Annotated in this window: 50 protein-coding genes and 5 pseudogenes (2 of these 55 running past the window's edge); 42 read left to right on the top strand and 13 right to left on the bottom strand. The window is 60.9% G+C overall.

Annotated elements, in window-relative coordinates; all coding sequences use genetic code 11:
• Positions 1–1,645 carry the 5' portion of a sensor histidine kinase gene (locus ACTJKE_RS27355; protein ID WP_440693020.1) on the bottom strand. 230 nt of this gene lie to the left of the window's left edge, so only the first 1,645 of its 1,875 coding nucleotides appear in the window; it begins with the start codon at positions 1,643–1,645; the stop codon falls past the left edge of the window.
• Between the two features lie 533 nt (positions 1,646–2,178).
• Between ACTJKE_RS27355 and ACTJKE_RS27350 the strand changes: the two genes are divergently transcribed.
• Positions 2,179–3,864 (top strand): arylsulfatase, encoded by a 1,686-nt coding sequence (locus tag ACTJKE_RS27350; RefSeq protein ID WP_440638521.1) that lies wholly within the window; start codon positions 2,179–2,181, stop codon positions 3,862–3,864.
• A gap of 208 nt (positions 3,865–4,072) precedes the next feature.
• Here ACTJKE_RS27350 and ACTJKE_RS27345 read toward each other — a convergent pair.
• Both ACTJKE_RS27345 and ACTJKE_RS27340 read right to left on the bottom strand, forming a co-directional pair.
• Positions 4,073–4,312, bottom strand: a pseudogene (locus ACTJKE_RS27345) (TA system VapC family ribonuclease toxin); the annotation flags it as partial.
• Between the two features lie 334 nt (positions 4,313–4,646).
• Positions 4,647–5,558, bottom strand: a complete 912-nt coding sequence (locus tag ACTJKE_RS27340; RefSeq protein WP_440661528.1) for a LysR family transcriptional regulator — start codon at positions 5,556–5,558, stop codon at positions 4,647–4,649.
• Positions 5,559–5,674: 116 nt separating this feature from the next.
• Here ACTJKE_RS27340 and ACTJKE_RS27335 point away from each other — a divergent pair, with 116 nt between their 5' ends.
• The 9 genes from ACTJKE_RS27335 (at position 5,675) to ACTJKE_RS27295 (ending at position 15,462) form a co-directional block, all read left to right on the top strand.
• Entirely contained in the window at positions 5,675–7,036 is a 1,362-nt protein-coding gene (locus ACTJKE_RS27335; RefSeq protein ID WP_440638525.1) for an MFS transporter, read from the top strand.
• Positions 7,037–7,071: 35 nt separating this feature from the next.
• The gene (locus ACTJKE_RS27330; RefSeq protein WP_440638527.1) at positions 7,072–7,470 is read left to right on the top strand and encodes a DUF4440 domain-containing protein; all 399 of its coding nucleotides are present in this window, start codon (positions 7,072–7,074) and stop codon (positions 7,468–7,470) included.
• A gap of 160 nt (positions 7,471–7,630) precedes the next feature.
• Positions 7,631–7,909 (top strand): CopG family ribbon-helix-helix protein, encoded by a 279-nt coding sequence (locus ACTJKE_RS27325; protein WP_058327862.1) that lies wholly within the window; start codon positions 7,631–7,633, stop codon positions 7,907–7,909.
• On the top strand, positions 7,897–8,187 hold the full coding sequence (locus ACTJKE_RS27320) for a type II toxin-antitoxin system RelE/ParE family toxin (RefSeq protein WP_440661526.1): 291 nt from the start codon (positions 7,897–7,899) through the stop codon (positions 8,185–8,187). The genes ACTJKE_RS27325 and ACTJKE_RS27320 overlap by 13 nt, the downstream gene beginning before the upstream one ends.
• Before the next feature lie 300 nt (positions 8,188–8,487).
• Positions 8,488–11,550: an ATP-binding protein gene (locus ACTJKE_RS27315; RefSeq protein ID WP_440661525.1), complete on the top strand. Its 3,063-nt coding sequence runs from the start codon at positions 8,488–8,490 to the stop codon at positions 11,548–11,550.
• Positions 11,551–11,599: 49 nt separating this feature from the next.
• Complete coding sequence (locus ACTJKE_RS27310; RefSeq protein WP_058327891.1) at positions 11,600–12,778, top strand: YcaO-like family protein; 1,179 nt, start codon at positions 11,600–11,602, stop codon at positions 12,776–12,778.
• An 8-nt stretch (positions 12,779–12,786) separates the two neighbouring features.
• Complete coding sequence (locus ACTJKE_RS27305; protein WP_440638532.1) at positions 12,787–13,554, top strand: TfuA-like protein; 768 nt, start codon at positions 12,787–12,789, stop codon at positions 13,552–13,554.
• A gap of 35 nt (positions 13,555–13,589) precedes the next feature.
• Positions 13,590–14,774, top strand: coding sequence for a hypothetical protein (locus ACTJKE_RS27300; RefSeq protein ID WP_440661524.1), 1,185 nt, complete (start codon positions 13,590–13,592; stop codon positions 14,772–14,774).
• 16 nt (positions 14,775–14,790) lie between these two features.
• Positions 14,791–15,462 (top strand): hypothetical protein, encoded by a 672-nt coding sequence (locus tag ACTJKE_RS27295; RefSeq protein ID WP_058327857.1) that lies wholly within the window; start codon positions 14,791–14,793, stop codon positions 15,460–15,462.
• Positions 15,463–15,784: 322 nt separating this feature from the next.
• On the opposite strand, the gene ACTJKE_RS27290 is transcribed toward ACTJKE_RS27295, so the two are convergent.
• Positions 15,785–17,344, bottom strand: coding sequence for an ABC transporter substrate-binding protein (locus tag ACTJKE_RS27290; protein ID WP_058327856.1), 1,560 nt, complete (start codon positions 17,342–17,344; stop codon positions 15,785–15,787).
• A gap of 658 nt (positions 17,345–18,002) precedes the next feature.
• A complete protein-coding gene (pdxR, locus tag ACTJKE_RS27285) occupies positions 18,003–19,502 on the bottom strand; it encodes a MocR-like pyridoxine biosynthesis transcription factor PdxR (protein ID WP_440661521.1) in 1,500 nt (499 codons plus the stop codon).
• 137 nt (positions 19,503–19,639) lie between these two features.
• Here pdxR and tauA point away from each other — a divergent pair, with 137 nt between their 5' ends.
• The 8 genes and pseudogenes from tauA (at position 19,640) to pta (ending at position 28,318) form a co-directional block, all read left to right on the top strand.
• Positions 19,640–20,656: a taurine ABC transporter substrate-binding protein gene (gene tauA, locus ACTJKE_RS27280; RefSeq protein ID WP_440661519.1), complete on the top strand. Its 1,017-nt coding sequence runs from the start codon at positions 19,640–19,642 to the stop codon at positions 20,654–20,656.
• A gap of 86 nt (positions 20,657–20,742) precedes the next feature.
• Positions 20,743–21,555 (top strand): taurine ABC transporter ATP-binding protein, encoded by an 813-nt coding sequence (locus ACTJKE_RS27275; RefSeq protein WP_034790429.1) that lies wholly within the window; start codon positions 20,743–20,745, stop codon positions 21,553–21,555.
• Positions 21,548–22,375 (top strand): ABC transporter permease subunit, encoded by an 828-nt coding sequence (locus tag ACTJKE_RS27270; protein ID WP_058327854.1) that lies wholly within the window; start codon positions 21,548–21,550, stop codon positions 22,373–22,375. The genes ACTJKE_RS27275 and ACTJKE_RS27270 overlap by 8 nt, the downstream gene beginning before the upstream one ends.
• A 219-nt stretch (positions 22,376–22,594) precedes the next feature.
• On the top strand, positions 22,595–22,975 hold the full coding sequence (locus ACTJKE_RS27265) for a nuclear transport factor 2 family protein (protein ID WP_113513688.1): 381 nt from the start codon (positions 22,595–22,597) through the stop codon (positions 22,973–22,975).
• Positions 22,976–22,992: 17 nt separating this feature from the next.
• Positions 22,993–24,393: an NAD(P)/FAD-dependent oxidoreductase gene (locus ACTJKE_RS27260; protein ID WP_113513567.1), complete on the top strand. Its 1,401-nt coding sequence runs from the start codon at positions 22,993–22,995 to the stop codon at positions 24,391–24,393.
• A gap of 35 nt (positions 24,394–24,428) precedes the next feature.
• Positions 24,429–26,204: a sulfoacetaldehyde acetyltransferase gene (gene xsc / locus ACTJKE_RS27255; protein ID WP_058327851.1), complete on the top strand. Its 1,776-nt coding sequence runs from the start codon at positions 24,429–24,431 to the stop codon at positions 26,202–26,204.
• A 74-nt stretch (positions 26,205–26,278) separates the two neighbouring features.
• Positions 26,279–27,316 (top strand): YeiH family protein, encoded by a 1,038-nt coding sequence (locus tag ACTJKE_RS27250; RefSeq protein WP_058327850.1) that lies wholly within the window; start codon positions 26,279–26,281, stop codon positions 27,314–27,316.
• A pseudogene (gene pta / locus ACTJKE_RS27245) lies at positions 27,316–28,318 on the top strand (phosphate acetyltransferase). The gene ACTJKE_RS27250 and the pseudogene pta overlap by 1 nt, the downstream one beginning before the upstream one ends.
• Before the next feature lie 19 nt (positions 28,319–28,337).
• Here pta and ACTJKE_RS27240 read toward each other — a convergent pair.
• Positions 28,338–28,496 (bottom strand): annotated as a pseudogene (locus ACTJKE_RS27240) (LysR family transcriptional regulator); the annotation flags it as partial.
• 2 nt (positions 28,497–28,498) lie between these two features.
• Here ACTJKE_RS27240 and ACTJKE_RS27235 point away from each other — a divergent pair.
• Together ACTJKE_RS27235 and ACTJKE_RS27230 are read left to right on the top strand one after the other, a co-directional pair.
• Positions 28,499–28,855: pseudogene (locus tag ACTJKE_RS27235) on the top strand (glycine cleavage T C-terminal barrel domain-containing protein); the annotation flags it as partial.
• Between the two features lie 284 nt (positions 28,856–29,139).
• Positions 29,140–29,844: pseudogene (locus tag ACTJKE_RS27230) on the top strand (aldo/keto reductase); the annotation flags it as partial.
• Positions 29,845–30,031: 187 nt separating this feature from the next.
• Here ACTJKE_RS27230 and ACTJKE_RS27225 read toward each other — a convergent pair.
• Positions 30,032–31,393: a PLP-dependent aminotransferase family protein gene (locus ACTJKE_RS27225; protein WP_440661518.1), complete on the bottom strand. Its 1,362-nt coding sequence runs from the start codon at positions 31,391–31,393 to the stop codon at positions 30,032–30,034.
• Positions 31,394–31,529: 136 nt separating this feature from the next.
• On the opposite strand from ACTJKE_RS27225, the gene ACTJKE_RS27220 reads away from it, so the two are divergent.
• From ACTJKE_RS27220 to ACTJKE_RS27195, 6 genes are all read left to right on the top strand, one after another.
• Positions 31,530–31,934 carry a VOC family protein gene (locus ACTJKE_RS27220; protein ID WP_058321985.1) on the top strand — a complete coding sequence of 135 codons (405 nt, stop codon included), beginning with the start codon at positions 31,530–31,532 and terminating at the stop codon, positions 31,932–31,934.
• Between the two features lie 35 nt (positions 31,935–31,969).
• Positions 31,970–32,599: a LysE family translocator gene (locus ACTJKE_RS27215; protein WP_113513579.1), complete on the top strand. Its 630-nt coding sequence runs from the start codon at positions 31,970–31,972 to the stop codon at positions 32,597–32,599.
• Positions 32,600–32,653: 54 nt separating this feature from the next.
• On the top strand, positions 32,654–33,499 hold the full coding sequence (locus ACTJKE_RS27210; RefSeq protein WP_440693018.1) for a PhzF family phenazine biosynthesis protein: 846 nt from the start codon (positions 32,654–32,656) through the stop codon (positions 33,497–33,499).
• A 456-nt stretch (positions 33,500–33,955) separates the two neighbouring features.
• Positions 33,956–34,552 (top strand): NUDIX domain-containing protein, encoded by a 597-nt coding sequence (locus tag ACTJKE_RS27205; protein ID WP_058327847.1) that lies wholly within the window; start codon positions 33,956–33,958, stop codon positions 34,550–34,552.
• A gap of 78 nt (positions 34,553–34,630) precedes the next feature.
• Positions 34,631–34,819, top strand: coding sequence for a hypothetical protein (locus ACTJKE_RS27200; RefSeq protein ID WP_440693016.1), 189 nt, complete (start codon positions 34,631–34,633; stop codon positions 34,817–34,819).
• Positions 34,816–35,109, top strand: a complete 294-nt coding sequence (locus ACTJKE_RS27195) for a hypothetical protein (protein ID WP_440638553.1) — start codon at positions 34,816–34,818, stop codon at positions 35,107–35,109. The genes ACTJKE_RS27200 and ACTJKE_RS27195 overlap by 4 nt, the downstream gene beginning before the upstream one ends.
• 85 nt (positions 35,110–35,194) lie before the next feature.
• Here ACTJKE_RS27195 and ACTJKE_RS27190 read toward each other — a convergent pair whose 3' ends face one another.
• From ACTJKE_RS27190 to ACTJKE_RS27170, 5 genes are all read right to left on the bottom strand, one after another.
• The gene (locus ACTJKE_RS27190; RefSeq protein ID WP_057248747.1) at positions 35,195–35,398 is read right to left on the bottom strand and encodes a cold-shock protein; all 204 of its coding nucleotides are present in this window, start codon (positions 35,396–35,398) and stop codon (positions 35,195–35,197) included.
• 291 nt (positions 35,399–35,689) lie between these two features.
• A complete protein-coding gene (locus ACTJKE_RS27185; protein WP_440693014.1) occupies positions 35,690–36,472 on the bottom strand; it encodes a FadR/GntR family transcriptional regulator in 783 nt (260 codons plus the stop codon).
• A gap of 43 nt (positions 36,473–36,515) precedes the next feature.
• Positions 36,516–37,412 (bottom strand): NAD-dependent epimerase/dehydratase family protein, encoded by an 897-nt coding sequence (locus ACTJKE_RS27180; protein ID WP_440661511.1) that lies wholly within the window; start codon positions 37,410–37,412, stop codon positions 36,516–36,518.
• A gap of 183 nt (positions 37,413–37,595) precedes the next feature.
• Positions 37,596–38,588 carry a sugar-binding protein gene (locus tag ACTJKE_RS27175; protein WP_058327842.1) on the bottom strand — a complete coding sequence of 331 codons (993 nt, stop codon included), beginning with the start codon at positions 38,586–38,588 and terminating at the stop codon, positions 37,596–37,598.
• A 47-nt stretch (positions 38,589–38,635) separates the two neighbouring features.
• The gene (locus ACTJKE_RS27170) at positions 38,636–39,616 is read right to left on the bottom strand and encodes an NAD-dependent epimerase/dehydratase family protein (protein ID WP_058327841.1); all 981 of its coding nucleotides are present in this window, start codon (positions 39,614–39,616) and stop codon (positions 38,636–38,638) included.
• 170 nt (positions 39,617–39,786) lie between these two features.
• Here ACTJKE_RS27170 and ACTJKE_RS27165 point away from each other — a divergent pair, with 170 nt between their 5' ends.
• From ACTJKE_RS27165 to nuoG, 16 genes are all read left to right on the top strand, one after another.
• The gene (locus ACTJKE_RS27165; RefSeq protein WP_440661508.1) at positions 39,787–40,557 is read left to right on the top strand and encodes an ATP-binding cassette domain-containing protein; all 771 of its coding nucleotides are present in this window, start codon (positions 39,787–39,789) and stop codon (positions 40,555–40,557) included.
• 46 nt (positions 40,558–40,603) lie between these two features.
• Entirely contained in the window at positions 40,604–41,599 is a 996-nt protein-coding gene (locus ACTJKE_RS27160; RefSeq protein ID WP_113513589.1) for an ABC transporter permease, read from the top strand.
• 419 nt (positions 41,600–42,018) lie between these two features.
• Complete coding sequence (locus ACTJKE_RS27155) at positions 42,019–42,519, top strand: NADH-quinone oxidoreductase subunit J family protein (RefSeq protein WP_058327838.1); 501 nt, start codon at positions 42,019–42,021, stop codon at positions 42,517–42,519.
• Positions 42,519–42,821, top strand: a complete 303-nt coding sequence (gene nuoK / locus ACTJKE_RS27150) for an NADH-quinone oxidoreductase subunit NuoK (protein WP_057248739.1) — start codon at positions 42,519–42,521, stop codon at positions 42,819–42,821. Before ACTJKE_RS27155 ends, nuoK begins: the two co-directional genes overlap by 1 nt.
• A gap of 4 nt (positions 42,822–42,825) precedes the next feature.
• Positions 42,826–44,289: a monovalent cation/H+ antiporter subunit D family protein gene (locus tag ACTJKE_RS27145; RefSeq protein ID WP_440638562.1), complete on the top strand. Its 1,464-nt coding sequence runs from the start codon at positions 42,826–42,828 to the stop codon at positions 44,287–44,289.
• A complete protein-coding gene (locus ACTJKE_RS27140) occupies positions 44,286–44,540 on the top strand; it encodes a hypothetical protein (RefSeq protein WP_058327836.1) in 255 nt (84 codons plus the stop codon). Before ACTJKE_RS27145 ends, ACTJKE_RS27140 begins: the two co-directional genes overlap by 4 nt.
• Positions 44,533–46,308: a Na(+)/H(+) antiporter subunit D gene (locus ACTJKE_RS27135; RefSeq protein ID WP_440638564.1), complete on the top strand. Its 1,776-nt coding sequence runs from the start codon at positions 44,533–44,535 to the stop codon at positions 46,306–46,308. The genes ACTJKE_RS27140 and ACTJKE_RS27135 overlap by 8 nt, the downstream gene beginning before the upstream one ends.
• Positions 46,309–46,318: 10 nt before the next feature.
• The gene (locus ACTJKE_RS27130) at positions 46,319–47,794 is read left to right on the top strand and encodes an NADH-quinone oxidoreductase subunit M (RefSeq protein WP_058327834.1); all 1,476 of its coding nucleotides are present in this window, start codon (positions 46,319–46,321) and stop codon (positions 47,792–47,794) included.
• Positions 47,791–49,230: an NADH-quinone oxidoreductase subunit N gene (locus tag ACTJKE_RS27125; protein ID WP_440638566.1), complete on the top strand. Its 1,440-nt coding sequence runs from the start codon at positions 47,791–47,793 to the stop codon at positions 49,228–49,230. Before ACTJKE_RS27130 ends, ACTJKE_RS27125 begins: the two co-directional genes overlap by 4 nt.
• Before the next feature lie 153 nt (positions 49,231–49,383).
• On the top strand, positions 49,384–49,749 hold the full coding sequence (locus ACTJKE_RS27120) for an NADH-quinone oxidoreductase subunit A (protein WP_058322069.1): 366 nt from the start codon (positions 49,384–49,386) through the stop codon (positions 49,747–49,749).
• Positions 49,737–50,240, top strand: coding sequence for a NuoB/complex I 20 kDa subunit family protein (locus ACTJKE_RS27115; RefSeq protein WP_058327832.1), 504 nt, complete (start codon positions 49,737–49,739; stop codon positions 50,238–50,240). Before ACTJKE_RS27120 ends, ACTJKE_RS27115 begins: the two co-directional genes overlap by 13 nt.
• Positions 50,237–50,773 carry an NADH-quinone oxidoreductase subunit C gene (locus tag ACTJKE_RS27110; RefSeq protein WP_065376027.1) on the top strand — a complete coding sequence of 179 codons (537 nt, stop codon included), beginning with the start codon at positions 50,237–50,239 and terminating at the stop codon, positions 50,771–50,773. Before ACTJKE_RS27115 ends, ACTJKE_RS27110 begins: the two co-directional genes overlap by 4 nt.
• 93 nt (positions 50,774–50,866) lie before the next feature.
• On the top strand, positions 50,867–52,081 hold the full coding sequence (nuoD, locus tag ACTJKE_RS27105) for an NADH dehydrogenase (quinone) subunit D (RefSeq protein WP_058327830.1): 1,215 nt from the start codon (positions 50,867–50,869) through the stop codon (positions 52,079–52,081).
• A 16-nt stretch (positions 52,082–52,097) separates the two neighbouring features.
• Complete coding sequence (gene nuoE / locus ACTJKE_RS27100; RefSeq protein WP_113513599.1) at positions 52,098–52,610, top strand: NADH-quinone oxidoreductase subunit NuoE; 513 nt, start codon at positions 52,098–52,100, stop codon at positions 52,608–52,610.
• Positions 52,611–52,614: 4 nt separating this feature from the next.
• Positions 52,615–53,880 (top strand): NADH-quinone oxidoreductase subunit NuoF, encoded by a 1,266-nt coding sequence (nuoF, locus tag ACTJKE_RS27095; RefSeq protein ID WP_058327828.1) that lies wholly within the window; start codon positions 52,615–52,617, stop codon positions 53,878–53,880.
• Between the two features lie 28 nt (positions 53,881–53,908).
• Positions 53,909–56,485, top strand: a complete 2,577-nt coding sequence (gene nuoG / locus ACTJKE_RS27090) for an NADH-quinone oxidoreductase subunit NuoG (protein ID WP_440693012.1) — start codon at positions 53,909–53,911, stop codon at positions 56,483–56,485.
• A gap of 58 nt (positions 56,486–56,543) precedes the next feature.
• On the opposite strand, the gene ACTJKE_RS27085 is transcribed toward nuoG, so the two are convergent.
• Positions 56,544–56,558, bottom strand: the 3' end of a protein-coding gene (locus ACTJKE_RS27085) for a CBS domain-containing protein (protein WP_058327826.1). 426 nt of this gene lie beyond the right edge of the window; only the last 15 of its 441 coding nucleotides appear in the window; its start codon lies beyond the right edge, outside the window; the stop codon is at positions 56,544–56,546.

The raw sequence follows: 56,558 nt of genomic DNA, 5'->3' as shown, positions 1-56,558 counted from the left end.
CGATCAGCGCCGTCTGAAAGACCAGCTTCCGCTCGGTCGCCGCCGCATCGACCATGGCGTCCATCGCATTGGTGGCGAGGTTGAGAATGACTTGCTGGAGATGTACCTTATCGGCCCGCACCGGCAGCGCCCGGGTCGGGTCGCTGGAGCTGACGACGATGCTTTTTTGTCCCGCCTCGGCGTGGAGGATATGGATCGCGCTGTTGACCACCTCATTCAGGTCGAATTCCTGCCAGTCGATCTCGCTTCGCTTCTTCAGCAGTCCCCGCAGTCGAACGATGATATCGCTGGCGCGCTGGTCGTCCTCGTGGATGTCGACGAGAATCTGCCGGATGAGGTCGAGATCCGGCTGCTCTTTCCGAAGCAGGATTTCGAGGGCATCGACATTGCTGCGGATCGCTCCGAGCGGCTGGTTCAGTTCATGGGCAATCGATGCCGAGAGGGCTCCCGCCGTTGCCGACTGGTTGAGATGCACGAGTTCGAGCAGACGAAGCCGCGCTTCCTGCTCCGCGGCCAGCCGACGGCGCCGCTCGACCAGAAGCACCGTGATGATCACCCCCTGAAGCGCAAGCGCCGCAACGATGCCGATGATCGCCGCCCAGTATTCCTCCCAGAGGCTCTTCTCCTTGAAGCTCAGGACGGTTCCGGCAGGAAGCCCGCTCTCCGGCAAGCCCCAGCGCGTCAACTCTCTCGCATCGGCGACAAAGGTTTTCGGCACGTTGACGTTGGCGATCGGTTTTCCCGCGATTGCGTCGAGGGCGAGTTCGGCGACCGCCGTTCCGACCGACACGAAGGTGACGGTATTACCGCCGACGGCACCATGGCCGATATACGTGGAGTAAGGACCGTAGACCGGAGCGCTCGCCTTGGCGGCCATCCGTTCGAGCGCGTTACGCGGAATGAAGTTCCGGCCGCTGCGATCGGTAAAGACGGTGAGGACCAGAATAATGCTCCCTTCCGGGGCGCGGTCCGCGAATTCATCGATGGTCAAATCCTCGACGTAGGTCGTTTTAAGACCGCTTGCGGGGCCGGCGAGATCCGCGCGCGCCGTCGCAAGCCAGGAGCGGTCGAAATCCGAGGACCCGTCGATGATGACGAGATCGCGGGCATCCGGCTGGAGACCGCGCGCCATGAGAAGGGTTTTTGCGATGTCATACTCGTTGAAGGCCCCGACGACGTCGCTCGGCAGGCTCAACTTCGCGGCATCCGCGCCGCTGAAGCCGCAGAACACGATCTTCGCATCCGGGGCGACCGCATGCCGGTACTTGACGATGAAGCCCGTTGCCTCCTCACCAAGCGCAGTCACTACCTCCGGACGTCGGTCGGCGTATTTCTCACTGAGATATCGCGCCAGCCGGTCGATGTGAACCTTCTCGGGGAATCTGGAAAGATCGAGAAATTCCGAGAACAGATCGACCTTCCCCGTCGTCGCCTGCAGCAGCCGATGTCTCAGGGTCTCGCCAGCAATGGTCGTTGCCAGAATCCTCTCGTCATAGGGATAGAGGATGAGGATGCGTGGCACCTGGTCCACGATCTCCGCCGACAAGGGCTCGGCCATCACAACGATCAAGAGAAGCAGAAGGCAAGGAAATGCGGATGCGATCCGGGTGAACGGGTTCGATGGTTTCGTTGATGCACGAACCATATTGAACGTCCTTTGGCCATTCTCAATCGATGTCTTCGGAGGTGACGATGCGGCCGGGGCGGTTGCCCGTCGGCGTTCAACTATTTCAAAATTTAATCCGGCCCCCGCGCCAAAACCTTGCTGCCCTGCGTACGGCTTCCACGCCCAATGCGATTGCTGATCGATCCATACCGCGCCCAACTCGTGCGCGCTGCCCCAAAGGACAATATCGCCAAGGCGCGTTCCTGACTAGGCTGGGATGCGATGAGTGGCTTTCGCATAAGTAGCAATTGCGTGAACTCGGCGTAGTTCCAGTTTCGACGACAGCAGACTCGCGGCGTGCTTCGGCGCATCCATCAGTGCAAGATCGGCACGTGGTCAGGCCACCGTCAGCCATCTTCCGGCTGGGAGAATGCATCATCAAACTGCTCCGTCGTGTCGACGATAACCAGCAATGGACCCGCCTGCGACAACTCGAATATGCGACAAGATGCGTTTCCAAATGGGCGCAGGCTGCCGGCCCCTTTTCGGGCAGCCAGGGAGGAATCCAGACCATGAGCAAGATGAAAAACGTCTGGTTTGGTCTGCTGGCTTCCACTTTTGTTGCGACAGCAACAATCATGCCGGCAGCCGCGCAAGATCAGCAAAAACCCAACATTGTCGTCATCATGGGCGATGATGTTGGCTGGTTCAACATTGGCGCCTATCACCGGGGCATCATGTCCGGGAAGACGCCAAACCTCGACAAGCTTGCCTCCGAGGGCATGCTATTTACCGACTACTACGCGGAAGCAAGCTGCACCGCGGGGCGAGCAAGCTTCATCACAGGTGAAATCCCGTTGCGCACTGGCTTGACGACGGTCGGACAAGCGGGCGCAGACGTCGGTATGCCGGACAAGGCCGCAACGATTGCCGCCGTCCTCAAGGCCCAGGGATACGCCACCGGCCAGTTCGGCAAGAACCATCTTGGCGATTTGAACAAGTTCCTGCCAACGCTGCATGGCTTCGATGAGTTCTTTGGGTACCTGTATCACCTCGATGCGATGTCAGACCCCTATTGGTATTCGTTCCCGAATGACCAATCGTACCGGGACAAAGTGGGGCCGCGCAATTTGGTGCACAGCTTTGCAACGGACACGGACGACACGACCGAGCAGCCGCGTTGGGGCAAGATCGGCAAGCAGCGGATCGTCGACGAGGGGCCCCTGGCGCCGTATCCCGACATGACCAACGTCCCGAACATGCATGACATCATGCCCAAGGCCAAGTACGACATGGGCACGTTCGACGAAGTGCTGGTCAAGACTTCGTGCGACTTCATGGACAAAGCCAAGACCGACGGCAAGCCGTTTTTCGTCTGGCACAACACGACGCGCATGCACGTCTGGACTTTTCTGTCGCCCAAATACCAAGCCCTCATGAACAGCGACACCAACTATGGCCTTGAAGAAGCTGGAGTGGCACAGCTTGATGACAGCGTTGGCGCTCTCATGAAATGCGTGGAAGATGCGGGTGAGACCGACAACACCATTGTCATTTTCACGACCGACAATGGGGCGGAGGTGTTTACCTGGCCCGACGGTGGCATGACCCCGTTCAAGGGCACCAAGGGTACCGTAATGGAAGGCGGCTTCCGCGCACCGGCCATCATCCGCTGGCCCGGCAAGGTCAAGCAAGGTACGGTCGAGAACGGCATATTTTCGGCCCTGGATTGGTTCCCCACGCTGGCGGCAGCAGCCGGCAACACGGAGATCACTGAGCAGTTGCTCAAGGGTGTGAAGCTGGGCGACAGGACCTACAAGAATCACCTTGATGGATACAATCAGTTGGACCTTCTGATGGGCAAATCCCCATCCGCACGGCATGAATTTTTCTACTTCGGCGGCCCTTCTCTGGGGGCGGTTCGCATCGACAACTTCAAGTTCCAGTTCTTCCAACAGCCGCAGGGCTGGCCCGGTGGGAAGGTCACAACAGACATGCCCACTATGGTGAATATCCGCCAGGACCCATTCGAGCGGACACCATCGATTGGCCAGCAAAGCCTCAATGACCTCGGCGGGGGCTATATGAACGACTTCTTCGCTCGCGAGTTCTGGCGGTTCGTCAGCGTCCAGCAGGAGGTCGCGAAACTGGCACTCACAGCGATTGACTATCCGCCTATGCAAGACCCGGCTTCATTTAATCTTGATGCAGTCAAGAAGCAGATCGACGCCGCAATTAAGAATAAGCCAGGTAACTAGAAGGCAGGCTCAACACGACGGGCGGCTCTGCCGGGCCGCCTGTCTGTTTCCAAGGCACAGTCCTCCGCACGTCTCAAGCGACGATATGGGAATCTGAACACCTGACCTCTGGAGGGTTCGTTATGTCTGTGGCACGTAACTTCATCAGACTGGCCGGTGGAGCTGTGCTTGGCCTGGCAACGTTGTTTGTTGTTGCCTCGGCGCAGAGTTCTGGCCAAAAATTGTGGCCGGGGAGCGACCGCAGTTTTCCCATCATCTCCATTACGAGGTACGGAGAACCGGGAGCATCGGGATGTTTGGGGTTGCCCACAATCCGGATGACGCCATTTTCGGTCATTGGCCAGGTCGCCTAGGCGAGCTGGCCAATCGCTGCGAACCATTCGTGCACATCGTCATGGATTACGTGGCCTGGATCAAGTAAAGAAATCAAAAGACTGCTGTAAACCAATACTTTAGCGGCAATTCATCACGCAAGACATTAGTGATTTCGAGCGTCATTGCGGCGCATCCAGCCGAGGTGACAAGAGAGGAACGCCATTGCAACTCGCCGCCACTGCGCAGCCGGCGCAGAGGCGTGGCTGCAACCTAAGCGCTCTATCTCGGCTGCGTTGACGGCAAGCGTCAACGCTGAACACGACTCCGGCGGTTGAGGCGAACCGAAAGTCGTCGATTTCATGGGGTGCGCCGACATGCTCTCAAGAAGGGCGACGGTGATGGGGAGGTTGGAAATCAGGCGCGCTGACACCTCCCGAGCAGAAGTCCGCCGTGCCGTGCCAGGAAGTTCAACGACGGACATAATCCCTGAGGAAACGCAGCCAGGCGTGGATTTTCTGCGGGACCATCTGCATGGGCAGGTGCATCGCGTAAATCTGGTGATCGGGGAAGCGATAGGACGGCAGGGCGTCGGCCAACTTGCCCTCGGCGAGTTCTGGCGCCACGAACCAGTCAGGCAAAAGTGCTACGCCTGCGCCGGCAACCGCCAGCGCCTTGACGACCGATGCGTTGTTGACAAGCAGCCGGGACTGACGAGGCACCTCGAATGTGCATTCGCGGCCGTCTTCGTCGAACATTTTCCAGCTTTTTACACGGTCGACGGTGGCATTGCTGATGTACGGCAACGCGCTCAGCATCTCCGGCGTACCAATAGCAGTTTCCTCGACGCGGGCGATGATGTCCGGCGACGCGACCAGCCTGATCTGATACGTCCCCAGATGCACACCGGCATATGGCGAGGTCTGGAATTGCTCGTTGCGCCCCAGCCGGATAGCGACGTCGAAGCGATCGCGCAGGAGGTCGACATTCGTCGGATAGGCCTCGAATTGGATGTCGAGGTCTGGATGCAGCGCGGTGAATTTCTGAAGGGCCGGAGCGATCACCGCGACGCCATATTCAACAGTCGATGTCAGCCGCAAGCTGCCGCTCAGCACCGTTTGCTCCATGCGCGCTTCGGCAATCGCCTCATCGGCTTCCGTGAGAATGCGCAGGCAGCGCGCATAAAACCGTTCGCCGGCATCGGTCAGAGCAAGGCTGCGCGTGGTGCGATGAAGGAGTGTGACGCCCAATTCGTTTTCGAGCTGCTTAAGGTTGAAACTGATGGCGGCTCTGGCCTGATTGAGTTGCTTGGCAGCCGCTGTGAACGATCCCGTTTCCACGACCGCTCGGAAAACAGTCAGGCGATCCAGACTCACCGCCATGGCACGCGCTCCAATTGGTCAAAAAATACGACAGGTGATGTCTAATTGTATCGCCTTATTCGACGGCATGAAAGGGAATATCCCTGCGGACGTCATTTCCATCGAAGGTTTTCCCGTTGTCCGCCCGCTCCCGAATTGCCACCCTCTACCTACTCGGTTTCGCCGTCGATCTCGCGAATATGTTCATCTTCAACGCCGCCCTGCCGGCGTTGCAACGCGAGTTGAGCGCATCGGTCGTGCAGCTCGCCTGGGTCGGCACCATCTACATGCTTGGCCTGACTGTCGCCATTCCGCTGGGGAGCTGGCTTGCGCGCCGGATCGGCGAACGCCGCGTGTTCATTGCCTCCCTGCTCATTGTGGCGGTGGGCGGTATCGGCGGAGGCGGAGCCACCGGGATTAAGACGCTTCTTGCCTGGCGACTCGTTCAGGGTCTCGGCGGAGGACTGCTCGTTCCCGTCGGCCAGAGCATGGCCTATCGCGCCTATCCGCCGGAAGACCGCGCTCATCTGACGGCCGTGGTCATGACGGTTGCGCTGTTGATGCCGGCACTTTCACCAGCCATCGGCGGGCTCGCGGCCGATCATGTGTCCTGGCGCTGGGTATTTGTCGGCATTGCGCCACTGGCAGCGGCGATAGCTGCGTTGGCCCTTGCCTGGGCTCCCGTCGATCGGTTGGCGGAAGCGAAGCCGGCGCTCGACATTCCCGGCTTCCTGCTGAGCGCCATCACCCTGTTTTGCCTCCCCCTTGGCCTGACGCTCATTAGTCAGACGGGAAGCGGCGTTCGTGCCGCAATTGTCCTTGTGTTGGCGATCGTCGCGGGCGCTGCCTATGTCCGCCATGCGTTGCGCTCGCGCAATCCGCTGCTTGATCTACGTCTGCTTTCCGATCCGATGCTCAGAGTTGGCAGCATCATCTACCTGTGTGTGCCGGGCGTTTTCACGGGCGTAAACCTGGTCGCTTCCCTGTACTTGCAGGACCGCCTTGGTCTGACGGCCACACAGACGGGCATGCTCATGCTTCCATGGGCAGCAGCATCCTTCGTCGCCATCATGTCGACGCGGCGGCTGCTCGCGTCCCAAGGCCCGCGCCCGCTCTTTCTCGTCGGCATGATCGTCACCTGCGCCGGCGTGCTGCTGCTGGCCACGCCATTCGCCGGGATGTTCGGTATCCAGAACGCGTCCTTTGCTGCAATGGGCTTCGGCGTAAGCCTTTGCACGTCCACTGCCCAGACGGCAGCCTTTTCGTCGGTTCGGACGGAACGGATGGCAGAGGCAAGTGCGCTGTGGAACATCAACCGTCAGCTCAGTTTCTCGCTCGGTGCGAGTGCGCTGGGAGGCCTGCTGGGGCTTTTCCTGGCGACCAGTTGCAGCGCGGCCGACGTCCTGCCCTACCGCTACTGCTTTGTGATCGCTGCCATTCTGATCGTGTTGCCGCTGCCCTTCGTTCTGCGGCTGCCGCGAGCCGGTCAGCGCGCCTAACCCATTCTTTCAAACCGTCCGACAAGGAGCCGAACATGGCCGATACTGAAAAACTCTTCGCTGAGGTTGTCGATCTCCACATTGAGATCGAACGCTGGTTCACCGGGGTGGCCCACGCCAACGATCTGGTGCAACTGCTCGAACGCTTCTCGCCTGGGTTTCGCATGATCTCCATGCAAGGGACGGCTCTCGGAAAAGAGGGCGTGGGTGAATTGTTCGCACGTCTGCACGGGAAACGCCCGGGGCTGCGGATCACGGTCGACGAGATGCAGATCAGTCAGGAATGGTCGGGCGGAGCCTGCGTCACTTATCGCGAGACGCACGCGGATGCGGGCGGGGTTGAAACAGCAAGGCGCTCGACCGTCGTTTTGGAAGCTTCAGCGGATGGCTCGCTCCGGTGGCGGCATCTGCATGAAACGCCGATTGCGGCTTAGGCACTTCTACGATGCCCTGTGCGCGCTATCCTCGCTGTACAGGAAGGGTGCTTCAACGATCGCATAAGTACGCGGGTTCAAACCTGCTGGATCATAGACAAGTGAAACGACAGCGCTTATATTTAGCGCCCGGTATTACCTTTAACTAAGGAGGGTTGCCATGGCATCCCCGACCTCGCTCAAGCTCGATGATGAGCTCAAAGGCCGCGTTCAACACTTGGCCGAAATCCGCCGCCGGTCTTCTCACTGGATCATGCGTGAAGCGATTGCACAATACGTGGAGCGAGAAGAGAAGCGAGAGACATTGCGACACGCCACGCTCGACGCGTGGGAGGAGTATCAAGCGACCGGCCTACATGCCACTGAGCACGAGGTCGAAAAATGGCTATCCACGTGGGGAACGGACGACGAGAGCGCCGCACCTGAATGCCACAAATAGTCTTTTCGCCAGCAGCTGTTCGTGATCTTGAACGCCTTCGCAAATTCTTGCAGGCCAAAAGCCCATTGGCAGCCAAGCGAGTGGGTGAAGCCATTCTGAGGGGTGTGCAAGCCCTTGGCGCACATCCTAAAATGGGGCGCTTCATTGATGATTTGCCTGATCAATATCGAGAGTGGCTCATTGATTTTGGAGATAGCGGATACATCACGCGCTACCGTATTGATGGGGACATTTTGACAATCCTCGCCGTGCGCCATCAAAAAGAAGCTGGCTTCTGAGAGTGCCGCCGGTGTCGTCTTTGAGCGACTGCTCGTCCTATGTAGCTGTCCTCAATGCTGGATTGAAACGGGCGATGGCTGGAGCCTCAAGCGTTAAGCCAGGCAAGGCGCTCGACGAATTGCAGGCGCACCGAGCGCTCTTCGAGATTTTTTGTGCGATCTTGAGCGTTTGATCTTCTTTGATCACGACAGCTTTGGGGGCACGCGGCCGCCCGATAGAATTGCTGCTCCTACGCGAACGCCGCTCGCTTATGCTATATATTCCTAATCCATCATACACGCGAGCGGTGGGGGTGGCGGATGCTCGAAAGTCGGGTCAACAAACCACGACACCCGACAAAACCTTCGGGTCGCAAGGGACGCCTGTCCGAATATGGGGGCGAGCGGCGGATCGTCACCGCTCTCTGTTATGATCTCGTCGGGTCGACGAGACTTCTCCACCTGCTCGACATAGAAGACTATCAGGAACTGATCGTTGCGTTTCAGAATGCAGCGAAACACGCGATAATCTCTCATTCCGGCGTCATGCAGCTTGAGGCTGGAGATGGTGGCGTGGCGCTCTTTCCGATCGAGTTGGGTGCGAAGGATGCGGCATCGCTCGCCATTCGGGCGGGTCTCGCGATCGTCGAGGGCTGCGCGGGCGTTGCCCGAGAAGCCGGGCGCGGCGACTTGCACGTTCGCGTCGGGATCGCGACATCTGTCGCGCTCATTCCGGAGACGCAGGAGGAGAAGGGGGAACCGGTTACGGGTGCTGCACTGGCCATAGCCACCCGTCTGGAAGAGATCGCCGCGCCAGACACCGTTTTTGTTTCGGGAGACACGCGCGACCTGGCTGGTAGGTCGCATGCTTTCGTGTTCGAAGGCGCCAGGACGCTCAAGGGCTTCACTGTGCCCGAGAAGGTATGGCGCGCACTCGGGCACAAGATTGATGTCGACAGGTTCTACGCTTTCGGGAGCCTTGGCGGCCCCTTCATTGGCCGCGAAAGCGAGTTGAACACGATCGCCGCCTGTTGGGAAAAGGTCTCCGCGCAAGGTGGCGAAATCCTCCTGCTCGAAGGAGATGCAGGCATCGGAAAATCGCGGCTTCTGCGGGAAGTCCGCAAGATGACGCGCGACCGGCGATCAGGGCTGTACTTCTTTCAGTGCCTGCCAGGCGGGCATCGCTCGACGCTGCATCCCCTGTTGAACAGTCTTATGGGCGCAACGTCTGGACAAGACGATCAACTGGGCCTGTCGGCCTCCGCTGTAGCAGCCCCCTTTGAACGAAACGGCATTCGCGACGCAGAAACGATTGAGACATTCGCGTATTTGCTGGGTGCGCTGGGACGAAATCAACGGCTCGCCGACAACGACCCCAAAGCCATCCGGGAAAAGGCTCATCGCGCCGTGTTTCGCGCACTCGCGGCGTTGTGCGTGAACGGGCCGATCGTCCTGGCTGTCGAAGACATCCACTGGATCGATCCCACCTCCCGGGATCTGCTGGCGGAGGCCGCTCGGGTTGCACGCCAACTTCCGATTCTCCTTATCGCGACCTCACGTCTCGGGTTTGCATCGGACTGGCTGGACGCGGCCAACCCCACGCGGCTGACGCTGCTCCCGCTTGATCGTGACGAAACACGACAGGCGATAGAGGCAAGATGGCCGGAGCAGAGGCAGGGCATGCTTCCTGAACTCTATGACGTTATCGAGAGGATATCCGGCGGCGTTCCGCTCTTTATCGAGCAAATCTGCCAATGGGTCTCGGAGAACGTTGCCGCAGACACTATGAGCCTGTCGGAAAACGTTAAACCCAGCCATGTGTCGGCGTTCGAGGAAATACTGGATGCACGCCTCAACCACCTGGGCACGGCCAGAGACGTGGCGCGAGCGGGAGCAGTTGCGGGCAGCCGGTTCACGCTGTCGTTGCTTCGCGAGCTGCTGCCAGGGCTGGGCAAAAAGTCTTTGGTTAAGGCCGCCGATACCCTGAGTGATTCAGGGTTCCTGATGCGGATCAGGACGCGAGGGCATATCGCCTACGGTTTCCGGCACGTTTTGATTCAGGAAACGATCTACAACGGGCTCTTGCGCAGGCAGCGGCAGGCATTGCATCGGCGGCTGTTCATTGCTGTCAGTCAAAACCGCCAAATGGCCGCTTGGATGGACACCGGAACGCTCGCCGAACATGCGGAACGAGCGGGCTTCATCGAAAACGCAATCGAATTGTACACTGCGGCGGGCAAGGAAAGTTCGAGCCGATCGGCGATGGTAGAGGCGCGCAACTACCTGGAGCACGCCGTGGAGATTTGCGACCGGTTCGGCGAGGGACATGCGATCGAAACACTGCAGCTGTCCGCGCTGACTTCGCTCGGCCCAGTTTTGACCGGTCTTGTCGGACTGAACTCACCTCCAGCTCGCAAGTTATATGAAGATGGCGTAGCCATCGCCCGTCGGCAACCGATGGAAGAGCAATCCAGATGGTTTCCGATCTATTGGGGGTGGTGGCTCACGGGAACAGACTTTCGCGTTATGCGCGAACGCGCTCTGCAAGTGCGGGCCATGCAGGCTGGGACGGAAGATCCGGAGATCAAGCTCCAGGTCAACCATTGCATCTGGGCCATTGATTTTAACCTTGGAAACCATCGAGAGGCCCAGGATGCGATTAAGGCCGGACTGGCGCTTTATGATGAGCAATCGGCGAAAACCAACCGAACGTTATTTGGCGGCCATGACGCCAAGGTGTGCGGTCTAGGGCAACTGGCCCTTTCGCTGTGGCTGACAGGACAATCGAAAGCATCGGATTCGGCTCTTTCGAAGATGGTCGCGTTCGTCGACCGGATATCACACGCGCCCAGCAAGGCGCATTCACTTGATACGGAAGCGGTGTCTGCGTTCTATCGGGACGACTATGGGCGTCTCACCGAAATTTCCAAGAGAATGGCAGACTTCGCGAGATCGCATGAAATGCAGTCGCTGTCGGGCCTGTCGCTGCTGTTTGCTGGATGGGCTCTAGCGCATGGGGAAAGCCTCACGAGCGGACATGCGATGTTTCGCGAAGGGCTGTCGCTCTTGAGAAGCCTTGGTGTCGTCGCAGATCTCCCGCTTTATCTCTACATGCACGCCACGCTGCTCGGGCAAGCTGGCAACTATGAGTCAGCGCTCGAGGTCGCGAATGATGCGATCGAAAAGGCGAAGGAAACCGGTCATGCCTATTGGCTCGCGGAGCTCTACCGTCGCCGCGCCGTTCTTCAGGCGCGGGGCAGCACCACCAAGGATCCCATCATCCTCGACCTGCGCTCAGCCGTAGATATCGCCGAGAGTCAAGGAGCAAAGGCACTTCTGCGACGGGCGAGACATTCAATCCAGGAGCTTGGCGTTGCCGTTTAACATTGAACCTGCGAGGCAGAAAACCGACGATCCGTCAAACCTTGAGGGGATGCTTGCACGTTTTCGCGACGCCATACTTGCCGGCCTTAGCAAGCCGCTTTCTCCCCCCGCGGACCTCGAAGAGGCCGAGCAATGCTTGCGCGCGATTTTACCGCTCTGCCGCCGTACGGGCATAACCCGGCTCGGTGATCTGACCGGACTTGACCGGATCGGCCTGCCTGTAGCTCAAGCCGTTCGACCCGCCGCTCTCTCTGAAGTCACGTCGCTCGGGCGAGGCCTTTCCATGGCGGGAGCGGCGGTGGGGGCGATCATGGAATCGCTTGAGCGGTTCTACGCCGAAGCCATTCCCTCGGAGCGGGTATTTTCCACCACGGCGGATGAACTCAACATCGCCGACGGCCTGTTTGAAAACCTTCTGGCACCTGATCGCCAGGGGAACTGGCGGGCACGGACGATACCCTGGATCACCGGCGTCGACATCACGGCTGGTTTCCCACAATCGGTCCCCCTGGAACTTGTTCACACCTGCTACACGGACCCGCCGCCCGCTCATGATGGCCTGTTCATGCGCACGACCACGGGTCTCGCCTGTCATATGACCGTCTTCGGTGCATTTGCGCATGGATTGTTCGAATGTATTGAGCGCGACGCCATCGCGCGCGCCTTCGCCACCCACGGCTTCTTCGATCGAATGCGCATTTCCCCGTTTGGGCTGGGTGACGGAGTTGATCACATACTGTCCGTTGCGGGCGAGCACCATGTTTCCTTCGGCCTTTGGCTAGCCCCTTCGCCGGCAGATGTCCCAGTGATCTGGTGCCAGACGATCGAGACAGGTCCGGGCGAACCGATCCTTGCTCTTCCGACCGAGGGCTACGCGGCAGGACCGAGCATCGCCGCGGCAGCGAAGAGCGCGATGCTCGAAGCGCTGTCAGCGCGGGCCGGGGCGATATCAGGCGCGCGCGACGATCAAACCCGGGAGCATTACAGACGTAGCACCGACTCGGTCGTCGCCAAGGCCCGCCAGCTTATTCTTATGGACACGTCCGGGTTGCCGCGTCAGGCAATCGAAGCACCCGCCGTTTCGGATCTCGGCGCGCTCATCAACAGGGTCCTATCCGCCGGCATGGGGCCCATATTGGCCGTGCCGGTGGGAACGGACGTCGAAACAGGCGTTCAGTGCGTGAGAATCATCCTTCCCGGAGCCAGTCCCTTTTTGATCGTGCGGTGAGTGTTCACATGGTCGATGCGAGCGAGAAAGGTCCGATCCTGGTGTTTCTTGGTCCGACGCTTCGGCTGGCCGAGGCGGAGCCGGTTCTCGACGCCATCTACCTGCAGCCCGCCGCGCAAGGCGATATTCTGCTCGCCGCCCACGCATTCCGCCCGCGGGCGATGGTCCTGATCGACGGGCAATTCGAGGACAGGCCGGCTGTCCGACACAAGGAAATCCTCTGGGCAATGGCACAGGGGATCGTCGTGATCGGCGCGGCAAGCATGGGCGCGCTCAGGGCGGCGGAACTCAGTGAATTCGGCATGATCGGTGTCGGCCTGATCTACAGGTGGTATCGGCGCTGGCGGCTTGCTCCCGATGATGCGGTCGCCGTTCTTTCGGGGCCGCCGGAGCTTGGCTTTCTTCCTTTGACAGACGCCTTGGTCGATCTCCAGCGGACGTTCGCCAGCCTGACACGCCGGGATTTCATAACGGCAGCCGATCGCGACTTGCTCACAACAACTGCGCGAAACATGAACTTTCGAGAGCGCCGGTTCGAAGCGATTTTACGGGATGCAGGATGGCAGGAGGAGGGGCTCAAGCAATTGCAGAAGGAGATGGTGGGGCAAAAAAGACGGGACGCTCTGCTTGCGCTGCGAAACGCGCGGTCCCTCGTGATGCAGGAAAATACGGGGCCTGTGAGCTGTGCGTGGGTTGCAACGAACACCTTTGTCCGGGATCTTGAGGCGGGCGGCATTGACTCAACATTAGCAAACACTTATAAATTGAATCCTTAATCCCAGATTTTTCAATCGAGGGGGGCAATTGTGCGATGCGTCTGCTTCGGGACGATGCCCTCGACTCTGGAAATGCGCGTGTCGGCACGCGGTTTTGGATTTATCCGCAGCCCCCCTTCATTCCCGGATACGAACAGCCCGATCGTGTGTGGCTATCGATACCACGCGACGAATTAGGCGAGGGCCCCAGTGACCTCTCCATGTATGTCGCGGATCCGCTCTATGACAAGCAGCCCTATGGCCTCGCGAGCTTGCCGCCATTCGGCGGGGCGAAGCGCGCGCCGGTGAGGCCGGGTCCGGATCGCCACTTCGACAACATCGATCCAACCTCCCGGCCATTTCTTGCTGTTCACGCCTACGCCTGCGTGCGTTTCGTTCTCGACATTTGGCAGAGCTATTTGGGGCGGCGGGTCCACTGGTTCTTCGATCAGACCTTTCCAAGGCTAGAAATCGTTCCATTTGTCGATTGGGACAATGCTCAAGCGGGCTACGGTTTTCTGGAACTGGGTTGGTCCGACGTCGACGGCATCATGAGACCATACGCGTTGAATTTCGACACGATCGCGCACGAGGTCGGGCATCTGATCATGCTCTCGGAGACGGGTGTACCGACTGTGACATCGCCTGATGGCGACTTCTTTTCGTTCTCCGAAGCCTTTTCGGACTGTGTTTCACTGATCTCGTTCTTGCACTTTGATTCCGCGATTGACCGGCTTTTGCGGCGAACGAGAGGCAATCTGCTGCTCTACAACGAACTGAACCGCTTTGCGGAGACGAGCCCCGAAACGCAGATTCGCTTGGCCACCAATTTCCGGCGAATGTCCGCAACTACCCGCGAGGCGCACGACCGCGCGCTGCCGTTCGTTGGCGCCATCTTTGACAGCATCGTTGCACTTTATCATCGCGATCTGGTCGCGAACGGTTGCGCCGACAGGCGGCTTCTGGATGTCGATATCCGGGAACTGGCGCGGGACGAATTTGATACTTTTCGGCATGCGACGGCGGAGGCCTTCGGCACCAAGCCATTATATTTCAAGCTGGCATTGACCGCCGCGCGAGACGCGGTGGGTGCGGCACTCGCGACGTCATTGAGCACACTCGATCTGAACACACTGCGCCTTGAGCAGGCGGCAGAGGCCATCGTCGCCTCGGCGGACGGGCCGGCCGCCGAATTGCTCGAAGAGAATTTCGCTTGGCGCGAAATCATCGCTTCAAGGTAAGTCAAGGGAGGAAAAAATGAGTGGTTGTTGCGCAAATCCTGTTGTTGGATATCCACTAGATCAAAAGGATCTAGAAGATGTAATTGAATATAAGTCGTATCGACCAGGAGATATTAGATTATATGGACGGCCGACGAGGTTTTATGAAAGAAAGAATAAAGATAAAAATATTAGAGAATCTCTCGATGTGATTGAGAAAAAGCTAAGATCTATTGGAGAAACAGGGATAATTGATGATATAAACAGGATGATAGAGGAGATTTTGGATTACATAAAGAAAAGCTCTGGAATCGTTGGCGATGGAGTAACGATCGCATTATTTGATGGAAAATACTATAGCTTCCTTCCCGTTAGTTTTGGGGGTGAAGTAGAGTATCTAAAGAGCATTGGCGTGATTTATGGTTATGCCTATGAGGGGCACTGCTACAAGCTGCCAAAACCGCAGATCATGTGTCTATCGGAAAGGCCGACGGCAATCGCCGACGGCGATTGCGGCTGCGATTGTGGATTTGACGCGAAATTCGGCTACGCCGTTTGGTCGATCGACAAACTCGAGCGGGCCATATCTCTCGACATCCGCGCCGACAACCTCAAGACGTTGGTGCTGGACGAAAACCTGCCAGGCAACCGGTCGCCGCTCGCCTATGCGCAGACGATGGCGTTGGCCCCACAGCGGCAACGCGACTGACGGGCGCGCCCTTTTATCCTCGGGAGCTCACGGCCTGCACCAGTGAGTTGCCAACCTTTCAGGTTGGCAACTGCGCGATTTTCGCCGGACCGCACAGACTTTGCAATGAACCACGCTACCATTCTTCGGCGAGTTCAGACCGGCCGGCAAAACAACGCCCGCCTCCAACTGTTCGAAAGCTTCGGACCGCAGCGAGAGACGACATTATCGACATTGCCCGGTCGCTGGCGCGGCCGGGCAGATGAGGGGCGGGGATTTATCGGTCCGCCTCGCATGTTGAGCGGGAGCCCGAACGCCTTGCCGTTCCAGCTCCGCGCGAGGGTTACTCCGCGAAATGAGTCAGCCAGTGGCGTGGCTTGTTGTCCGCCAGCTGAGCGACCCGGTCGATCCTGTTGCTCATTACCCAGGCCATGGGCTGCTGGTGCAACGGCAACATGATCATTTCGTCCTTGACCATCTGGAGTGCCTTGGTCTGCAGCTCGAGCCGTTTCGTCCGATCCATTTCGGTCGATGCCTGGATGACGAGCTTGTCAATCTCCGGATAGCTCCAGCCACCCCAGTTGAACACGCCCGCCTTGTCGCTCTTCGTCTCGATCATCTGGAGCAGGATCGAGTAGCTGTCCAGCATCGGCTCGTTCGCCCAACCGATGATGTAGACGTCGGAGAGGCCACCCGTACGCTTGGGCGCCTGTGCGGCCGTCGGGCCGATGTCGAGTTGCGGCTTGAAGCCGGCGCGGCTCAGCATGTTGACGATGCTCTGGCAAAGCTCCTCCTCGTTGACATAGGCCTCGTTCGTGCAGACGAGTGTGAATGGGAGGTCGGTTGCGCCGGCTTCTGCCAGCAGCTTCTTCGACAGTTCGGGATCGAACGGCACCACCTTGTCCAGTGCTTCGCTATATCCGGGAATCTCCGGCGCAATGATCGCGCCCGCCGTCCTCGATTTGCCGCGCATGACCCGTTTCTGGATGAGCTCCTTGTCGAGCGCGTGAGCGACGGCCTGGCGAACACGCAGGTCGTTGAACTTGTTGTCGATGCCGTCGGCCAGTTTCGGCTTGCGGTTGAAGCCCATCATGATGGTGCGCAGGTCGGTGCGCTCCATGACCTTCAGATCCGGCTGCGCGAGAAGGCGCGGTAGATCCTGCGCAGGCGCATTCTCGGTGAAGTTGATCTCACCCGACAGCAGTGCGGCGACGCGCGTCGCGGCCGAGACGATCGGTGTAAACTCGATACGATCGATGTTGGACTGCGACTTGTCCCACCACTTGTCGTTCTTGATCAAAACGGTCTTGCTGTCGGGCGCGCGGCTCTCGAGCTTGAACGGTCCCGTGCCGTTGGTGTGGTAGGTGGCGTAGCCTTCGATCTTCTTGCCGACGTCGGTCGGCTTCAGCGAGTTGTTGTCGGTAAGCCACGTAGCGTCGAAAATGTGGATGTTCGTCAGGTCGTTCAGCAGCAGTGGGTAGGGTCCGACCAATTCGATATCGATGGTGTGGTCGTCCACCTTCTTTGCCGACTTGTAGGCGGGGAGGTTGCCACGCAGTGGAGACACCGGATCGCTGACCCGAGTGAGAGAGGCGATCACGTCGTCCGCAGTGAAATCGGCGCCATCGTGGAACTTGACGCCCTCGCGCAGATGAAACCGCCAGATCGTGTCTGATACCGTCTCCCAGGACGTTGCCAGCGCCGGCTCGATCTTCAGTTCGGCGTCAAAACGGACAAGCCCCTCGTAGACGTGGTTGAGGAAGGACAGCGTGTAGCTGTCGCCATAAGAATAGGGGTCGAGCGAATAGATGTCGCGCGAGGCGCCCCATTTGAGCGTTTCCGCATGGCCCGGCGCGGAAAGCGCAGCCGACATGACGGCTGCGAGAATTAATTTCTTGAGCATTCTGCTGTTCTCCTTGGTTGAGGTCACCTGTCCCCTTGAACGGGAATCTTCTTTTAAAGAGGCAAGGACGGCCCGCAGGCCGTACGTCTGGTCGCCCGATGCGGGTCGGCAACTGGCGCGGCCTGTCGTTGGCGCGGGCAGGACCTGCTCGATCTTGTCAGTCACCGCCCGGGCCGTAGACACCCTGTGCGCGGGGATCATGATCAACTCGCGTCCCTGGCCAGTGAGGCAGTCGAGTTGAAGCGTCCCGGCGATGTTTGAAACGCCAAGTCTGTTGTCGATCAGTTGTCAGTCTGTAGCCAGCGCACGCGCCACCTCGATCACAGGCTTGTCCCCGCACCCTTTCATGGATGTGGTTGAGAAACCCAAGGTTCGATGTAGGACGTGGGAATAGGGATCGAACGAGGAGATGTCAGGCTGGCCGGCCCGGCGGAGCATGTTGGCGTGTGCGACCGTCGCCAAAAGCCGCACGGATATGCTGTCGCGACGTCTTGCAAAGACCTTGCATCAACCTGCTCCTCCCTAGCTCGTTGCTGCTGATCGGCACAATCGCACGCCAAAAGGATTTGTCAACGTATTTGTCGACAATTATGAGTACTACTATCAGCCATATTGTCGACAATCTACGCGGCGGCTAGGTCCCCCGCGCTGCCGGGTGCTAGTTCAGTTTTCCAGAGTTGTTGCGGCAAGTAAGAACGTCGATGCGGGCGCGTACGCGGGCGACGCCTTCGGCGATACTCGCGCTTGGAATGGATGAGTAGCCCATGCGGAAATAGCGGCAAGGCTGGTCGCTTCTCGGGAAGAAGGGCGAGCCGGATTCGACCAGCACGCCGTCCTGCCGCAGTTCGCTCACCAGACGGTCGGCATCCAGCCCCTCCGGCCCCTCCATCCAGAAGGACGTGCCGCCGAAGGTTGAGGAACCGGCGATCGTCAAGTTTTCGCGGCGAAGCGACTCTGCCATCAGCACATGACGCTTGTGGTACTCGGTCCGCATGCGGTGCAGTACGGCGTCATAATGGCCGAGCGCCAGAAAATAGGCAGCGGTGCGCTGCAGGTGGCCGGGCGGGTGACGCAGCATCAGCGAGCGAAGCGCGCGCGCCTCGCGAATGAAGGGTGCAGGCGCCACGAGATAGCCGAGCCGAAGCCCGGGAAACAGGGATTTTGAGAAGCTGCCGATGTAGAGCACCCGGCCCGTCGGATCGAGCGCTTTCAGCGCCGGCGAGGGCGGAGCGAGGTAGCTGATCTCGAACTCGTAGTCGTCCTCGACAATGACGAAATCTCTCTCCTCCGCTGCTTCAAGCAGTTGCGTTCGCCGGTCGACCGGCATGGTCGCGCCTGTCGGCGAATGGTGGCTCGGGGTCACGAAGACGGCGTCGACTTTCTCCGGTAGCGCATCCGGCGACAGGCCCTCGCGATCGACGTCGACGGTCGTGACGTCAGCACCGCTGAGCAGCAGCGAGGCGCTGATATCCGGGTGGCAAGGGTTTTCGCAGACGGCGGCTGAGCCCTTTTCCAGGATCAGTCGGGTGACGATCCAGAGCGCATTCTGCGCGCCGACGGTAACGAGGATTTCGTCCGGAGTGGCGTGAATGCCGCGCCGCGGCAGCGTGCGCGAGCAGATGTAGTTGACGAGCCGCACGTCGTCGGCAGCGGCGAAATCGCTCGCCATCAGCACGAAGTCCTCGCGCGCAAGCGCCCGGCGAGCGCAATCACGCCAGGCGTTGAGGTCAAACAGCGTGGGGTCCATCTGGCCGTAGAGGAAGGGGAAAGGGTAGCGTCGCCAGTCCAGCGGTTTGTGGACCTGGCGCACGACGTCGAAGCTCATCTTGATCTTGCGGCTCCAATCGACCGGATCGGCGCCGCCCGATGGGCGTTCCCCTTCCACATCCATGCCTGGCGGATTGCCGGCGATACGATAGGAACTGCGGTTGACGGCTTCGACATAGCCTTGGCTGATCAGTTCCTGATAGGCGAGCGTCACCGTGATGCGCGAGATCCGGAGATAGTCCGCGAGTTTGCGCGTGGAAGGCAGGTGCGCGTGCGGCTGCACCCGCCCGGCAAGCACGGCCGAAACGATCGTTTCGCGCAGCTGTGCCTGCAGGCCAATCCCGCTGTCGCGATCGATGAAGAAGATGGTTTCGGAAACATTCGTCCGCACGACGCCGGCCCCCAATGACGTTAATCTGGATCTATTCAACTTCCATACTGGATATAACGCAAGCCGGATCTCGGTCTTATCGTCATGAGCAAGATCGGAAAAACCGGTCAGTGAATAAACAAAGAGGAGGACGAAGCATGCTACATGGACATTTCAGACGACTGGCCGCAGCAGCCAGCATTGTGGCGAGCCTTGCCGCATCCGGCGTGGCTTATGCCGAAACGAAGCTCGTCGTCGGCTATCAGCAGATCGTCGGCCCGTTTGTGGCTGCGATCGCCGACGGGCGCTTCGACGCCGCCGCCAAAGAGGCCGGTTACTCGATCGACTGGCGCCAATTCAGCTCGGCCGGCGACATCACGACGGCGCTCGCCTCGGGCGACGTGCCGATCGGCGTTCTCGGTTCGACTGGCACCGCGGCTGCCGCCACGCGCGGTGTCGAACTGCAACTCTTCTGGATCCTCGACAATATCGGTCAATCGGAGGCGTTGGTCGCCCGCGACGGTTCGGGCATCGAAACGCCCTCGGACCTCAAGGGCAAGAAGGTCGCCGTGCCCTTCGTCTCGACCTCGCATTTCCATCTTTTGGTCGGCATGAACAAGGTCTGGAACGTTGACCCGCGCGAAGTGGAAATTCTCAATCTGAAGCCGCCGCAAATCGTCGCCGCCTGGCAGCGCGGCGATATCGATGCCGCCTATGTATGGCCGCCGGCGCTTTCTGAAATTCAGAAGACTGGCAAGACGATCTCCGATTCCCAGGTGATCGGTGATGCGAGTGTGCCGACCTTCGACGGGCTAGTGGTTGACAAGGCCTGGGCCGCGGAAAATCCGAAGCTCATGGAGGCCTTCACCAAGGTCCTGGCGAAAGCTTATGCCGACTACAATGCCGACAAGGCGGCGTGGACGGAGGAATCTCAGCAAGTCCAGGGCATCGTCAAGCTGATCGGCGGCGATGGCCCGAGCACGGTCGAAGCCTTACGTCTTCTTTCGTTCCCGAATGCGGATGAGCAGGCCTCCGAGGTTTGGCTCGGCGGTGGCGCCACGCGCGCGCTCACCGAAAGCGCCAAGTTCCTCGTCGAGCAAAAGCAGATCGGCAATTCGCTCGACGATTACGCGCCCTATGTGAACGCCGACTTTGCCAAGGCGGCCGCGCAATAATTTGATCTGCTGATTGCGCCGGTCCTGAGGAGCGGCCGGCGCGTCCATCATCAAGACCGTGACCGAGGTGCAGGGAGGCATTTCTCATGGAAACATTGAGCGTCAGGAACATCAGTCTGACCTATCCGGGCCTGTACTCGGACCAGGCGATCATCGCCTTGAAAGGTGTCAACCTTACCATCAACAGCGGCGACTTCGTCGTCGCACTCGGCGCCTCGGGTTGCGGAAAGACGACGCTGCTCAACCTGATGGCGGGCTTTATGGCCCCCTCGGAGGGCGACATCACGCTTGGCAACCACCAAGTCAACGGACCGGGTGCCGAGCGTGGCGTGGTCTTCCAGAAGCACGCGCTTCTGCCGTGGCTGAACGTCATAGAGAACACCGAATTCGGCCTCAAGCTGCGCGGCGTCGACAAGGCGACCCGACGGGACCTCGCCACTAAGAACCTCGCTCTGGTCGGCCTGCAGGACTTCCACCGCCACATGATCTATCACCTCTCGGGCGGCATGCAGCAACGTGTCGGCATCGCGCGGGCGCTGACCTGCGACCCGGCCATGCTGTTGATGGACGAGCCGATGGCGGCTCTCGACGCGCTGACGCGCGAGACGATCCAGGAACTGCTGCTCAAGGTCTGGCAGCTCACCAACAAGATGTTCTTCTTCATCACCCACAGCGTGGAGGAAGCGTTGTTCCTCGGCTCGCGGCTGATCGTCATGTCGCCGCGCCCGGGCCGCATCACCCACACTTACGAGCTCAACTTCAACAAGCGTTTCCTCGCCGAGGGCAATGCCCGTGCGATCAAATCCAGCCCGGAATTCATCCGCATGCGCGAGGAGGTGCTCGGCATCATCTATGGCGACGAACGTGCGTCCGGCAACCCGGAGGTGGCCCATGCTTGACAGAGTGACACGGGCCAAGCCCGTAAAGGCCGGCAAGATCTTCGGCGCTCCGGGTGACGGAAGCAGCGGATTGATCAGCTTTTCAACGACACTCGTGCTCGTCGCCCTCTGGTTCCTCGTTACCGAATCCGGTTGGGTCAAGCCGCTTTTCCTGCCGTCGCCGCTGGCGGTCTGGGACAAGTTCATGCTGGCGCTGACGGACGGTGTTTCGAACTCGACCCTGATACAGCACACGCTTGCCAGCATCAGTCGCGTCTTCGGTGCCTTCCTGCTGGCGCTGGTAACGGCGGTTCCGATCGGCATCCTGATGGGCGTCAACCGCTTCGTGCGCGGTCTGTTCGATCCGATCATCGAATTTTACCGGCCGCTGCCGCCGCTTGCCTATCTGCCACTGGTCATCATCTGGCTCGGCATCGGCGAGTTCCCGAAGGTGTTCCTCATCTATCTGGCGATCTTCGCGCCGATGGCGATTGCCGCAAGGGCAGGGGTACGTTCGGTCTCAACCGAGCAGATCCACGCGGCCTATGCGATGGGCGCCACTCGTGGGCAGGTGATCAGCCAGGTGATCATGAAGGCCGCCTTGCCCGAGATCTTCACCGGCATGCGCATTGGCATCGGTGTCGGCTGGACGACCCTGGTGGCGGCGGAAATGGTGGCTGCCAACCGAGGGCTCGGCTTCATGGTTCTGAACGCGGCCGAAAACCTCGAAAGCGACACGGTGATCATGGGCATCTTCATCATCGGCATCTTCGCCTTCGCCTTCGATCTTCTGATCCGCTACCTCGAAAAGGTGCTGATCCCCTGGAAGGGCCGCCTTTAACCAGAGATTCCCGCTCTCAAGTGGAATCACTGGAGACGGAAAGATGGCCTAGAATCAAAGTGCTAGAGCGTTCCTTTGCGCGTTCAATTGAACGCACGGCGCTCTAGGCGACAGCTTCGACAAATCATTCGTACCCGGCCTGGCGGCCTTTGAAGACGGCGTCTCCCGTCTCCGGCGAAGCCATGCCTGACGACTAAGCCAAAGGACAGGACGATGACACTGACTGCAACCGATCTCAAAACCTTGTTCGATGCCTTCAACCGGCACGACATCGATGGGGTCATGCGCTTCTTTGCCGAGGACTGCGTTTTTAACGCGGTCGGCGGACCCGAGGTCTACGGCGCCCGCTTCACCGGTAGAGCGGCGATTGCTGACGCCTTCAGCGGCGTCTGGACATCGATGCCGGATGCCGAATGGGGCAATCACAGCCATTTCGTCGAAGGCGACCGTGGCGTGTCCGAATGGACCTTCTCCGGCACGGCGGCCGACGGCAGCCGCATCGAGGCGGAGGGCTGCGACCTTTTCACCTTCCGCAACGGCAAGATCGTGCGCAAGCAGGCGTTCCGCAAGAACCGCCCGGTCCTGCAACCCCGCTACTGAGCGCTGGAGCGAAAGCCATGCAATTGCGCGCCACCCCCTTGAAGCCCGCGAGAGAGCCGTTCGATCCGGCCTATGACCCCAACCATGCCCGCAGCCCTGGCACGGGCAAGGACTATGCGCCGACTTACTGGATCGGCACCGCCGGGCCGGAACCGGAGGATGACGGTCCCGTCATGCGGGATATCGACGTCGACGTCGCCGTCATCGGCTCGGGCTATACCGGTCTCTCCTGCGCCATTCATCTGGCCCGCGAGCACGGCATCAAGGCGACGGTGCTGGAGGCAAACAGCGTTGCCTGGGGCTGCAGCACCCGCAATGGCGGGCAGGCGCAGCTTTCGGCTGGCCGTCTGAAGCGCTCGCAGTGGATTGCCCGCTGGGGCGTCGACGTCGCCCGCAAGATGCACGCCGAGATTTCCGAAGGCTTCGACCTCTTTCGCGCCCTGATCCGCGAACCGGAAATCGACTGCGACCCGCAGGACGGCGGCCACCTCTATATCGCCCACCGCGACAAGATGTTGCCGGCGCTCGAAAGCGAGGTGCGGGTCCTCAACGACACCTTCGGCTATCCCGCCCGCATGGTCTCGCGCGACGAGATCCACCGCGATTTCGTCCGCGACGAGGAGGCGCGCGGGGCGATGTACGAGCCCGATGGCGTGGGCATCCACGCCGCCAAGCTCGCCTTTGGCTACTTGAGGCTTGCTCGCAAGCTGGGCGCAAAGGTGCATACGTCGAGCCCCGTGCTCGATTGCACGGCCAAGGGCGGCGTGCACTACCTCACCACCCCGGGAGGCACGGTTCGGGCGCGCGCCGTCTGCATCGCGACTGCCGGGTACACCTCGCCCGGCATGAACGCGCTCACCCGCCACCGGCTGATGCCGATCCTGTCGAACTCGATCGTCACCCGGCCACTGACAACGAGCGAACTGCAGGCGTTGAACTTCAAAGCCCGCATCCCGCTCACTGACACGCGGACGCTCCGCCACTACTACCGCATGCTGCCGGATGGCCGGGTGCAGATCGGTAGCCGCAGTGCCATCACCGGGCGCGATGCCGGCAATCCGAAGCATCTCGAACTGCTTCTCGCCGGCCTCTATCGCAAGTTTCCGGCGCTCCGCGGCATCGACATCGATTACTCCTGGTGGGGCTGGGTGGATGTCAGCCACGACATGATGCCGCGCATCTTCCAGCCGGATCCGGGCCAGAGGCTGTTCTACGCCATGGGCTATGGCGGCAACGGCGTCATGTATTCCGCCCAGGCCGGCCGCCGCATGGCCCAGATGGTCGCCGGCAAGGGTGGCGGTCTCGACCTACCGATCTTCACCTCGTCCCTGCCGAGCCACGGGCTGCTGACGCCGTTCCGGCGGCTTGGCCAATGGGGAATGTACCGCTGGTACTACCTCCGCGACGAAATCCTATAACCCTTTGAAATAACTGCCAGGAAAGGAACCACCCCATGAAAATGACCACCGAGGAAGCCTTCGTCAAAGTTCTTCAGATGCATGGCCTCGAACATGCCTTCGGCATCATCGGCTCGGCCATGATGCCGGTGTCGGACCTCTTCCCGAAGGCCGGCATCAAGTTCTGGGACTGCGCCCATGAGACCAATGCCGGCATGATGGCCGATGGTTTCAGCCGCGCGACCGGCACCATGTCGGTCGCGATCGGCCAGAACGGCCCTGGCGTCACCGGCTTCATCACCGCGATCAAGACCGCCTACTGGAACCACACGCCGCTTCTGATGGTGACGCCCCAGGCGGCCAACAAGACGATCGGCCAGGGCGGCTTCCAGGAAGTCGACCAGATGGCGATGTTCGAGGAAATGGTCTGTTACCAGGAAGAGGTGCGGGACCCCTCGCGTATCCCTGAGGTGCTCAACCGCGTCATCGAGAAGGCCTGGCGTGGCTGTGCGCCTGCGCAGATCAACATCCCGCGCGACTACTGGACCCAGGTGATCGACGTCGACCTGCCGGCGATCGTCCGCTTCGAACGTCCCGCCGGCGGACCGCAGGCGATCTCTGAGGCCGCAAAGCTGCTGTCGGAGGCGAAATTCCCTGTTATCCTCAATGGTGCCGGCGTCGTCATCGGCAATGCCATTTCGGATTCCATGAAGCTTGCCGAACGCCTCGACGCGCCGGTCTGCTGTGGCTACCAGCACAATGATGCCTTCCCCGGCAGCCATCGCCTCTCGGTCGGACCGCTCGGCTACAACGGCTCGAAGGCAGCGATGGAACTGATCTCTAAGGCCGACGTCGTGCTGGCGCTCGGTACCCGGCTCAATCCCTTCTCGACGCTTCCGGGTTATGGCATCGACTACTGGCCGAGGAACGCTTCGATCATCCAGGTCGATATCAACGCCGATCGGATCGGGCTGACCAAGAAGGTGTCGGTCGGCATCTGCGGCGATGCCAAACAGGTCGCCCGCCAGATCCTCGAGCAGCTCTCACCGTCAGCCGGCGATGCAGGGCGCGAAGAGCGCAAGGCGGCAATCCACCAGACCCGTTCTGCCTGGCAGCAGCAGCTTTCCTCGATGGATCATGAGGATGACGATCCGGGCACGGAATGGAACGAGAGCGCACGTTCGCGCGAGCCGAACCGCATGTCGCCGCGCCAGGCCTGGCGAGCGATCCAGGCGGCCCTGCCGAAGGAGGCGATCATCTCCACCGACATTGGCAACAATTGCGCGATCGGCAACGCCTATCCGACCTTCGAAGCCGGCCGGAAATATCTGGCACCGGGCATGTTCGGCCCCTGCGGTTACGGCTTCCCGTCGATCGTCGGCGCGAAGATCGGTTGCCCTGACGTCCCGGTGGTCGGTTTTGCCGGTGACGGCGCCTTCGGCATCTCGATGAACGAAATGGGCTCGATCGGCCGCGAGGGCTGGCCGGCCATCACCATGGTGATCTTCCGCAACTATCAGTGGGGCGCTGAAAAGCGCAACACGACGCTCTGGTACGCCAACAACTTCGTCGGCACCGAGCTCAACCCCAACCTCTCTTACGCCAAGGTGGCCGAAGGCTGCGGTCTGAAGGGCGTGGCCGTCAACACCACGGCAGCACTCACCGACGCGCTTTCCAACGCGATCGCCGACCAGAAGAGGGGCGTCACGACCTTTGTCGAAGTCATCCTCAACCAGGAACTCGGCGAGCCTTTCCGTCGCGACGCGATGAAGAAGCCGGTGCCGGTGGCCGGCATCGACCGCGCCGACATGCGCCCACAGAAGCGGGCCTGAGCCTACCCGATTGCACGATGCCCGTCCGGAAAACCGGGCGGGCTGAGCTTCCCGCGAGCGACCGGAATGACACCATGACCTTTACCGCCTCTGTCCACCAACGTTTCCGCAGCGTGCCCAACGGCTTTGCGACCTATTGGCCGGGCTTTGCCGTGACCGCGGCCGTCGCCGTCGCCGCACAGTTCCTCTCCGATCACTACGGCGCGCCGGCCATGCTGATGGCGCTTTTGCTCGGCATTGCCTTCCACTTTCTTTCGGAGGAAGGGCGCTGCGTCGCCGGGATCGATTTCTGCGCCAAGAAGGTGCTGCGCATCGGCGTGGCGCTGCTCGGCATGCGGATCAGCGTCGACCTCCTGATCGGGCTTGGCGCCGGCACGATCCTGCTGCTCGTCTCGGCGATCGCGGCCACCATCGGCATTGGCCTGCTCGCCGCAAAACTGCTCGGCCGCGGCTGGCGGCTCGCGCTCATCACCAGCGGTTCGGTCGCCATCTGTGGCGCGTCGGCGGCGATGGCGATCGCTGCCGTGCTTCCGAAAAACGAGTTTTCCGAGCGCAACCTGATCTTCACCGTGCTCTCAGTCACGGTGCTCTCCACCCTTGCAATGATCGCATATCCGATCATTGCCCAGACCATGGGGCTTGATGCACGGGCCACCGGCATCTTTTTCGGCGGCACCATCCATGATGTGGCCCAGGTCGTCGGTGCCGGCTTCTCGGTCTCACCGGAAGCGGGCGAGACGGCGACGCTCGTCAAGTTGATCCGCGTCACCATGCTGGCGCCGGTCGTGCTTATCTTCTCGCTGTCGCTGCGCCATATCCCGCAGCCCGAAGGCGAGACCGGCAAGCGCCCGCCGCTGTTGCCCGGTTTCGTCGTCGCCTTTCTGATCTTTGCGGCGTTCAACTCCTTCGGCCTCGTACCTGAACTGGTGGCCAAGGCCGGCATGGAAACGTCCCGTTGGGCGCTGATTGCCGGCATCGTCGCCGTCGGCATGCGCACCTCGCTCAGGCGCGTGCTTGACGTCGGTGGCGACGCCGTCGCGCTCATCGTCGCCGAAACCGTCTTCATTGCCCTCTTCATCCTCGTCGGCATTCACTATCTGGGGCACGCCTGATGAAACCGCTCGACCGCATTCTCGAAGCCGCGAAATCCGCGCCGCGCCATATCGTGCTTGCCGAAGGAGAAGACCCGCGCATCGTCGAGGGGGCCTTGCGCGCCGTGCGCGCCGGCATTGCCGAAATTACGCTCGTCGGCGGCCGGAACGTCGTTCNTGGAGGCCGCCGGCGCGCGCCCGGGCGAAATCCGCATCGAGGATCCGGCGTTGTCGCCGCTCACCCCGCGCCTTGCTGCAGCCTACCATGAGCTGCGCCGAAGCAAGGGCGTCGACGCCGCGGCAGCTGCCGACGCGGTTAGATCGCCGCTCGTCTTTGCCGCGATGATGGTGCGCGAGGATGCCGCCGACGGCACGGTTGGCGGGGCGGTTGCGACCACCGCCGATACGGTGCGCACCGCCCTCCAGACCATCGGGCGTGCGCCGGATGTCAGCCTTGTCTCGAGCTTCTTCCTGATGATGCTGTGTGCGCCGCATCACGCAAAGAAGGGCGCTTTCGTCTTTGCCGATTGCGGCCTCGTGGTGGACCCCGATGCCGCGGGTCTCGCCGACATCGCGGTGACGTCGGCGCGCTCCTTCGAGGCGCTTGCCGGCAAGCCCGCGAAGGTGGCGATGCTCTCGTTTTCCACTGCCGGCAGCGCTGCGCATGAGCGCGTTTCCAAGGTGGTGGAGGCGACCAGGCTCGCCCATGCCGCAGCACCCGGTCTCGTGATCGATGGCGAGCTGCAGTTCGACAGCGCCTTCGTCGAGGCCGTCAGTGCCGCCAAGGCCCCCAACTCGGCGCTCAACGGCGAGGCCAATGTCTTCGTCTTCCCGAACCTTGATGCGGCGAATATCGGCTACAAGATTGCGCAGCGGATCGGCGGCGCGACGGCCATCGGCCCAATCCTGCAGGGGCTCGCCAAACCGGCCAACGACCTCTCGCGCGGCTGCAGTGTCGACGATGTCTTCCACATGATCGCAGTTACCGTCGTTCAGGCCTCAGGCGCGAAATCGGGCGGGTAGGCGGATGAAAGCCGACAGCTCACGCTGCCGCTTTTGCAAGACTGCGCGCAATGTCGAAGAAGGCGCTGACAAGCTTGCCGTTGCTACGTTCGCGCAAGCAGATCAGCGCTTCGTCCATCAGCATTTCCGGCGCCTCGATCCGAATGGGAACGAGGCGATTGTCCTGACCGAACTCGGCCAGTCGCCGCCGACAAGACGGGCGGCTTCATCGGCCGGCAGGCCTATCTTGCCGCAAAGGCGAAGGGCACACCTTCTCGCCGTATTGTGCAGTTTACAGTGAACGATCCCTGGCCAATGCTCTGGGGCGGCGAGTTGATCCTTCGCGATGGGAACCCCGTTGGCGAGGTGCGCTCGGCCGCCTACGGCCATACCCTTGGATGTTCGGTCGCGCTGGCACTCATCGAACATGCAACCGGCGTGGATACCGACTTCGTGAAGTCCGGCAACTTTGAAGTCGAACTCGCCGGCGTCCGTTTCGCTGTCACCGCTCACGTTACGGCCGCCTATGACCCGAAAGCCATCCGCATCAAGGCTTAGTCGCTGCAAGCCCTTGACGCGGGGCAGATCGCGCGCGCCAATCGATATTGCCGCAAGGCAATATCTGCCGGGGGAATGTGTCCGACGAGCCCGACGCTCGAAACTTCGAGAGAGCCGAGTTTCGGCGTCCAGACCATGAAGAACATGGAGCTTAACCGTCGAGACCTGCTTTTGGCAGCGGGCACCTGGGCCGCAGTGACGAACGCCGGTGTCGCTGAGGCGCAAACCGCCACACCGGAGCAGACCCCATACCAGCACGACTGTGTCGGAAATCGGACGGCGGAAACATCAAGCTTGTCGTCGAGGGCATGCTGAAGCGGCTGCGTACCGATCGCATTGACCTTCTGTACCAGCACCGGGTTGATCCGCAGGTGCCAATCGAGGACGTCGCCGGGTCCGTCAAGGACCTGATGTCCGAAGGCAAGGTCCTGCATTGGGGCCTATCGGAAACGGGTATGAACACGCTACGCCGAGCACATGCGGCGCTGCTCCTGACCGCTGTCCAGAGTGAATATTCCATGCTTTGGCGCGGCCCGGAGACCGGTGCGATCCCGGTTTGCGAGGAACTCGGCATCGGGTTTGTGCCGTGGAGCCCTCTTGGTGTGGGTTTCCTCAATGGTGCGATCGACGCGCAGACGCGGTTTGCCCCCGGGGATATCCGCGGCACCGAGACCCGCCTTGCCCCTGAAAACCTGCCCCACAACCTGGCACTCGTCGAGCTCCTGAAAGTTTGGGCCGAACGCAAACAGGCCAGACTGTGGCAAATCGCTCTGGCATGGCTTTTGTCTCAAAAGCCATGGATCGTGCCGATCCCCGGAACGACGCAGATGGCGCACATGATCGAGAACATCGGTGCGCCGGCAATCAAGCTCTCGCCCGCCGAAATCGCCGAACTGAACGCCTCCGTATCAGCGATCGAGATCCGTGGCGCGAGGCTGCCAGACGCTGTCCAGGCCTATTCGGATGTTGAAGCGCCTCTGAAGTCGTAATCGCAACTTAGGCCCGCCCAAAGCAATCTGTTTGCTTTGAGCCAGCTACGGCAAATCGGGAGCTATCTGCGAGAGGCGACTTCGTGTTCTAACGTCGTCGTGTCGGAGGAAGCCGCGTTCATTTGTGGCTCGCTTGTCGAAATAACGGGCGCCCAGGCGGTTGCGTGAGGTGGGGTGTTCGCTTGTCTTATTTCGGAGATTGCCTCCGCATCTCGATTAGCCACTGCGCCAGACGTGTCAGTGCCTCGGTCAGATCTTCGAACGATGCGCCGCCAAGGCAAAGCCGAATTCCGCTCGCCCGATCCTCTCGATCCACCATCATGGAATCCGGTGGGGTCAGTTTGATGCCGGTCGCCGCAGCGACGGATACGAAATGGTTGGCAGCGTCGCGCGGCATCGGCAGCCAGGCGTTATAAGCATCGGGATCAGAGACAAGTTCGGCCGTACCGAGAAGAGAGACAGCGAGACTGGATCGACGCCGCGCCTCATGGCGCAGATCACGCTGGATCGAAGGGATGACGCCGGTGATCAGCCATTCCTCGACCACTGCACAGGAGAGCGGCGAGGGGGTCAGAGGCATGTCTTGCAAGGCGTCTTCCGCTGTTTCGTTAAAACCAGCCGGCAACGCGAGCACGCCGATCTGCAATCCGGGGCCAAGCGACTTGGACAGCCCGTTCACATGAAAGGCGATCTCGGGCGCCAATGCCGTCAGCGGAGGCAAAGCCGGCCCGGCTGGCGCATAGACGCCGTCCTCGATGATCCGCGCGCCCGCCCGACGGCAAATTTCCGCGATGGCCTGCCTTCGCTCCCCGCCCATCGTGGCGGTGGTCGGATTGTGAAGCGTCGGAGTGAGGTAAACTGCCTTGCTGCCGGCCGATGCGGCGCTGTCGAGCGCCTCTGCCAGTGCCTCTGGCACCATCCCTTCTGCGTCGATCCTGACGCCCTGCATCCGATATCCCTTGCGCCGGGCCAGCGCGATCGCGCCGGGATAGGTGATCCGTTCGGTCAGAAGCAGTCCCTGCGGACCGCAGGCGAGGTCGAAGGCCAGTGAGAGCGCCTGGCGGGCGCCGCTCGTCAGCACCAGATGCGACGGATCGACGATGAGACCCAGTGTTTCGAGCCAGCGGGCCAGAACACGGCGGTGCTCCAGATGTCCGGCGGGTGGGGCGTAGAGATTGAGATGATCCGCATCGATCTTGCGCGCGATCCCGGTCAATGTCCGCGCCAGAAGGCGTGCGTTGAGCGTTGCCGGCGGGGCGTTGGATGAGAGATCGATCTGCCGATCCTTGTGTGCGTGGCGGATCGCCACGAACGTTCCCCGGCCCTTGACGCTACGCGTCAGACCTCGCCGTTCAAGAGCGGCATAGGCTTTCGTCACCGTGCCGAGGCCAATCCCCAGTTTCCATGCGACATCGCGATGCGCCGGCAGGCGGTCGCCTCCCGTCAGCCGCCCTTCGATGATGTCGTCGGCGAGAGCGAGCACCAGCCGCTCGGCGGCATTCGCCTCTATGTCGGCGAGACGTGGTGCCCATGGCGATTGAAGGAGCATGTTCGCCACCTCGATAAAAGTGTCACATGACACTATTCATATAAACAGCAAGTGTAACATACGCTATGACGACGCTGAACGAAATACACACTTGCAGGAGGCGCCTGACCGCGATGACGGGCGCATGGAGGGCCAGATGTTCAGTCATGTTACCGTCGGGGCGCGCGATCTTGAGCGGGCGGGTCGTTTCTATGACGCTGTGCTTGCTCCGCTCGGCCTGAAACGCCGCGTCGTTACCTCCGATGGCGGGCCTCCGGCGCTTTGCTGGGTGGCTATTCAAGCGCCACTGCCGCGCTTCTATGTCTACATCCCCTTCGATGGCGAGCCGGCGACGGCCGGCAATGGCTGCCTGGCCGCCTTTTTGTCCCCCTCGCAGGAGGCTGTGAGGACGGCCTACACCGAGGGTCTCGCGCACGGCGGGACGGACGAAGGCGCCCCAGGCCCGCGCCCACACTACGGCGATGGTTACTTCGGTGCGTATCTGCGCGACCCCGACGGAAACAAGGTCCACATCGTTCACCGCGGAGACCTCCAGCATTGATGCTGGAGAAGCCTTCTGTTTCTGGAGAAATTCGAATGATCGGCAGTCAGATAGCACTCGTCTACGGCACCTATCTCGTCGCCACCGCCAGTCCTGGGCCGAGCAACATGGCGATCATGGGAACGGCGATGCGCGACGGCCGCGTGCCCGCCCTCGTCTTGGCGGCGGGCGTCATCACGGGCTCACTCTTCTGGGCAGTACTGGCGGCGACGGGCATTTCCGCCGCGTTGGCCGCCTATGCAGAGGCGCTTTTCGTCATCAAGATCGTTGGCGGTGTTTATTTGCTCTATCTGGCTTTTCGTGCGGGCAAGTCGGCTCTGAAGCCGATCTCCGACATCACGAACAAGGACGCAAGGGCTGCCACGCCTTGTTATCGATCGCTCTATCGGCAGGGCATTCTCATGCATATCGGAAACCCGAAGGCGATTCTGGCCTGGATAGCGATCATGTCGTTGGGGTTCCGTCAGGATGCTCCCGCAGGCACGCTACCGGTGATCATTGGCGGTTGCGCCATCCTCGGCGTCCTGGTGTTCGGTGGCTACGCCATCGTCTTTTCGACGGCCTCCATGATTGCCCTATACGCCAGATTGCGGCGTTGGATTGAAGGTGTGCTCTCGGCGGTATTCGCGGTTGCGGGCCTTAAACTGCTTGCTTCGCAGAGCTGATGTTTGGGCCTGTCGATGCCCCAATGAAGTGACCCAAATTGAAAGCGCGATGTCATGACCCTTGCCGTCCATATGGTCGACGTGTTTGGCGCCGGGCCGTTTTCTGGTAACCCGCTGGCGGTCGTCATCGGCGCAGATGCCATGTCGACGGATGAAATGCAGCAGTTGACGCGGTGGTTCAATTTGTCGGAGACCGCCTTCCTCTTGCCGCCCACGCATCCAGATGCTGACTACCGGGTCAGGATATTCACGCTGGACAGGGAGATGCCTTTTGCCGAGCACCCGACGCTTGGAAGCTGTCATGTCTGGCTCTCGACGGGTCGGGTGCCGAAGAAGGCGACGGAAATCATTCAGGAATGCCACGCCGGTCTGGTCACGATCCGGCGTATGCAGGGGCGGCTTTCGTTTGCCGCCCCGCCGCTGATCCGTTCCGGCGCGCCAACACAGGGTGAATTGGATGGGGCCCGACAGCTGTTGGGCATTGAACCTTGCGATATCCTTGATGCCGCCTGGATCGACAATGGACCTGGATGGCTGGGGATCAGATTGGCATCGGCGGAGAAAGTGCTTTCGCTCAATCCGCTCCGCAACTGGGCCGGTCGGATCGACGTTGGTGTGGTTGGTCCGCATGCAAAGGGTCGAGATGCAGCCTTCGAGGTTCGCGCGTTCTTCAGCGACCATTTGGGTGCAATCGTCGAAGACCCCGTCACCGGAAGCCTCAATGCCTCGATCGCACAGTGGTTGTTCGCTGGAGGTGCGGTTGAGGGGGATTATGTCGCCGCCCAGGGGACCCGTCTTGGGCGCCATGGCCGGCTTCATGTGGGCCGCGATGACGTTGGCCGAATTTGGGTAGGCGGCGAAACGCGCACGCATGTCGAAGGCCGGCTACACGGCCTTTGAAAAGGAAAAAGAAGAGGTGTTTCATTGAGTACAATCGATAGGGCAGAAATTGAGCTCCCCGTCCAAAGACAGCTCGAAGCCTATAACGCCCGAGATATTGAGGCATTCATGCCTTGGTAGGCTGATGATTGCCAGTACTACGCATTTCCCTCCGCGCTTCTGGCAGGGGGCTGTCGAAATTCGGGAGCGACATATCGAACGGTTCAAAGAGCCTGATCTACATTGAACTCTGCTGACACTTATCGTGGTCGGCAATGTCGTCATCGACCACGGTTGCGCGAACTTTTCCGGAAGGGAAGGGCGAGGTCGATGTCGTTTGTATCTATGAAGTTGAAAACGGCAAGATTGCCAAAGCCTGGTTCAAGATCAGCGAGCGGCGGCTTTTGTAGCCTTAGGCGGACTGTACGAGGCCGATCGCACGGCCTTTGAAGCGGCAAACAAGAGAGTGGTGATTTGATGGACGAGAGTGTTTTCCGGCCGATCGCGGAGCGTGTATTGGCGAATGATTGGGGACGGCTGACCAAATACGAATTCGAACTTCGGCTCAGGGATGGAGGTTGGCAGCGGCAGACCCGAGAGGCTTACGATCGTGGTAACGGGGCGACATGCCTGTTGTACAATCCCCGAAGTGGCCGTGTTCTGCTGACCCGTCAGTTTCGTTTGCCGGTTTTCTTGAATGGCGGTCTGGAGTCATTAATCGAAACCCCGGCGGGACTGCTTGATGGTGCCGAGCCGGCAACGCGGATGCGTGCAGAACTGATCGAAGAAACTGGGTATGATGTCTCCGAACTGACGCATCTTTTCGACATCTACATGAGCCCCGGATCGGTCACGGAATACCTGGCATTTTTCTACGGCGAATATACCGAGAAACACAGGGTGGGAACCGGCGGAGGTGCTCCTGACGAGGGAGAAGACATAGACGTAATGGAAATCTCGTTGTCCGACGCGATCCATATGATCGACCGTGGTGAGATTCGCGACGCCAAAACGATCATTCTGCTTCAGCACCTGACGATCCGGCTCTTTCAGGAAAACGACGTGAAGCGCTGATCCGGATCTCCGGCCCATATCGATCTCGGACAGATGATGATCCTGCTAAGATTGCCGTCCCCGACATGGAACCTCGAGATGGATCAGTTTGCCACGAATGTCCTTTCCGACCTCGACATCGACATCGACATCGAAGTCATCCCGCCAGAGCGCGACGGAGGCCAGTTCGGAAACGCGATGATAGGCCTCTGCGGTCAAAAGAAGCGGTCGGCCTCGCGAATGGACGCCGACGGTCGCTGCAATTGTGACGAGTACCTCGCGCCATGACGCCGTCCGTGCCAGAGCTGTCGTATGAGGTGCTGGTCAAGTTTGAGAAGACGCTTGCGCAGCTTCCCGACGGCTATGGACTGGGAAGCTTCGCAGGTCGCCCATGGGGCCTGACCGTCAAGCGCTCGGCCGATGGCAGGCGGATCTGGTTATATGGCGAGGAACTGGGCGGAGCGGATGTCGTCAGCTTCAACTTTTATGTGCTTTCTGGTGCGAGCACCACACTCAAGCCCTGCGAAATGTCCCCCTCGAAGGTCGTCGATTTCGTGCTTGGCTTTAAACCAAGCTAAAGCGGTGATCTGCTTTCCGCTTTGACGGCTCAGCTTGCCATTGCCGAGATCGCCCGACCATAGGAAGTCCCGGAGGTCGAGACGTTCAAGCTGGCCTGACGTTTTCGGCTTTCGATTTTCCGGTCTTGCGGTCCTGGCCAAGTTCGTAGCTGACCTTTTGACCCTCTCGAAGTGGGCTTCCGCCTTCCACCGCTGACACATGGACAAAGACGTCCGCTCCGCCGTTGTCCGGTGTGATGAAGCCAAAGCCCTTGTCCTGATTGAAAAACTTAACGGTACCGATTGCCATGATTATCCTCGTCAGCTGAGTGGCCTGCAAATTGCCACTGCAGCTTATTCAAGGCTGCCCCCTCCCGCAACCGCGCATTCACGCGATTCGCGGCTCGGACGGCGCGCGGTCGAGCTCTTTCGTGTCCTGTTAGCGAAGGCCGCCTGCGGCCACCGCCGTGCCCGTCGTAGACAGTGCCTAATGATTGAAGGCGAACGCTCCGACTTTCGCGCACGACATCGCGCGGCGCGGCAGTGAACTCTCACATAAGCGGAGGTGCGCTCGGGGGCCTCATGCCATCCGACCTGACGATCATGCATTGCGCCCCGATTGCGCTATGAGCTCATCGGTATTGGCTAGAAGTCGCCGTACGGCATTGCGAGCCGCGTTCGGGCGTCGGAGGCGAATGCTTTTCTCGATGTTCTCGTGGAGCTTCAGCGCATGGACGGAGCTGCTGTCCTCCCGGGTCACCAGCAGGAAAAGGTGGTTGAGTGCAGATTCGATGAGTGCCACGAGCGGCACCAGGAGATCGTTTCCCGACGCGCGCAGGATTGCAAGGTGGAAGCGTGTGTCGGCCTGGATGCGGGTCTGCAGCGTTGTCGCCTGTTGCATGTCTTCCAATGCCGCGCTGATTTCGGTCATCTGCTTTTCGTTCCGGCGGGTGGCGGCGAGCGCCGTCGCTTCCGGCTCAAGGATGTGGCGAAATTCCTGTACGGTCTTGAGGAACTGGAGACGGTCCGGTGAGACCGCATACCAGCTCAGAACGTCGCGATCGAGCAGGTTCCAACGCTCTCTCGGCTCTACCCAGCTGCCGACTTTCGGGCGCGAGGCGAGCAAGCCCTTGGCCATCAATATCTTGATCGCCTCTCTCACCGCAGTGCGACTGACGTTGAAGATTTCCGTCCATTGCGTCTCATTCGGCAGGATCGTTCCGGGCGGATAGTCGCCACGCACGATACTGAGCCCGATGTCATCGGCAAGCGACATGTGGACGCTGGGTCCCGACATACGCGGCGCATCGAGGCGTCGGCTCGCACGCTTCGCCTCCGCCGTGGTCGATCCGGCGGAGACTTTTCCTGATTGTCGTTCAGCCATTTTCGTCTTTTCTCGCGTCTGTAACGCTCAGCCGCGCAGAGCGTCACCCGACGTCAACATAATTCCGCCAGCTGTGTTGCGGCTCAAAGCCGAGCATCGAGCGGGCTTTGCGGTTTGATAAGAGCGTCTCGTATTCGCCGATCTGCCCCTTGACAGGGACGCCGTGGTAGAACCGGTCGATCAGTTCGCGGGTTGGAATGTCGGAGGACGTATCGTCGCTTGCTGCGTTGAAGACCTGGAACCCAAGACCGTCCGTCTCCACGGCCCTCAGTGTGATCTGGCCGAGGTCGCGCGCATCGACATAGCTCCAGGCAATGCGCTTGCGAAAGCCCGGATCGGCAAACCAGCCGGGGAAGAGATGGTATTCGTTCGGCTCGATCACATTGCCAATGCGCAGGGCATAGATGTCGGCGCCGCTTCTGAGTGCAAAGGCGCGCGCGGTCTTTTCATTGACGACTTTGGAGAGTGCGTAGCTATCCATCGGGTCGACGTCATAGTCCTCGTCGAGCGGAAAATAACGCGGGTTTCGCGGCTCGTTGGCGAAAACGAGGCCGTAGGTCGTCTCACTCGATGCGATGACGATCTTGCGGATGCCAAGCTTCACCGCCGCCTCGATGACATTGTAGGTGCCCATCGCATTGACGCGAAAGAGCTCGTTGTCGGGGGCGATCAGGATGCGCGGGATCGCGGCAAAGTGGACAACTGCATCGATTGGCTGCGGCGCGAGCGAAGGGTCGAATTCGTGCAGGCCCGTGTAGCTTGACAGTGCATTGAACACTTGGCCGCTGTCCGTGATGTCGGTGATCAGCGTGCGCACTTTCGGGTTGTCGAGGGGCTTCGTGTCGAGGTTAAGCACCTGGTGGCCCTGTTCGACGAGGTATTGCACGACATGGCGGCCGGCCTTGCCGCTGCCTCCGGTGAAGATGATCCGCTTGGTCATTGTGTTCTCCATGTCCTGCAAGATTGGGGGATGATCCCTATCGATGATAGTTCGTAAGGGAGATCTTCCAAGCGGGGTCGTGGCAGGTTGCCGCGGCCACCCGGCAAGAGTGCGTGCTGACCCCGGTTGTCGGGGATAGGGCGAAGGCCGGGACGCTCGGTAAAGGGCGCCCCGGCGGCGGTTTTACTTCTGGATGCAGGTGTCCGCCGTGTCCTTGGTGCATTCGTCGAGGCCTGTGAATACCGGATCCTCCACCGGCTTGCCGGCGATCAGGTCCAGCATGACCGACGGCGCCTTGTAGCCCATTTCGAACGGGCGCTGGCCGACGAGCGCGGTTACGAGACCTTCCTTGGCAATCGCCACCTCGTCGCCGATCGTGTCCGCCGCGCCGATGACGAATTCATTTTTCGCGATCTTGTCCGCCATCGGCTTGAACAGGTCGCGATAGGGTTGCGGCGCCCCGAAAAGCGGCCAACCGCCCATGATGCCGAAGGCGTCGAGGTCGGGATTGGCAGCCAGGATATCCGTCATCGCCTGCACGCCCTTGGCGCCGTCGTCATTGGTAAAGACCGGGCAGCCCGCCACCTCCGTCCAGCCGCCTTCACCCTTCAGTTCGGCCAGCCCCTCTTTTCCCGTGAGCACATCACGCATGCCCTGGGCACGCCGCAGGATGTTGTCGGCACCAGGGTTGCCCTCGATCGTGCAGATCTTGCCACCGTTCGGCTTGGCCTTTTTGATGTAGTCGGCGATCCGCGCGCCCATCGTGTAGTTGTCGGTGCCGAGATAGGTCTTGCGCAGACCCGCGTCCTCCTTGGCGAGGTCGGCATCGAGCGTCATGACCGGGATTGTCGGGTTGGCCGTCTTCAGCGTCTGGGCAATCAGCTTGGCGTTGGATGGCGAAATGGCGATCGCAGCCGTGCTGGGCTTGCCGAGCATGTCCTGGACGATCTGCGCCTCGCCGGCTTCGTCGGAGGTCGACGCCGGGCCGGTATAGAAGCACTCATATTCCGAGCTTGTGTTTTCCTTGTTCCACTTCTGGCACCCTTGGTTGATTGCCTCGAAGAACGGATTGTCGAGGCCTTTGACGACAATGACGAGTTGCTTCTTCGTCTGGGCGCCGGCGGAGCCGGCGGCCAGGGCGAGCGCTGCAACTGCAAGCACCAATGCTTTCCTCATTCTATCCTCCCGTTGAACAAGCGGACGCTGTCCGTCCGCGGCACAAATCAACCCGGATACCAGACGATGCGAGGGTCGCTTGACGGACGCTCGTATTGCCAGGCCTGGTCGATAAGCTTTTTAAGATCGTATTCCGGCTGCCAGCCCAGCAGGTACTTCGCCTTGCTGTTGTCCAACCAGTTCGAGTGGAAGTGGCTTGGAACGTCGACGGACGGCAGACCGCGCGTGCGCCTGAGGTAGCTTGCGACCTCGCCGTAGTCGACCGGGCGATCCATGGCGACGTTGAAGCGCTGGCGTTCTGCGCGCGGATTGTCGATCGTGTTGAGTATTGCCGAGACGAGGTCGCTGACGTGAACGAAGTTGCGCTTGAGCGGCCTTCCGTCGGCATCGCGCAGCAACGGAACCGTTCCGGCCTCCGCGTAGCGCCTGGCTTCGTCGGGCGCAAAAAGCGTTTTCCAGTCGGGTCCACCGAACACGTCATCGCCGAAGGAAAGCGAATATTTGAAGTCGTCCTTCTCCATAATCCACGGCGCCCGGAGGCAACAGACGTTCAACCCGTATTGGATCGCGTACTGCTCGACGATCACTTCCTCGAGCACCTTCGAGAGCGCGTAGCAGCCAGGATAGGCGCGGTGCGGTGTAGCCTCCGTTATCGGTCCGTCATGAGGATAAAAGAAATGCCCGACCGCGGCGTCGCCGCCGATCAGGATGAACTGCCGTGCCGTGGGGCTCGTTCTGAACGCTTCGAGCAGCCAGAAGAGGCCCTTGACGGTCACGTCCATGACGTCGGCCGGTGTTTCCTTGCAAGTCGCCAGATGCACGACGTGGCTGACACCGGCAATCGCGTCTTCCGCGACCGCGCGATCGGCGATAGAGCCGCGGATGATATCGAGCCGCTCGGCTGGATCGAGCACACGGTTATGGCAGAGCGCGCGAACGCGCGCTTGCGAAAAACGTGGCCGATCAAGCAGCGTTGCTATGAGGTGCCGCCCGACCTTGCCAGTTGCCCCGGTGACAAGGATAAGCATGCTTATCTCCCAAGAATTAGCTAATATATGATCGCTTCGCCTCAATGTCTATTTGTCATACAAAACAGGTTTATCGGGTGAGAGATCATTGACGCGTTCATGACGATTTGCGTAAATAAGCAGTCGCTGGCTCGCGAGGGGGCGGACATGCGGCGAGGCGTCCTGGCGGATTGGCGCGTGTTGGCGAGTCTGGAAGGCTGGTCGTGCTGCTAGAGCTCAGCAATATTTCCAAGCATTTCGGGGCCATACAGGCAGTGAATGACATTTCGCTGTCGTTAGAGGCCGGTCAGGTTGTCGGCCTGATGGGCGACAACGGCGCCGGCAAATCGACGCTTGTCAAAATGATCGCAGGCAATTTCCGTCCGAGCCACGGAACCATGCGCCTTAACGGCAGCGATATCGTCCTGCATCGCCCCATCGAGGCAAGGCAGTTCGGCATCGAGATCGTTCACCAGGATCTGGCCCTTTGTGACAACCTCTCCGCGGCCGCGAATGTCTTCCTCGGACGCGAACTGAGGCGCGGTATCGGCCCCTTGCGCGTGCTAGACTACAAGGCAATGTACCGCCGCGCCGGGGAGATCTTCAAAGAACTCCGCTCGGAGACCAGGCCACGCGACCTCGTGCGGCAGATGTCGGGTGGCCAACGGCAAGCGGTGGCGATTGCGCGTACGATGATCTCGCAGGCGAAGATCGTCTTGATGGACGAGCCGACGGCGGCAATTTCCGTGCGCCAGGTGGCCGAAGTGCTGCATCTGATCCGGCAGTTGCGCGATCGCGGCATCCTGGTTGTGCTCATCAGCCATCGTATGCCCGATGTCTTCGATGTCGCCGATCGCGTCGTCGTCATGCGCCGGGGCCGCAAGGTGGCGGACAAACCGATATCAGAAACTTCGCCGGAGGAGGTGACGGGGCTGATTACCGGAGCCATCGAGAGTGGATGAGGGACAATCGAGCTCGATCTTCTGCACCGGAGGAATGGGAGGAACGATGGCAACGACGCTGGACCAGACGATCGAGCGCAGGCAGCGCACGCTCGGAGGAACGATCCTCGGGAACCAGACCTTCTGGGTTCTGATCGCTGTCATCCTTGCCTGCATCTTTCTGTCATTTGCCACCGACAGCTTCGCGACCGCAAAGAATCTTTACAACATCACCCGGAACGTCACCTTCGTCGCGATCATTGCCCTCGGCATGACGCTCGTCATCATCACCGGTGGGATCGACCTCTCGGTGGGCTCGGTACTGTGCCTGTGCAGCATGGTGCTCGCGGTCACGATGCACGCGGGATACGGCATCGAGACAGGCATTGCCGTCTCGATCGCGACTGCGTTGGTGATCGGTGCGTTCAATGGCATCCTCATTGCCTATCTCGGCTTTCCGCCCTTTGTCGTGACCCTCGGCATGCTCTCGATTGCCCGAAGCCTGGCCATGGTCGCGTCCAACAATACGGTGGTTTTCGAGTTCGGCCCGGACCACGACAAACTGCTGTCGCTCGGCGGCGGATCCGTCTTCGGTATCGCCAACCCGGTGATCTACATGATCATGCTGGCACTGCTCACCGGTTTCGTGCTGCGCTGGACCCGGATTGGCCGCTACATTTACGCCATCGGCGGCAACGAGAAGGCGGCCACTGCCACGGGCCTCCCCGTGCGACCGATCAAGGTCTGCGTCTACATGATCTCGGCGCTCTCGGCCGGCGTCGCCGGCATCATCCAAACCGGCTGGCTCGGTGCGGTGACGACCAATATCGGCGCCGGCATGGAACTGCAGGTCATCGCCGCAGCCGTGATCGGGGGCGCGAATCTCGCCGGCGGCGTCGGCACTGCCTTCGGCGCGCTCGTCGGCGCAGCACTGATCGAGGTGATCCGCAATAGCCTCGGGCTTCTCGGCATCAACGCCTTTTGGCAGGGTACGTTCATCGGCAGTGCGACTATCCTCGCGGTTCTTTTCGATCGTATCCGCAATTTCCGCCAGAGTGAGTAGCATTCAGCCTTCCGGTACACTGCGCGGTTCAGAAGGACTGGGATTGCGACGTTAGCCAGTCGTCACGCGGTGAGTGGTGTCCCGCCTAAGCATCCCAGTTTCTTCAATGAATCTACTGACATTGCTCGCTTTAAAGTCGGCGAGGGGGCCGCAGTTTGTTTGCGGGCTCATGAAATCATCTGTTCCGGAATGTGCACAGACTGCCAAGAAGGGAGTCACCCTGAGGGTCGCGTACTGGCAAGTCACCTCTACGAAGCCGGTTTAGGCTCGGCGTGGCCTCATTCGATTATGTTGCCGACAATATTCTTGTGAAAAATCCTTCCCTCAGGCACAATTTATGAACGCAACCAAAGTGCGGCGCTATCTGAATTCCGGCCGTCACGCGCCGCGGAATGGTTCGCGCGGGAGAGGCTGCGTCAATGGGCCAGGGGTTCTTCCTTCTGTTTGCTGCGGGGGCCGTGATCACCGCCCTGACAGTCGTCCTGGCGCGCAACCCTGTTCACAGCGCATTGGCGCTGATGGCATGTTTCCTGCAGATCTCGGCAATCTTCGTCCTGCTCGAGGCGCCGCTGCTCGCGGTCGTGCAGATCTTCGTCTATGTCGGCGCCATCATGGTCCTCTTCCTGTTCGTGATCATGATGATCGACGTGCGCGAGGCGGTGCTGCAGCGGTTTCTGCCGGGGCGAAATCTGCCTGCATTGACCCTGCTCGTCCTGCTTGGGGTCGAAATGCTTGCACTGGTGCTTTGGAGCGGCCGCTTCTCGGCGGTTGAGCCGATCGCACGGCGCGCCGGCGATCAAGTCAGGCAGCTCAGCACGACACTTTTCGCCGACTATCTCCTGCCGTTTGAAGTCGCTTCGATCATCCTTCTCGCGGCACTTGTCGGCGCCATAGTGCTGGCACGGAAGGAGCTCGGGTGATGGTTCCGCTCTGGTGGTACATTTCACTCGCAGTGGTCCTGTTCGTGATCGGAGCCGCGGGTGTGCTGCTCAGGCGCAATATCCTGGTCGTGCTGATGTCGCTCGAACTGCTGCTCAACTCGGTCAACATCAATTTCATCGCCTTCGGACGTTACTACGATGATTTTCGCGGGCAGATCTTCGCGATCTTCGTCATTGCCATCACCGCGGCGGAGGTTGCCGTCGCCCTCGGCATTCTGGTCGCCCTCGTGAGGAACAAATCCACCCTCAAGATCGACGACGTCACGGCGATGAAAGGATAGCGGCTTGGAACCGGTGCTATCAGTCCGGCCGCTACTTGCCGTCGCCATCGCCGGGCTGGCGGCACTTGCAGTTCTCCTTCTGAACAAGCACGAGAAAATCCGGGATGCCGTCTCGCCTCTGGCTGCGGTCGCCATGTTCGCGATCGTCATCTCGATGGCGCCCATCGTGCTGGCGGGCGGCACCGTCGAACTGCGCCTGTTCGAGATCCTGCCGGGGATCGACTTCGCTTTCCGGGTCGACGCACTCGGCATGGTGTTTGCCACCGTCTCCTCGCTCCTGTGGATCGTCGCGGCGGTCTATTCCATCGGCTACATGCGACACCTGAACGAGCACGCGCAGACCCGCTTCTTCGCCTGCTTTGCCACCAGTCTCGCCGCCGCCGTCGGTGGTGCGTTTGCTGCCAATCTGTTCACGCTGGTAATCTTCTACGAGGTGCTGAGCCTCGTGACCTATCCGCTCGTCTACCACCATGAGGACGAAGAGGCCTGGGCGGGCAGCCGGAAGTACCTCGTCTACCTGATGGGCGCGTCGAAAAGCGTGCTTCTCGCCGCGCTGGCGCTGACCTATCAAATTGCCGGGTCCCTCGACTTTGTACCCGGAGGGTTGCTGGCGAGGGTCGATGCCTCGGCGCCGCTGCTGACGGTTGTCTATTTCTGCTACCTCTTCGGCTTCGCCAAGGCCGCGGTGATGCCGATGCATGCCTGGCTGCCTGCTGCAATGGTTGCCCCGACGCCGGTCAGCGCGCTCTTGCATGCCGTGGCGGTGGTCAAGATGGGCGTGTTCTGCGTGTTGCGGGTGGTGTTCCATGTCTTCGGCGTGGATCTGGTGAGCAGGCTGGGTCTCGGCATTGCGACGGCCTACCTCGTCTCCTTCACCATCCTGATGGCGTCGATCTATGCCCTTACCCGGGACGACCTGAAGGCGCGGCTCGCCTATTCGACGGTCAGCCAGCTCTCCTACGTGGTGCTGGGCGCGGTGCTTTTGTCTCCCGTGGCGATGATTGGCGGCATCCTTCATATCGCGGTGCACGCCTTCTCCAAGATCACGCTGTTCTTCTGCGCCGGGTCGATCTACTGCGCCTCGGGAAAACGAAACATCAGTGACATGGCCGGCATCGGCCGCCGGCTGCCCTGGACGATGGGGGCATTCTTCGTCGCTTCACTCAGCATGATCGGCGTGCCGCCAACCGCCGGTTTCATCAGCAAGTGGTATCTGACGCTCGGCTCGGTCGAAGCAGGCGAGATGGCGTTCCTGGCCGTCCTCTTGGCGAGCTCGGTCCTCAACGCCGCCTACTTCCTGCCCGTCAGCTATATCGCCTTTTTCAAAGCGGAGGCGCCGGGAGCGGCGGAACCTGTCCGTGAGATTCCGCTGGTGACGATCCCGCTGGTCGCCACCGCTGCCTTGTCGGTGCTGATGGGCATCTTCCCCGGTTATTTCCTCACCTTGGCGGAAGGAGTGGTCAGATGATCAAGCGTGTCGTCGATTTCTTTGGTGACGAGGGCCATGCGCGGTCGCGCCGCCGGTTGTTCTATATCATGCTCGCTCTCATCGTCGTCGCCGATTTCCTGGTTCCGCGCGAACACGCCGAATATCTCTGGGACCGTTTGCCTGGCTGGTCTGCCGTCTATGGCTTCGGCTCCTGCCTGCTGCTCATCTTCGTTTCCAAGTTCCTCGGCCATCAGGGCGGGCTCATGCGGCGCGAGGACTATTATGATTGAGTTCGTCCATCCCGCCCTTCTGTTCATTCTCGGTGCCGTGCCGATCCCGTTCCTGAAGGGATCGATCCGCAAGACCTACTTGGTGCTAATCCCGGCTCTGGCGATCGCCGCGGTCCTCGCGATGGAGCCGGGCAGCTATGGCGCGGGGCGCTTCATCGGGCAGGAAATCCTGTTTGCAAAGGTCGACAAGCTCAGCATCGTCTTCGCCACGGTCTTCACCATCATGGCGCTGATCGGCATGGTCTACGCGCTGCATCTGTCGCAAGCCGGCCAGCACGTGGCGGCCTTCGTCTATGTCGGCAGCGCGCTCGGCGTGGTCTTCGCCGGCGACTACCTCACCCTTTACCTCTTCTGGGAGGGCATGGCGTTTGCGTCGGCCTATCTGGTCTTCGCGCAAGGAGGCGAACGGGCAATCCGTGCCGCATTTCGCTATCTGATGGTGCATCTCACCGGTGGCGTCGCTCTGCTCGGCGGTATCGTGCTCCACGGGCTCGCGGCTGGCTCGCTGCTCTTCGGCCCGATCGGGGGCGGCGCTCTTGCGGGAACAATGGACGTCGGCGGCTATCTGATCCTGGCAGGGTTCCTGCTCAATGCCGCGGTGCCGCCGCTCAACGCCTGGCTGACCGACGCCTATCCCGAGGCGACTGTCACGGGGGCGGTGTTCATGAGCGCCTTCACCACCAAGACGGCCGTCTACGTGCTGGCGCGCGCATTTCCTGGAACCGAGCTTCTCGTCTGGCTCGGCACCGTGATGGCGCTCTACGGCGTCATCTATGCGGTGCTTGAGAACGACTGTCGGCGGCTGCTTGCCTATCACATCGTCAGCCAGGTGGGTTACATGGTGGCGGGTATCGGCATCGGCACCGAGATGGCCGTGAACGGAGCCACCAGCCACGCGTTTGCCCATATCCTCTATAAGGCGCTTCTCTTCATGGGCGCGGGGGCGGTGATCCACGTCACGGGGCGGCGCAAGCTCACCGAACTCGGCGGGCTCTACAAAACCATGCCGCTGACGGTTGCCCTCTACATGGTCGGTGCCTTCGCGATCTCGGCCTTTCCGTTCTTCTCAGGCTTCGTCACCAAGTCGATGGTGATCGCCGCCGCCGGACAGGACCACCGGGCGCTCGTGGTTCTGGCGCTCACGATGGCGTCATCAGGGACGTTCCTGCACACCGGCCTCAAGCTGCCGTATTACATGTTTTTCGGACCCGACCGAAAGCTGGAGGCGCGGGAGCCGCCCCGCAACATGCTGGTTGCCATGGGGATAGCGGCGGTGTTTTGCATCGTGATCGGCGTGTTCCCGGAACCCCTGTATGCGCTCCTTCCCTATCCGGTCGCCTTTGAGCCCTATACGGGCGTCCATGTCACCGAGAGCCTGGGCTTGCTGATGTTTACCGCGCTGGGTTTCGTCCTGTTCCTGAAAGCGCTCGATCCAGAAAACACAATCAGCATCGACACGGACTGGTTCTACCGCAAGGGTGCGCGGGCCTTCCTGTGGCTCGCAGAGAGGCCGCTGGCGCGCTATGAAAAGGCGGTGAGCAACGTGTCCGACACAGTGGCGCTGCCGCTTCTGCACGGTGCGGCGCGTGCCGGACTGCGGGTCGATCTCAACGGCGTCGATGCCGCCGTGAATGGCTTCGCACGCGCCATCCTTGTTGGCGGCGGTACGCTGCGGCGTCTGCAGACCGGCGTCGTCACTCACTATGCACTGGCGATGATCGCCGGTGTGATCGCGGCGATCGCCGTTTTTGCCGTCGTGTGGCAGTAGAGGAGGGGTGATGGCGTTCCCGCTGCTCAGCCTCATCGTCTTCGTACCTGCCGCCGGGGCAGCGGTCATGATGTTCCTGCGCAGCGACGATCTCGTGCGGTGGGTGGCGCTCGGCTTCACCATGCTCGACTTGGCGCTCGCCATCGCGATGCTCGCCGGCTTCGATCCCGGGACCTCCGAGATGCAGTTCGTCGAAAAGCGCCCGTGGGTTCCGGCGCTCGGCATTACCTTTGCGCTCGGTGTCGACGGAATCAGCGCGCTCTTCGTGTTCCTAACGGCGCTTTTGGGCTGGATCTCGGTGCTCGCATCATGGATCGCCATCGACCGCAAGGTGAAGCAGTTCATGATCAGCCTGCTCGTCATGCAGGCCCTGATGTTGGGTGTGTTCTCGGCGCTTGACCTGTTTCTGTTCTACGTCTGCTGGGAAGCGATGCTGATCCCGATGTATCTGATCATCGGTATCTGGGGCGGCGACGGCCGCGTCTATGCGGCGTTCAAGTTCTTCCTCTACACCCTGGCGGGCAGCCTCCTGTTCCTGATCGGCATCATCGTGCTTTATTTCGAGGGCGGCAGGACCTTCGACATCCTTGCTTTGATGGAACTCGACCTGCCGTTCGAGGTTCAGTCCTGGCTGTTCTTCGCCTTCCTCGTGGCATTCGCGGTCAAGGTACCGATGGTCCCGCTCCATACCTGGCTGCCGGATGCCCATGTGCAGGCTCCAACGGCGGGCAGCATCATCCTTGCCGGCGTGCTCCTGAAGATGGGGGCCTACGGATTCTTGAGGTTCTCGCTGCCGATGCTGCCGGAGGCCTCGGTCCATTATTCGACCCTGATGATGGCGCTTTCAGCACTTGCGATCGTCTATGGCGGCCTGCTGGCGCTGGCGCAGGACGACCTGAAGAAGCTGGTGGCCTATTCCAGCATCAGCCATATGGGTTTCGTGACGCTTGGGATTTTTGCCCTCAACCCGCTCGGGCTCCAAGGCAGCATCCTGCAGATGTTCAATCATGGCGTGACCACCGGCGCCCTGTTTCTGTTCGTCGGCCTGATCTACGAGCGCACCCACACCCGCAGCATCGCCGACTATGGCGGCTTGATGAAGGTCGCGCCTGTCTACACCGGGTTTCTGGCGCTGTTCGTGCTGTCCTCGATGGCGCTGCCGGGAACGAACGCATTCGTGGGCGAGTTGCTGGTGCTGTCGGGCGGGTTTGCGGCCAACCTTGCCCTCGGCGCGGTCGCGGTTTTGGGCGCATTGCTGGGTGCGGCCTATCTGCTCGGCATGTACCGGAAGGTTGCGCTTGGTCCGGCGAGCGTCGGCGCGCGGTTCAAGGTCCGTGATGTCAACGGCCGCGAAATGGCGGCGATCCTGCCGCTTGCCGTCTTCGTGTTTTGGGTCGGGCTTTACCCAAAGCCCTTTCTCGCCATCATCGATAGCTCGGTCACGCATCTCTTGCAGCAGGTCTACGACAAAGGGAGCGGCCCATGACCGCCGCAGCGCTCCTTCCGTCGATCGTTGCAAGCCTGCCCGAAATCATCGTGGTTACGGGGGCCTGCATCCTGCTGATCGCGGGACAGTTCGTGCCGAAGGAACGGGACGCTGTCCTTGTCTGGTCCTCGGTCGTAATCGTGCTGCTTGCCGCGCTGGCAACATTCACGCTGTCGGGTGGAGCGCAGCCGGCCTATGCGGGCATGTTCGTCGCCGACCCGTTCTCTGTCTTCTTCAAGTCCCTGTTCTACCTGTCGATCCTGCTGACGTTCCTGCTCTCGCGAAACTATGCCGACATCGAAGGGATCGGCGGCAGCGAATACTACGTCCTGCTGCTCCTTGCGCTCTCCGGCATGATGATCATGGCCTCGGCGACCGATCTCCTGTCGATCTATGTCGGTCTCGAACTGATGGTGCTCTGCACCTACGTGCTGACCGGCTTCCTGCGGCGTGAGCAACGGTCAAACGAGGCGGCGCTGAAATATGTGATCCTCGGCGCAGTCTCGACCGGGATATTCCTTTATGGCGTCTCGCTGGTTTACGGCCTCACCGGCACGACGCAACTGGACCGGATGGCGGCGGCCGTCACCGGTGATCCGCTCGATCCGGGCTTGCTCTTGGCGGTGGTCTTCATTGTCGCCGGACTGGTCTTCAAGATTGGCGCGGTGCCGTTCCACATGTGGGTGCCGGATGTCTACGAGGGTGCACCGACCACGATAACCGCCTTCATGTCCGTCGGGCCCAAGGCGGCGGGCTTCGCGGTGATCCTCAGGGTGTTCCTCAATCCATTGGTCGCAGGCTCCAACGTCTGGATCATATTGGCTATAATCGCGGTGGTAACGATGGCGCTCGGCAGTTTCGTGGCGCTGGTGCAGGATAATTTCAAGCGTCTGCTCGCCTATTCCAGCATCGCCCATGCCGGCTTTGCCATTTTCGGCATTGTGGCTGGCGGCGCCGACGGGGTCGCCAGCGTGATGCTCTACCTCTTGATCTACACCTTCATGAATCTCGGCATCTTCGGCGCGGTCATCATGATGCGAAACGGCAATTTCTCGGGCGAGGTTATCGAGGACTATGCCGGTTTCGCCAAGCTGCATCCGGGGCTGGCTCTACTAATGTTGCTCTATCTGTTCTCGCTCGCGGGCATTCCGCCGACGGCAGGCTTCTTCGCTAAGTTCTACGTGCTGGTCGCGCTCATCGAGCGTGGTTTTGTCCTTCTGGCCGTGATCGCAGTGCTCCTGAGCGCTGTCGCCGCCTATTTCTACATCCGCATCGTCATGGTGATGTTCATGCGCGAACCGGAGCGGGTGTTCGAGCCGGCGCTGACGCCTCTGGTCGGCGCTGCTCTCGCCGTCACCGCCGCGGGCACGGTCGGCATCGGACTGTTTCCAGCGTGGTTTCTGAAGCTCGCTCAGCAGTCGGCTTTCGGCGGCTGAGCGATCGCATTTGCATTGGCCTATGCGACGGAATAAACTACCGGTTTAGGAAAGGAATGCCCTTAGTCGCTTCCCGGGGCGACCGCGTTAACGGCCCGAAGGAGCCGATCGCGGCTTGAGCAACGTCCCCGATGGGTGACCGGGCTGCGCAATATGTCTGCAGCGGAATTCCTCCCGGTTCTTTTCATGATCGCCGGAATTGTTCTGGTGGTGGGGGCGACGCTTTTTGTTTCCTCGCTCTTGCGGCCGTCCAATCCCTATCCCGAAAAGAACATGCCCTATGAATGCGGCATGGACCCGGCAGGCGAGGCGGCCGGGGGGCGCTTCAGGGTGCAGTTCTTCATCCTCGCGATCCTCCTGGTCGTCTTCGATGTCGAGGCGATGTTCCTCTTTCCCTGGGCGGTCGTCCTCAAAGAGATCGGTATCGTCGGCTATCTTGAGATGTTCGTCTTCATCGTCCTGCTTCTCGTGGGCTTCGCCTACGCCTGGCTGAAGGGAGCGCTGGAATGGGAGGAGTAGGAAACACGATCCAGGACAGCGTGCTGTTCACCACGGCCGAGAGCGTCATCAATTGGAGCCGAAAGTCGGCCTTGTGGCCCGAGACCTTCGGTATCGCCTGCTGTGCCATCGAAATGATCTCGGCGGGTTGCGCGCGCTACGACCTCGACCGGTTCGGTGTGGTGTTCCGCCCTTCGCCGCGGCAGTCCGATGTGATGATCATCGCCGGCACGGTGACCCGGAAGTTCGCGCCCGTCGTGCGCCGGCTTTACGACCAGATGCCGGAACCGCGATGGGTGATTGCCATGGGCACGTGCGCCATTTCAGGCGGCGTCTACAACACCTATGCCGTGGTGCAGGGGTCTGAAACCTTCGTTCCGGTTGACGTGCACGTCCCCGGATGCCCACCGCGCCCCGAGGCGCTGATGCATGGCTTCCTGCTGCTGCAAGAAAAGATCAAGAGGTCCCGCGCGCTGGCCGGAACGCCACTCGATCGGGCTGCGGCATCATGAGCGTCGAGCCGTCTCTCAATCGCGCTCCGATCCTGGAGCGCTTCGGGGAAACGATCGAGGATCTCGGCACTGCACATGGCATCGATGTCTTTGTTGTTCCACCCGAAAAGATCGTTGAGTTCTGCCGGTTCCTGAAAGACGATCCGGAGCTCAGGTTCAATTTCCTGTCAGACATCTGCGGGGTCGACCACTATCCCGAAACGCCCCGCTTCGAGGCGGTGTATCATCTCTATTCGCTGCCCAACCGCTGGCGGGTCCGCATCAAGTGTCGGCTTGGCGACCCACCTGAGGTCCCCTCGGTCACCGCGGTCTGGCGCACCGCCAACTGGCACGAGCGCGAAGCCTGGGACATGTATGGCATCCGGTTCCAGGGGCATCCCGATTTGCGCCGGATCTACATGTGGGAGGGCTTCGAGGGCTTTCCTCAGCGCAAGGATTTCCCGCTCAGGGGTTACAAGGACAAGCTGAACCCGTTTGGTGCCGAAGGTCCGCCGCCGACACAGCCCGACCTCGCCACGCGGGAGATTCCATAGGGAGGGAGAAGGACTGGTGCGGGCGGTTTTCCGCTGGGACCGATCCAAAATCATCATGAACTATGGAGACCGATCGACGCCGGAGAGTTTTAGATGACCGAAGTCACCGAGCTCACGCGGCCAGAAGGTGAAGCGCTCAACAGCAAGGAAGTGCTTCTCAATCTCGGGCCCCAGCACCCCAGCACCCATGGGGTTCTTCGGCTCGTCCTCGAACTGGACGGCGAATATGTCAAGCGGGTGGACCCACATATCGGCTACCTGCATCGCGGCACCGAAAAACTGGCGGAAAGTTTCACCTATACGCAGATCTTCCCGCTGACCGACCGGCTCGACTATCTCTGCCCACCTTCGAACAACCTGGCCTTCGCGCTCGCGGTGGAGAAACTCCTTGGCATCGAGGCCCCGGTGCGGGCGCAATATATCCGCGTGATGATGGCGGAACTCGCGCGCATCTCCGGTCATCTGCTGATTACCGGCGCGCTGCCAATGGATCTCGGCGCCATGACCGCGCTACTTTACGTCATGCGCGAACGCGAAATGATTATGGATCTCATGGAAATGATCACCGGTGCGCGCATGCACACCTCCTTCTGCCGGGTTGGTGGCGTGCGCGAGGACCTTCCTGACGGATTCTTCCCGAAGATCCGGGAGTTCTGCGACATCTTCCCGAACCGGATCCGCGACTATGAGCGCTTGCTCGAAGACAACCGGGTGTTCCTGAAACGCACCCAGGGCATTGGCGTCATCTCTGCAGAGGACGCCATTGATCTGGGCCTCAGCGGTCCGAACCTGCGGGCTTCCGGCGTCGACTGGGACATCCGCCGTGACGAGCCTTACGAGATCTACGACCGGCTCGATTTCAATGTCATCACCCGCACCGAGGGCGATTGTTATGCGCGTTGGCGGTGCCGGGTCGACGAGATGCGCGAAAGCATGCGGATCATCGAACAATGCATCGACCAGATGCCCGAGGGAGCGTTCCAGGTCGACATGCCGACGATCGCCTTCCCCGTCGACAAGGAGCGCGTGCATTGCTCGATGGAGGCGTTGATCCAGCATTTCGACCTGTCGGCCTATGGCTTCAACGTGCCGAAGGGCGAGGTCTATTCGGCAATCGAGGCACCCAAGGGTGAGTTGGGCTTCTACATCATCAGCGACGGGTCGCCGAAACCGTTTCGCATGAAGGTCAGGGCACCCTCGTTCGTCAACCTCCAGGCGGTCTTCGGAGTGACGAACGCCCGCTATCTGGCGGACATGATCGCCGTGCTTGGCAGCCTCGATCCTGTGATGGCGGAGGTGGACAAGTAGCAGGGACTTGAACGTGATGACGATGCGCGAAAAGATCGAACAGGCGGCGGCGCGGTACCCCGACCAGCGCTCGGCGATCATGCCCGCGCTTCTGATCGCGCAAAGGGAACATGGCCACCTGCCGGGGCCGGTGCTGGAAGAGGTCGCCGAAATCCTTGGCGTCGAGCGGATCTGGGTCTACGAGCTGGCGACCTTCTATACGCTTTTCCATACCGAGCCGGTGGGGACGTTCCATCTACAGCTTTGCGACAACGTCTCCTGCATGCTGCGGCGATCCGAGGAGCTGCTGACGCATCTGGAGAAGGTCCTTAGGGTCAAGAAAGGCGGCACGACCGAGGACGGGCTGTTCACGCTCTCGACCGTCGAATGCCTCGGTGCCTGCGAGATGGCCCCGGTGATGCAGGTCGGCGACGACTATCACGGCAATCTCGACATAGAGCGGATCGATGCGCTCCTCGCCCGGCTCCGCGCGACGGTGCCCGAGACGACCGGCGCCGATCTTGCTGCCGCCGAACCACCGGGGAATTAGCGCCATGTTCGAACCGGTTCTTCTGAAGAACGTGCACGTGCCGGATGGACATCTCCTCTCCACCTATGAGGCCTGCGGCGGTTATCGCGCACTTGCCAAAGCCCTCAAGGAATACACGCCTGACGAGATCATCGATCTCGTCAAGCGATCGAACCTGCGCGGCCGCGGCGGAGCCGGGTTTCCGACCGGCATGAAGTGGAGCTTCGTGCCGAAGCGGGCCGACAAAGCGAAATATCTCTGCTGCAATGCCGACGAAGGGGAGCCTGGCACCTTCAAGGACCGTATCGTTATGGAGCGGGACCCGCACCAACTGATCGAAGGCATGGCGATCAGCGCCTACGCGATCGGGGCCGAGGTCGCCTATGTCTATATTCGCGGAGAGTATGTGCTGGCGATCCGACGGCTGGAACAGGCGATCGCGGAGGCCAAGGCCAAGGGCTATCTGGGAGCGAGGATACTGGGCTCGGATTTCAATTTCGTCGTGCATGTCCATTGCGGCGCCGGCGCTTATATCTGCGGCGAGGAGACCGCGATGCTCGACTCGCTCGAGGGCAAGAGGGCACAGCCGCGCCTGAAGCCGCCATTCCCGGCGGTTGCCGGGCTCTATGCCAGCCCGACCGTCATCAACAATGTCGAGACGCTGGTCTGCGTGCCGCATATCGTGGCTCGGGGCGCCGATTGGTTCCGTAGCATCGGACCGGAGAAGAGCCCCGGACCGAAGCTCTATTGCCTCAGCGGGCAGGTGCGAAAACCCGGGCTTTACGAACTGCCGATGGGAATTCCGCTTCGCGAACTCGTCGAGGACCATGCCGGCGGGCCGCCGGCCGGTCGCAAGGTCAAGGCGGTGATCCCAGGTGGTGTTTCCGCGCCGGTGATCCCTGAGCCGGGTCTCGACATCGCAATGGACTTTGACTCGCTTGCTGCCGCCGGCACGATGCTGGGCTCGGCCGGGGTGATCGTCGTCGACGACACGACCTGCATGGTCAAGGTCGCCACCCGCATCATCGAGTTCTTTCACCACGAGTCCTGTGGCAAGTGCACACCCTGCCGCGAGGGGTTGAACTGGGTGGTGAAAGTGCTGCGCCGGATCGAAGCGGGCGAGGGCGCCCCCGGCGACATGGAGCAGTTGGATATGCTCTGCAAAGGCATTTTCGGCAATACGTTTTGTGCTTTGGGTGACGGCGCGGCGATGGGATTGCGGGCTTCGCTGGCGCATTTCCGCGAGGAGTTCGTCGCCCATATCGAGGAGCGGAAGTGTCCGTTCCACTGAGGAGCGGTCTAGCGCGGGCGAGTAGGCCATGGTTAGCGTTACGATCAATGGGCAAACACTGGAAGTCGAGGCTGGCTCGACTGTGTTGCAGGCCGCCCAGCGATTGGGCATCGAAATTCCGACCTTCTGCTACCTGAAGCGGCTGCCGCCGCTTGCCTCCTGCCGCATGTGTCTCATCGAGATCGAGGGGCTGCGGCGGCTACAGCCGTCCTGCGCCACAGCCGTCACTGAAGGCATGGTCGTGCGAACGGACACGCCGCTGATTGATGAAACGCGTTCTTCCATGCTGGACATGCTGCTCGCTAACCACCCGCTCGACTGTCCGATCTGCGACAAGGGTGGCGAATGTGAGCTTCAGGACATGGTGATGGCCTATGGTCCGGGGAGAAGCCGCTTTCATGATCCCAAGCGCGTGTTCCATTCTCGCGATATTCGCCTCAGTCCCGTCGTCATCATGAACGTCAACCGCTGTATCCAGTGCCAGCGCTGCGTGCGGATGTGCGAGGAGGTCGTCGGCGCGGTCGCCCTCGGCACCGTCGAGAAGGGCATGGACACGGCCGTCACCGGCTTTGAGGGCAGTCTCGCCAGTTGCGACCAATGCGGCAACTGCATCGAAGTCTGTCCGGTCGGCGCGCTGATGAGTTTCCCCTATCGCTACAAGGCGCGGCCCTGGGACCTCGCCGAGGTCGACACGATCTGCCCGCATTGTGGCACCGGATGTCAGCTGACGGTCGGCGCGCGCAAGGGCGAGTTCATGCGGGTCCGATCCAAGGAGGAACACGGCGTCAACCGCGAAACGCTATGCGCACGAGGCCGGTTCGGCCTTGACTTCATCGAAGGACACGACCGGATCAAACGACCTATGATCCGGCGCGATGGCGCGCTGGTTCCGGTTTCCTGGGACGAAGCGGGAGACTATCTACGCCGGCGGCTGGCGGCGGTCGAAAGCAAGGCTTCTGGCGGCGTTGTCTCGCCGCGCCTGCCCAACGAGGTGCTCTATCAGTTCCAGAAGCTGATGCGTACGGTCTTCCGGACCAACAACATCGACTGCTCGTCGCGCTGGTCTACGCCCTTCGATGCGCTCGCCCCTTTGATGGCGAGCTACTCGCGTGCGCCGCTGCAGGAGGTGATCGGCGTCGACCGCGTGCTTGTCATCGGGGGCAACGTGACCGAGGAGAACCCGGTTACGGAATATCTGCTGCGGGATGCCGCCCGGCGGCGCGGCACCCAACTGCTCATGCTCACAACGCGGCCCTCCCGTCTCGACGCCGATGCGGAGGCTGTGGTTCGCGTACCGCCCGGTGGCGAGGCAACGAGCCTTGCGTCCGTTGTCGCTGCACTTGCGGTGGCAGCCGGCGAGAAACTGTCGAGTGACGTTCTTGCCGAGATCGGAGTAACAATCGGCCGCAAGGCGGCTCCCAATGGCGGCGACGGACCGGATCGTCTGGCCGCTGCGCTCAACGAAGACGGCACCGTCACCGTGCTCGTCGGTGTCGACCTCCTGAGATCGTCCGAAGCGCGGGTGGTGTTGCACCAGCTCAACAACCTCTTGCAACTGCTCCGCCTCCTCGGCAAGACCCCAGCATTGCAGATCCTTTTCGACCGCGCCAACCAGATGGGCGCGTGGGATATGGGGGCTTTGGCGGGCGCCTTCCCGGGCCTGCAGGCGGTCGCCAACGATACGGTGCACAGCGCTTTTGCCCGGAACTGGGGCACCGAAATCCCTCACGAGCCTGGTTCTGATCTCGACGCGATGCTGGATCTGTGCGACGCTGGGCAGATGGGCGCCCTCTATCTTGTCGGAACCGACCCGCTGATCGCCTATCCGGACAGGGTGTTCGTAGCGCGGGCCCTTGGCGCCGCTGATCTGCTGATCGTGCAGGACAGTTTCCTTACGGAGACGGCCGCACTGGCCGAGGTCGTTTTGCCAGCGGCGGGCTACGGTGAAGAGCCCGGCAGCTTTACCAACAACGAAGGTCGCATCCAGCAGGTCCGCAAGTTCCGGGAACCGGTCTTCGAGGCGCGGGGCAATCTCGCTATCTTCGATTTTGTCGCAGCACTGCGCGGCCAAACATTGCAGCATTCGACACACGTCGAGATTTTCGATGAGATCGCCCGGCTGCTTCCGACCTATCAGGCGTTGACTTGGGCCGGGCTTGGCGCCGACGGTGCCTTCACCAAGGCGAGCCCGACGCCCCCCTTGGGCGCTTTTCACGCACCGCCGGCTGTTTCGCGGGCGAGCGACGGGCTCATGCTCGTCACTGGCAACTGTTTGTTCCACAATGGCTATCTTTCGGAGCGCTCGGAGATTCTGAACACGGTCGCCAACGACCCCTATGTCGCGATGAGCGCTGAGGATGCTGCGCAACTCGGCCTTGCGGATGGTGATCAGGTTGTCGCTCGTTCAACCCGTGGCGAACTAACGGCGCAGCTCAAGGTCGAGAAACCGTTTCCCAAAGGTCTCGTCTTTATTCCGGAAAACTATCGGTCTCTTCGCCTCAACAGCTTGATGAAGAGGGGTGAATACCCGTGTCCGGTCGAGGTTCAAAAGGTGCAAGCCGCCCACGAAATCAAGGGCACGAACCGGATCTGGCGTGGAGCGTGAGGTTGGGTGCGAGGCGCCGTACCCTGCATTCTCGCCATTCGGCCGGCACGAAACCTCATCAGTGGTAACCGGC

Source organism: Ensifer sp. 22521 (genome assembly GCF_052044795.1).
GTDB lineage: Bacteria > Pseudomonadota > Alphaproteobacteria > Rhizobiales > Rhizobiaceae > Ensifer.
The sequence above is the reverse complement of the archived record's forward strand: the minus strand, read 5'-3'. Positions and strand labels throughout refer to the sequence as shown.

Bases quoted from the DNA above. Each gene is read 5' to 3' on its own strand.
- ACTJKE_RS27160 (WP_113513589.1), top strand. From the start codon at position 40,604: ATGGCAACGACGCTGGACCAGACGATCGAGCGCAGGCAGCGCACGCTC.
- ACTJKE_RS27225 (WP_440661518.1), bottom strand. From the start codon at position 31,393: ATGCTCCTTCAATCGCCATGGGCACCACGTCTCGCCGACATAGAGGCG.
- ACTJKE_RS27205 (WP_058327847.1), top strand. From the start codon at position 33,956: ATGGACGAGAGTGTTTTCCGGCCGATCGCGGAGCGTGTATTGGCGAAT.
- ACTJKE_RS27210 (WP_440693018.1), top strand. From the start codon at position 32,654: ATGACCCTTGCCGTCCATATGGTCGACGTGTTTGGCGCCGGGCCGTTT.
- ACTJKE_RS27325 (WP_058327862.1), top strand. From the start codon at position 7,631: ATGGCATCCCCGACCTCGCTCAAGCTCGATGATGAGCTCAAAGGCCGC.
- ACTJKE_RS27295 (WP_058327857.1), top strand. From the start codon at position 14,791: ATGAGTGGTTGTTGCGCAAATCCTGTTGTTGGATATCCACTAGATCAA.
- nuoD (WP_058327830.1), top strand. From the start codon at position 50,867: ATGACCGAAGTCACCGAGCTCACGCGGCCAGAAGGTGAAGCGCTCAAC.
- ACTJKE_RS27310 (WP_058327891.1), top strand. From the start codon at position 11,600: ATGCTTGCACGTTTTCGCGACGCCATACTTGCCGGCCTTAGCAAGCCG.
- ACTJKE_RS27330 (WP_440638527.1), top strand. From the start codon at position 7,072: ATGGCCGATACTGAAAAACTCTTCGCTGAGGTTGTCGATCTCCACATT.
- ACTJKE_RS27290 (WP_058327856.1), bottom strand. From the start codon at position 17,344: ATGCTCAAGAAATTAATTCTCGCAGCCGTCATGTCGGCTGCGCTTTCC.
- ACTJKE_RS27315 (WP_440661525.1), top strand. From the start codon at position 8,488: ATGCTCGAAAGTCGGGTCAACAAACCACGACACCCGACAAAACCTTCG.
- ACTJKE_RS27170 (WP_058327841.1), bottom strand. From the start codon at position 39,616: ATGCTTATCCTTGTCACCGGGGCAACTGGCAAGGTCGGGCGGCACCTC.
- ACTJKE_RS27300 (WP_440661524.1), top strand. From the start codon at position 13,590: ATGCGTCTGCTTCGGGACGATGCCCTCGACTCTGGAAATGCGCGTGTC.
- ACTJKE_RS27305 (WP_440638532.1), top strand. From the start codon at position 12,787: ATGGTCGATGCGAGCGAGAAAGGTCCGATCCTGGTGTTTCTTGGTCCG.
- nuoG (WP_440693012.1), top strand. From the start codon at position 53,909: ATGGTTAGCGTTACGATCAATGGGCAAACACTGGAAGTCGAGGCTGGC.
- ACTJKE_RS27155 (WP_058327838.1), top strand. From the start codon at position 42,019: ATGGGCCAGGGGTTCTTCCTTCTGTTTGCTGCGGGGGCCGTGATCACC.
- ACTJKE_RS27190 (WP_057248747.1), bottom strand. From the start codon at position 35,398: ATGGCAATCGGTACCGTTAAGTTTTTCAATCAGGACAAGGGCTTTGGC.
- ACTJKE_RS27195 (WP_440638553.1), top strand. From the start codon at position 34,816: ATGACGCCGTCCGTGCCAGAGCTGTCGTATGAGGTGCTGGTCAAGTTT.
- nuoE (WP_113513599.1), top strand. From the start codon at position 52,098: ATGACGATGCGCGAAAAGATCGAACAGGCGGCGGCGCGGTACCCCGAC.
- ACTJKE_RS27175 (WP_058327842.1), bottom strand. From the start codon at position 38,588: ATGAGGAAAGCATTGGTGCTTGCAGTTGCAGCGCTCGCCCTGGCCGCC.
- ACTJKE_RS27260 (WP_113513567.1), top strand. From the start codon at position 22,993: ATGCAATTGCGCGCCACCCCCTTGAAGCCCGCGAGAGAGCCGTTCGAT.
- ACTJKE_RS27135 (WP_440638564.1), top strand. From the start codon at position 44,533: ATGATTGAGTTCGTCCATCCCGCCCTTCTGTTCATTCTCGGTGCCGTG.
- ACTJKE_RS27275 (WP_034790429.1), top strand. From the start codon at position 20,743: ATGGAAACATTGAGCGTCAGGAACATCAGTCTGACCTATCCGGGCCTG.
- ACTJKE_RS27185 (WP_440693014.1), bottom strand. From the start codon at position 36,472: ATGGCTGAACGACAATCAGGAAAAGTCTCCGCCGGATCGACCACGGCG.
- ACTJKE_RS27130 (WP_058327834.1), top strand. From the start codon at position 46,319: ATGGCGTTCCCGCTGCTCAGCCTCATCGTCTTCGTACCTGCCGCCGGG.
- ACTJKE_RS27125 (WP_440638566.1), top strand. From the start codon at position 47,791: ATGACCGCCGCAGCGCTCCTTCCGTCGATCGTTGCAAGCCTGCCCGAA.
- nuoF (WP_058327828.1), top strand. From the start codon at position 52,615: ATGTTCGAACCGGTTCTTCTGAAGAACGTGCACGTGCCGGATGGACAT.
- ACTJKE_RS27220 (WP_058321985.1), top strand. From the start codon at position 31,530: ATGTTCAGTCATGTTACCGTCGGGGCGCGCGATCTTGAGCGGGCGGGT.
- ACTJKE_RS27340 (WP_440661528.1), bottom strand. From the start codon at position 5,558: ATGGCGGTGAGTCTGGATCGCCTGACTGTTTTCCGAGCGGTCGTGGAA.
- ACTJKE_RS27115 (WP_058327832.1), top strand. From the start codon at position 49,737: ATGGGAGGAGTAGGAAACACGATCCAGGACAGCGTGCTGTTCACCACG.
- ACTJKE_RS27350 (WP_440638521.1), top strand. From the start codon at position 2,179: ATGAGCAAGATGAAAAACGTCTGGTTTGGTCTGCTGGCTTCCACTTTT.
- ACTJKE_RS27110 (WP_065376027.1), top strand. From the start codon at position 50,237: ATGAGCGTCGAGCCGTCTCTCAATCGCGCTCCGATCCTGGAGCGCTTC.
- tauA (WP_440661519.1), top strand. From the start codon at position 19,640: ATGCTACATGGACATTTCAGACGACTGGCCGCAGCAGCCAGCATTGTG.
- ACTJKE_RS27140 (WP_058327836.1), top strand. From the start codon at position 44,286: ATGATCAAGCGTGTCGTCGATTTCTTTGGTGACGAGGGCCATGCGCGG.
- ACTJKE_RS27120 (WP_058322069.1), top strand. From the start codon at position 49,384: ATGTCTGCAGCGGAATTCCTCCCGGTTCTTTTCATGATCGCCGGAATT.
- ACTJKE_RS27250 (WP_058327850.1), top strand. From the start codon at position 26,279: ATGACCTTTACCGCCTCTGTCCACCAACGTTTCCGCAGCGTGCCCAAC.
- ACTJKE_RS27270 (WP_058327854.1), top strand. From the start codon at position 21,548: ATGCTTGACAGAGTGACACGGGCCAAGCCCGTAAAGGCCGGCAAGATC.
- xsc (WP_058327851.1), top strand. From the start codon at position 24,429: ATGAAAATGACCACCGAGGAAGCCTTCGTCAAAGTTCTTCAGATGCAT.
- ACTJKE_RS27180 (WP_440661511.1), bottom strand. From the start codon at position 37,412: ATGACCAAGCGGATCATCTTCACCGGAGGCAGCGGCAAGGCCGGCCGC.
- nuoK (WP_057248739.1), top strand. From the start codon at position 42,519: ATGGTTCCGCTCTGGTGGTACATTTCACTCGCAGTGGTCCTGTTCGTG.
- ACTJKE_RS27320 (WP_440661526.1), top strand. From the start codon at position 7,897: ATGCCACAAATAGTCTTTTCGCCAGCAGCTGTTCGTGATCTTGAACGC.
- ACTJKE_RS27215 (WP_113513579.1), top strand. From the start codon at position 31,970: ATGATCGGCAGTCAGATAGCACTCGTCTACGGCACCTATCTCGTCGCC.
- ACTJKE_RS27200 (WP_440693016.1), top strand. From the start codon at position 34,631: ATGGATCAGTTTGCCACGAATGTCCTTTCCGACCTCGACATCGACATC.